General features: G+C 44.3%; 23 protein-coding genes and 1 pseudogene. 15 read left to right on the plus strand and 9 right to left on the minus strand.

Features of this window, described 5'->3' with window-relative positions:
* Positions 1-87: 87 nt before the first annotated feature.
* Together yqfB and AB4307_RS09230 are read left to right on the plus strand one after the other, a co-directional pair.
* Complete coding sequence (gene yqfB / locus AB4307_RS09225) at positions 88-405, plus strand: N(4)-acetylcytidine aminohydrolase (RefSeq protein WP_102480633.1); 318 nt, start codon at positions 88-90, stop codon at positions 403-405.
* 40 nt (positions 406-445) lie between these two features.
* Positions 446-883, plus strand: coding sequence for a hypothetical protein (locus tag AB4307_RS09230; RefSeq protein ID WP_048663542.1), 438 nt, complete (start codon positions 446-448; stop codon positions 881-883).
* 104 nt (positions 884-987) lie between these two features.
* Here AB4307_RS09230 and AB4307_RS09235 read toward each other — a convergent pair whose 3' ends face one another.
* The 4 genes from AB4307_RS09235 to AB4307_RS09250 all read right to left on the minus strand — a co-directional run bounded on the left by AB4307_RS09235 (position 988) and on the right by AB4307_RS09250 (position 6,443).
* Positions 988-2,226, minus strand: a complete 1,239-nt coding sequence (locus tag AB4307_RS09235; RefSeq protein ID WP_048669356.1) for a leucine-rich repeat-containing protein kinase family protein — start codon at positions 2,224-2,226, stop codon at positions 988-990.
* A gap of 114 nt (positions 2,227-2,340) precedes the next feature.
* Positions 2,341-3,915: an ABC-F family ATP-binding cassette domain-containing protein gene (locus AB4307_RS09240; protein WP_372131683.1), complete on the minus strand. Its 1,575-nt coding sequence runs from the start codon at positions 3,913-3,915 to the stop codon at positions 2,341-2,343.
* 516 nt (positions 3,916-4,431) lie between these two features.
* Positions 4,432-5,010: a TetR/AcrR family transcriptional regulator gene (locus AB4307_RS09245; RefSeq protein ID WP_017066051.1), complete on the minus strand. Its 579-nt coding sequence runs from the start codon at positions 5,008-5,010 to the stop codon at positions 4,432-4,434.
* Positions 5,007-6,443, minus strand: coding sequence for a coniferyl aldehyde dehydrogenase (locus AB4307_RS09250; RefSeq protein ID WP_017070227.1), 1,437 nt, complete (start codon positions 6,441-6,443; stop codon positions 5,007-5,009). The genes AB4307_RS09245 and AB4307_RS09250 overlap by 4 nt, the downstream gene beginning before the upstream one ends.
* A 561-nt stretch (positions 6,444-7,004) precedes the next feature.
* On the opposite strand from AB4307_RS09250, the gene speA reads away from it, so the two are divergent.
* The 3 genes from speA to AB4307_RS09265 all read left to right on the plus strand — a co-directional run bounded on the left by speA (position 7,005) and on the right by AB4307_RS09265 (position 26,012).
* Positions 7,005-8,912, plus strand: a complete 1,908-nt coding sequence (gene speA, locus AB4307_RS09255) for an arginine decarboxylase (RefSeq protein ID WP_065585203.1) — start codon at positions 7,005-7,007, stop codon at positions 8,910-8,912.
* Positions 8,912-9,838, plus strand: coding sequence for an agmatinase (gene speB / locus AB4307_RS09260; RefSeq protein WP_136973983.1), 927 nt, complete (start codon positions 8,912-8,914; stop codon positions 9,836-9,838). The genes speA and speB overlap by 1 nt, the downstream gene beginning before the upstream one ends.
* Before the next feature lie 661 nt (positions 9,839-10,499).
* On the plus strand, positions 10,500-26,012 hold the full coding sequence (locus AB4307_RS09265) for a retention module-containing protein (protein WP_372131685.1): 15,513 nt from the start codon (positions 10,500-10,502) through the stop codon (positions 26,010-26,012).
* Positions 26,013-26,087: 75 nt separating this feature from the next.
* On the opposite strand, the gene AB4307_RS09270 is transcribed toward AB4307_RS09265, so the two are convergent.
* From AB4307_RS09270 to AB4307_RS09290, 5 genes are all read right to left on the minus strand, one after another.
* A complete protein-coding gene (locus AB4307_RS09270; RefSeq protein ID WP_017061488.1) occupies positions 26,088-26,852 on the minus strand; it encodes a transporter substrate-binding domain-containing protein in 765 nt (254 codons plus the stop codon).
* 255 nt (positions 26,853-27,107) lie between these two features.
* Entirely contained in the window at positions 27,108-28,874 is a 1,767-nt protein-coding gene (locus tag AB4307_RS09275; protein ID WP_017061487.1) for a sodium:solute symporter family protein, read from the minus strand.
* A gap of 860 nt (positions 28,875-29,734) precedes the next feature.
* Entirely contained in the window at positions 29,735-30,361 is a 627-nt protein-coding gene (locus AB4307_RS09280) for a bifunctional 4-hydroxy-2-oxoglutarate aldolase/2-dehydro-3-deoxy-phosphogluconate aldolase (RefSeq protein ID WP_017061486.1), read from the minus strand.
* Positions 30,362-30,434: 73 nt separating this feature from the next.
* Entirely contained in the window at positions 30,435-31,367 is a 933-nt protein-coding gene (gene kdgK, locus AB4307_RS09285; protein ID WP_017061485.1) for a 2-dehydro-3-deoxygluconokinase, read from the minus strand.
* Between the two features lie 34 nt (positions 31,368-31,401).
* On the minus strand, positions 31,402-31,737 hold the full coding sequence (locus tag AB4307_RS09290) for a cupin domain-containing protein (protein ID WP_009846518.1): 336 nt from the start codon (positions 31,735-31,737) through the stop codon (positions 31,402-31,404).
* A 333-nt stretch (positions 31,738-32,070) separates the two neighbouring features.
* Here AB4307_RS09290 and AB4307_RS09295 point away from each other — a divergent pair, with 333 nt between their 5' ends.
* The 10 genes and pseudogenes from AB4307_RS09295 (at position 32,071) to AB4307_RS09340 (ending at position 52,037) form a co-directional block, all read left to right on the plus strand.
* Positions 32,071-34,260 carry a heparinase II/III domain-containing protein gene (locus AB4307_RS09295; protein ID WP_050621209.1) on the plus strand — a complete coding sequence of 730 codons (2,190 nt, stop codon included), beginning with the start codon at positions 32,071-32,073 and terminating at the stop codon, positions 34,258-34,260.
* A 2-nt stretch (positions 34,261-34,262) separates the two neighbouring features.
* Entirely contained in the window at positions 34,263-36,416 is a 2,154-nt protein-coding gene (locus AB4307_RS09300; protein WP_372131687.1) for a heparinase II/III domain-containing protein, read from the plus strand.
* A 486-nt stretch (positions 36,417-36,902) separates the two neighbouring features.
* A complete protein-coding gene (locus AB4307_RS09305; RefSeq protein ID WP_372125212.1) occupies positions 36,903-37,700 on the plus strand; it encodes a fumarylacetoacetate hydrolase family protein in 798 nt (265 codons plus the stop codon).
* A 391-nt stretch (positions 37,701-38,091) separates the two neighbouring features.
* A complete protein-coding gene (locus tag AB4307_RS09310) occupies positions 38,092-38,811 on the plus strand; it encodes a FadR/GntR family transcriptional regulator (protein ID WP_048613948.1) in 720 nt (239 codons plus the stop codon).
* A gap of 728 nt (positions 38,812-39,539) precedes the next feature.
* Entirely contained in the window at positions 39,540-41,318 is a 1,779-nt protein-coding gene (locus AB4307_RS09315) for a sodium:solute symporter family transporter (RefSeq protein WP_017061477.1), read from the plus strand.
* A gap of 218 nt (positions 41,319-41,536) precedes the next feature.
* Complete coding sequence (locus tag AB4307_RS09320) at positions 41,537-43,615, plus strand: DUF4962 domain-containing protein (RefSeq protein WP_372125174.1); 2,079 nt, start codon at positions 41,537-41,539, stop codon at positions 43,613-43,615.
* A gap of 645 nt (positions 43,616-44,260) precedes the next feature.
* Positions 44,261-45,142 (plus strand): NAD(P)-dependent oxidoreductase, encoded by an 882-nt coding sequence (locus tag AB4307_RS09325; protein ID WP_004733521.1) that lies wholly within the window; start codon positions 44,261-44,263, stop codon positions 45,140-45,142.
* A gap of 1,050 nt (positions 45,143-46,192) precedes the next feature.
* On the plus strand, positions 46,193-48,064 hold the full coding sequence (locus tag AB4307_RS09330; protein WP_372125214.1) for a methyl-accepting chemotaxis protein: 1,872 nt from the start codon (positions 46,193-46,195) through the stop codon (positions 48,062-48,064).
* Between the two features lie 238 nt (positions 48,065-48,302).
* Positions 48,303-50,054 (plus strand): annotated as a pseudogene (locus tag AB4307_RS09335) (polysaccharide lyase family 7 protein).
* A 414-nt stretch (positions 50,055-50,468) separates the two neighbouring features.
* Complete coding sequence (locus AB4307_RS09340) at positions 50,469-52,037, plus strand: polysaccharide lyase family 7 protein (protein WP_372125177.1); 1,569 nt, start codon at positions 50,469-50,471, stop codon at positions 52,035-52,037.
* The last annotated feature ends 241 nt before the right edge of the window (positions 52,038-52,278 follow it).

The following is a 52,278-nucleotide window of genomic DNA, read 5'->3' on the forward strand; positions in this document are numbered from 1 at the left end:
TTTACTTTAATTGGTATTATTCGCTTGAACAAGCATTCTGGTATATAAACATTTACCTAACCTTTAAATGTTAAGCGACCGAGATAAATGACCGCACCTACTACTATGACGTTCTTCGAACGTTTTGAAACCGATATCCTTTCAGGCAAAAAGACCATTACTATTCGCGATGAATCTGAGCGCGATTACCAGCCGGGCAGTGTTGTAGAAGTATCCACGCTAGAGCAGGGACGTGTATTCTGTAATCTTAAGATCATTAGCGTTGAACCAATCCTGTTTGATGACTTAGGTGAGTTCCATGCTCAGCAAGAGAACATGTCGCTGCAAGTTCTGAAAGATGTGATTCAAGACATCTACCCAGGTATTTCTCAGCTGTATGTTGTCTCTTATGAGTTGGTAGCTTAAGCCAGATTGGATTAGATTGACTAGCTAGGGATGGCGGTTTATGAGTAATAACCAGCAGACACTACTTCAGCTTTACTGTCGTGAACAGCAAGACCAAACGTTACTGTCTAAGAATGACCTTGATAGTGAACTGAGCGAGAGTGCCGATTATTTAAAGTGGTGCGAGAGCAAAAGAAACTTTGTTGAAGAAGATGTCTTAGGGCGTACTTGGGTAAAAAGTTGCCCAGCAGGGTATATTACTGAGGTTCACTTTCATTCGGATGGCAGTCTAACGGAATACCGCTTGTTTGATCGGTTTGAAACTCAAGGTCATTGGCTGTTGAAAAGCGGGTTGCTGCAAGTTGAAATCAGTAAAGGTGACAATCGTTACCAGTTTGATGCGGTTGCGTGTAAAGACTTGAATATCCACTCGGCGGTGGAATATAAAAACCAAGAGCTTCACTCCTACCTTAAGCTTGTTCAGGTGGAAGCTAGTTAACTCGGATTTGACTCATCAAGCTCCAAAAGCAAAAAAGCTAACGTCAAACGTTAGCTTTTTTCATTTCGATCGAACCTTGATTGGCTACTTAGGCTTGGCAGCCCTTATGCGTGATAGTTTTCAAGTTCCTTGTACAGTTCTGAATCTACGTCGTCAGTAGAGCAAACTGTCAATAGGTCTTCAATAAAACACTTGAGAGCGCGAGCTTCGATGCGTCGAATACCCTGTTGCTGCTCTTCAGTCAGGTAACCGTAGATAGTCGCCGCGCCAAAATCACCAAAGATCATTTGACCTTGTTCATTAACCAAGGTGTTGTGCGCATACAAGTCACCGTGGCAAACCTTGTTGTCATGCAGGTGATTAAATACATCAATCATTTGAGTAACGATGTTGTCGATTTGCGCGATTGGAAGTTCGAAACCTTCTGGGAAAGTATCACGCGTGCAAGTATCGAGTGTCGGTGGCAAGCCTAGGTTGTAATGGCAGCTTGGGATAAGCTCCATCACCAACGCAAGGTAATCTTGTTCGTCCACTTGCGCGATAGACTTCACTAAGTTGCTATGGTGACCAGCTTGAAGACACGCTTCTAGTTCATCATGTGGGTAACCGTCGCTTGTCACTTCGCCTTTGAATACTTTAACCGCCACTTCCTGAGGGAAATCAAAATCACTGTTTAACCAATTAGCATGAGATATCACGCCTGATGCACCTTGACCAAGCACTTGATTCAATGAGTAGCATTGCGAGCTTACTGCAGGCACGCTATCTAAGCTGCTCGGGTGTTTGCAAAATGGATTGCCCGCAAAGGCTAACCAAGCAAGTTTTGGTAGCTTAATAAGGAACTCAGGGAATTCAGTCAGTTGGTTTGCAGACAAGCGGACCAGTTCGAGGTTGGATAGGTCTTCCATACTCTCAGGTAAAGCGCGAAGCTGGTTGCCTGCGAGTGCTAGCTTTTGCAGTCTTGGTCTTTCACCCAGTGAGTTAGGCAGAACTTCGATGGCATTATCTGTCAGAATTAACCAGCGCAATTGAGCGGGTAGGGACTCTTCACTCACTGTTTTGATTTGGTTGGTCTTGAAACCGATCATTTCAAGCTTAGGAAGTGACCCAAGAACATCAGGAAGGTGCGTAAATAGGTTATTCGACGCAAAGATAATACGTAGATTAGTTAGCTGTGTTAACTCTTGTGGAAGCTCCGATAACTGATTCCCTGAAAGATCCAGAATCTCTAGCGAATCGGAGAGCTCTAAGATCTCTAATGGAAACTCGGTGAGACCTTCTGACAGTTTTAAGCGCTTAATACCTTTTAGTTGCCCTGATTTTAATTGTTCTAGAGTATGCAAACCTTAGCCTTATGAATAGATGTTCGAGGCGCGTAGTGTACTTGTCTCAAGTGAGAAAGGCGAGCACCGGAACGATGCTCGTTTAACTAAGCTTAGCGAATGAATTTACGAAGCTTAAAGTTGTATGTGATTTTGGCTTACGCCAACCTCCTCAACAAAATCGGTATCATGACTGACTAGGATGAACGCACCTTGATAGTCACGTAAAGCCGACGCCAATATTTGCTTTGAGTCGATGTCTAGGTGATTGTCTGGTTCATCGAGCAGCAGTAATGGCGAATCCTGTTTATGGCTGACGATCAACATCGCCAGTTTCATTTTCTCTCCACCACTGAGGTGATCGACTTTTCGATATACCGAGTCACGCCTGAATCCAATTCCCGCTAGCAGTGTTCGCGCGTCGCTCTCTGTTAATACAAAGCTATGCGTTATTAAACTATCGAACATCGTATCGTTGGTGTCTAACAGGCCAAAGTGTTGATCCAAATAGACGGTCGCCCCTAAGCGCTTAATCGAGCCTTTATAATTGGCGTGTTGACCGTGAATCGCTTTTAACAGTGTCGACTTTCCACACCCGTTAGCACCGGTTAGATAACACCGTTCCCCTTGTGATAAAGAGAAACTGATTGGCGCACCAGAGCCGTAAATAAGGCGGCAGTTTTCAACGGTTAACAAAGAGCTCTTTTTACTGTTATTACTCTGTTGTAGATACAAGGCCTGTGGTTTTAGTTGTTCCTTTTGTTCTTTAAGAGATTGAAGCTTATGTTGGTTTTGGTCCTTTAAGTTCTTTTGACTAGTGGCTGATGCTCCTTGCGTTCGTCCTGCTTTATCTTTCATCGCATCCAATAATATCTTGGGTTGGCTACCGGACTTTCTGAGTCGATTACCTTGAGACTCACGTTGCTGTGCTTTTTCCTTATTAGCTTGAGCTTGGCGCTCCAGTCGTTTCTTTTCGGATTGGTGATGTGCAATCTGTTTATCTAGTGCATCGGCCTGATTCGACATTTGTTTGAAGTAGTCATCGTAGTTTCCTTTATAGAAACGTAACCCCAAACTGTTGAGATGGTAGATACCTTCCATTTGTCTCAATAAGCTTCGATCATGGCTGACGACAAGTACCTTACCTTCAAACAACTGGCATTGTTCTAGTAGCCAATTGCGTCCGTCGTTATCCAAATGGTTCGAAGGCTCATCGAGGATCAGTATGTCGTTATTTGATACGAATAGCTGATGAAGCTGTAACAGGGCGAGTTGCCCACCACTCAAAGAGCAACAAAGTGTGTTCAAATCACGAGTGATCTTTAATGTACCTAGCAACTGCTGGGTACGCGCCTCCAAATCCCAATCATCGCCAACGATATTGAAGTGCTGCAGTTCACAGCTACCTTGTTCTATGGCGCTTAACGCTTCTAACTTTTCGGTGAGTCCTAAGAAGTCAGCGATGGTGATGTTGGTATCCAGTAGCGTTGATGGTAACTGAGAGTAAAAGCCGATTGAACCTTGGCGCGAAACACTGCCCGTTGTGGGCTGTTTTTGTCCAACGAGCAACGAAAGTAACAATGACTTTCCAGCCCCATTTCTTCCGACTAGGCCTGTGAGGCGAGTGCTCAAATTAAAGGTGATGTTTTTGAATAACCACTCACCAGTATCGAGTTGGAATGAGAGATTATTGGCTAATATAGTCGGCATAGAAATACCTCCCTTTACGTGTAAACGAGTAAAAGGGGTGAGGCGCTTTTCTGTGCAAGCTCCTGCTGGATGCTAACAACAGATCGCCAAAGGCGTTACTTAGATAGATTACCAATGAAAGAGAGAAAGCGGTATTGAGATGGTTCCTGTCTTTGAGGTACTGATCTTAAAGATGTTTGTTTGTCAAAAAACGGATCTTTAAGAGCTTGATTTGTCGCGAAAATAGATGATGAAGTAACGCCCACTAACCCCGAGTGTCCAAATGATTTTTATAAAAATAAATCGGATGTCAGGATGTTAGTACTTCATTATGGCGTTATTCTCTTTTGAAATGATGGTGGGATGGTACTGAAAGAAAGTACTCTGAGTCAATATGTTGAGGTGATTAAATTGTGTTCAAATAATTAAAGCGCCTTTGTGGCGCTTTAGTGATCATTATTGGAAATCAGTTGAGTCTAGAACTTATATCTTTGGGTTTAGAGCTTAGAGCTTAGAGCCTTGGGCTTAAAGCTAAAGCTACTTGGTTTGCCCACCAACGGCGCGCCAACACATATCAAAGCTATCGTTGATGTACTTCGATGTTTGCTCTGGTGGAGACTCGCTTTGTTCAATCAGCCAGTTTGCACAAATCAGAAAGTGGCTATGAATGAAGTGTCTAACAAGGTTAATGTCCAACACCATCAATTCACCATCTTGTTGCCCTTTCAAAATGATCTCGTCTAGCGATGCGAACATCTGTGAAACAATCACTTCTCGAGTTTGAGTCGTTGGGTCGAAATGAACATTGGTGAAGAACTTCATCGCAACCGGATTCTCTAATGCCCACTCAATTCCTGTGATCCACATGAACTTAAAGGTTTGGTAGCGATCTTCTACAGCCACATCAGTGTGCGGTTGAAGGGTCGAGAATAGCTCTAGCTTCAGCTCGCGAAACAGTTCATCAATCAATAGAGATTTATTCTCGAAGTGGTGGAACAACGTCGCTTTTGCCACGCCGGCTGTTTTCGCTATTTGTCCGGTAGATGTGCCCTCTAGCCCTTGTTGAGAGAAGAGCAGGAGTGCAGCATCTAGGATTTTTTGTCTTTTGGTGATCATCTATTGAGTACTTTGAACATCAGTTTCTTGATTGGGTTGTTGTAAGGAGGATGCATTAACTTGGTGAAGTTGATTTTTCCTCTACTTAGAACGGTTTTGGCATGGCTAAGGGTCTTGAAGCCCTCAATGCCGTGATAGTGTCCCATGCCTGAAGGGCCGATGCCACCGAATGGTGCGTCTTCTGCAGCCACATGCACCAAAGAATCATTAATACACACGCCGCCAGAGTGCGTGTCTGATAAAAGCTTGTCTTGGGTTTCTTTATTATGGCTCATTAGGTACAGAGCCAGTGGGCGTTCTCTCTCTGTGATGTAATTGATTGCTTCTTCGATGGAATCATAAGGCACGATAGGCAAAACAGGACCAAACAGCTCTTCTTGCATCGCGAGCATCTCATCGTTCACTTCGGTGAGAAGGTGCGGCGTCATTCTGTGGTTTACATCGTCTTGTGCTTGTTCGGTTACCGTGTGAATAACCGCGCCTTTGGCTTGTGCGTCTTCAATGACACCTTTCAAGCGATTGTATTGGCGCATGTTGATCACTGAGGTTAAGTCTTTGCTCTCAATACCGGCTTTATAAAGCTTCTTGAAATAACGCTTATAGGCTGTGATGAACTCGTCTGATTTTTCTCGCGGCAATAAGATGTAATCAGGCGCTACACATATCTGGCCAGCGTTTAGACTCTTGGCAAACAAGATACGTTCAACAGCGTCAGCTACATCAAAGTCAGGGGCAATGATGGTTGGAGATTTGCCGCCTAATTCCAAGGTAACTGGTGTTAAGTTGTTAGCCGCTGCTCTCATAACGTGTTTACCCACAGCGGTTGAGCCTGTGAAAAGGATATGGTCAAACGGCAGTTGGCTAAATTTAGCGGAAACGTCAGCTTCGCCTTCGATAATCGCAACCTGATCTTCACTAAAGCCTTCGGCCAACATCGCTTTTAAAACTCGGTTGGTCGCTGGAGTAAACTCCGACATCTTGAGCATCGCCGTGTTGCCCGCTGCTAACGCTGTGATCAGAGGGCCTAAAGAGAGCATGACTGGGAAGTTCCAAGGCACGATGATACCAACCACACCTACTGGCTGATAATGCACAGTAATCTTGGCTGGTGTTAGCATCAAGCCGGCTTTTCGACGTGAAGGCTTCAACCACTTCTTCAGGTTTTTATCACTGTAATTGATCTGGTGTAGGGAAGGGGTGATGTCAGCAATTAAGCTGTCGTGCTCTGCTCGATGGCCATAATCTTCTGATACCGCTTCAATTAACTGCTCTTGGTAGCGCATTAATAGTTTTTTCAAGACTGAGAGATCATTTCGTCTCTGATCAAGTGTTGGATTAACGTTGTTACGGTAGTGATCTTGTTGTCGGTTGAATATTTGATCCATGTCGTTGGTGCTCGACGTGTTTGGTTCAAGGTCTAGATTATGGCTCATAGTATCCCCTAAATTCGAAGGCTGACCGATTGGTTGGTCAGTTAAAATTACAAGAAGATTGAACCGAATACAAGATATGCGCGAGAAAAGTTCAAAAATTGAGCGGTTACAACATTGAAGTGAGCGAGTTCTAGTAGGAAGAATGAAGTGTTTATCGGCATCGAATCGCGGGACACAAGCTGTGTTGGTGATAGCGAGAGTTCAGATTGTGAAGTGCTTATATTTGTCACAACTCTGACTTAACCTCACTCAATTTACTAAAAATCTTTTGGTTTCTGCACATTTTTTCTCCCTAATTTAATGTGAGAAATTGCTTTATATTTAATGCGCTTCAGCCTGTTTTTTACCCTAAAACCTTGTAATTCCTTACCTGTCATTTTAAGTCGATCTGTCGATAAAAAAACGTAATCGTCACCACAAATATCAATGGTTGGACTCGCTCTTAATAATATCGGTTAATGCAGCCAACAAATCGTTTTTGAACGCTTTTTGTTGGGTTATACCTCGCTATTCCAAAGAGGTATCTTCTGTCGATGGCCCTATAGTGTGAGGTCTCTAGAATTGGAAAATTCGGTTAATTTGGAACGCATCCGTGCTGAGTATAATGTAAAGCACTGGAGCCAAGGTTTTTATGGAATTGATGATAACGGTGAGGTGTATGTTTCACCGAGCGAGACGGATCATCAAGTCCCACTAAGTAAGATCGTAAAACAGTTAGAGCAAAGAAATATTGGTTTACCTGCTCTTGTGCGTTTTCCTCAAATAGTGCATCAACGTGTGCACAATATCTGTAACGCATTTAACCAAGCGATCGACGAATATCAGTACGACAATCGTTACCTACTTGTTTATCCGATTAAAGTTAACCAACAAAAAGAAGTGGTTGATGAGATCTTAGCGAGCCAAGCTCAATTAGAGCAAAAGCAGCTAGGACTAGAGGCGGGCAGCAAACCTGAACTATTAGCGGTACTGGCGTTGGCTCAAAAAGCGAGCTCTGTGATCGTGTGTAACGGTTACAAAGACAGAGAATACATCCGCCTTGCACTGATTGGCGAAAAGCTAGGCCACAAAGTCTTTATCGTTCTAGAGAAGTTGTCTGAGCTTGATCTTGTTCTTTCTGAAGCGAAAGCACTTGGCGTAAAACCTCGTTTGGGTTTACGTATTCGTCTTGCTTCTCAAGGTGCAGGTAAATGGCAAGCAAGTGGTGGTGAGAAGTCGAAATTCGGTTTGTCTGCATCACAAGTGCTTACTGTTATCGAACGCTTGAAAGCCGAAGACCAGCTGGATGTACTTGAACTCGTGCACTTCCACCTAGGTTCACAAATGGCAAACATTCGTGACGTGCGAAATGGCGTGAGTGAAGCGGCTCGTTTCTACTGTGAACTGCGTGATATTGGCGCTCAACTGAAGTTCTTAGATGTTGGTGGTGGCTTGGCAGTCGATTACGACGGCACGCGTAGCCAATCTTCAAACTCAATGAATTACGGCTTGCTTGAGTACGCTCGTAACATCGTGATGACAGTAGGGGATATTTGTAAACTCTACAATCAGCCACAACCTGTGATTATTTCGGAGTCTGGTCGCTCACTGACTGCGCACCATGCTGTGTTGATCACCAACGTGATTGGTACTGAAAGCTACTCACCGGAAGATATGGCTGCGCCAGAAGCAGACGCACCACTGTTGCTAAACAACATGTGGAAGAACTTCTTAGAGTTAGATGCAGGTAATGATGACCGTGCGTTGATTGAGATCTATAACGACACTCAGAGCGATATTGCAGAAGCGCACAACCAATTTGCGACCGGTATGCTGAATCTTCAGCATCGTGCTTGGGCAGAGCAAATGTCTTTGCGTATTAACTACGAGCTTAGCACTCGCATGAGCACAAAGAACCGTTACCACCGTCCAATTTTGGATGAGTTGAGCGAGCGTTTAGCGGACAAGTTCTTCGTGAACTTTTCACTATTCCAGTCATTGCCAGATGCTTGGGGTATTGATCAGGTGTTCCCTGTATTGCCACTGAGCGGTTTAGATAATGCGGATGAGCGTCGTGCTGTGGTGTTGGACATCACTTGTGACTCTGACGGTACGATTGACCAGTATGTTGATGGTCAAGGCATTGAAACAACATTGCCAGTGCCAGCGTGGAACCCAGATGAACCATACCTAATGGGCTTCTTCCTAGTAGGCGCGTACCAAGAGATCTTGGGCGATATGCATAACCTATTTGGTGATACGCACAGTGTTGTGGTGAATGTTGATGAAAGCGGAGAAGCGAACATTGACTACATCAACGAAGGCGACACAGTAGAAGACATGATGCGTTACGTTCATATCGATATGGACCTAATTCGTCAGAAGTACAAAGAATTGGTCACCGCGAAAGTACCAGCGCAAGAGCAGCAAAGCGTACTTGAAGAGTTAGAGCAAGGCTTGATGGGTTACACCTATCTTGAGGATTTTTAATGAACGATCTATTTACGAAACCAGATTACTCGTTGTACTCCAATGCGATGACGTTTATGCGTCGTCCATTGGTGCAAAACCCAATCGACAACGATGCTGATGTGGTTGTGTTGGGCGCGCCGTTAGATATGGCGACGTCTGGTCGTCCGGGTGCTCGTATGGGACCTGATGCGATTCGTCGTGCGTCAGTAAACTTGGCGTGGGAAGGTAAAAAATTCCCTTGGGACTTCAATGTATTTGAACACACCTCGGTCATTGATGCTGGCGACCTTGTGTTTGATTGCGGTGATGCAGAAGACCTAACTCAACGTTTAGAAGCAGCGGCTGATGCGATTCTAAACAGTGGTAAAACTCTGTTAGGTTTAGGTGGCGATCACTTCATTACACTGCCTTTGTTAAGAGCATATGGCAAGAAGTACGGTGAGATGGCTCTGATTCACTTCGACGCGCACACTGACACTTACAGTCAGGGTAGTCGTTACGATCACGGTACTATGTTCTACCATGCGCCAAATGAAGGTTTAATTTCGCCTGAACATTCAGTGCAAATTGGTATTCGTACAGAGTACAAGCAGGAAGGGCACGGCTTTAACGTTATTAACGCGATGCAAGCGAACGACATGAGCGTGGACGATATCATTGCTCAAGTGAAAGGTATTGTTGGTAATAAGCCAGTGTACTTAACGTTTGATATCGATTGTCTGGATCCTGCTTTTGCTCCGGGTACCGGCACACCAGTATGTGGTGGTTTGAACTCAGATAAAGTGCTCAAAATCATCCGTGGCTTACAGGGTATCAACATGGTTGGTATGGACGTTGTAGAAGTGTCTCCTGCCTATGACCAAAGCGAAATTACGGCATTGGCTGGTGCGACGATTGCTCTCGAGCTGCTTTACGTCTGGACTGCAAATCGCCTTGCTAAATAGTTGTGTGTCATTGCTAACAGCATAACGCTATATACTGATTTTAAAGCCCACTAAGGTTCAACTTAGTGGGCTTTTTTTGGATACCTCGAAATATCCATTTGCAACTTCTACTCATTGTCCCTGCATACCCATTCAATACTCTAATTGTTGTATATGTAATTGACGCCATATACGGTGTTTGAACAGTTTCTCATCAGCTTTATGCTGCACCTTGTCTCAAATATGGGATTTAGTTCTTCTTTGGGGTTTAGGTATATATCGACCCTATCAATCGCCCATAAATCCTAATGATTTATCAACTTTATTACTGTATATATTTATAAAAATTTGAGGTGTAATTAAGATATGCTTTTTATTGCATATTAATCAACACCCTATAAACTTTTGCTTAGTCCATGAACAAACTAAAGTGAATGCCTAGATTTGTGAAAAGAAGTCACTTCGCACAGACATGACATTTCGGATAATGAAGACTAGGCTTAAGGTTAAGTAAACTATAAAAAAAACAGGCGAAACAGAACTGACTCATCACATACATCAGTCTATGTAATTGATTGTTAATGCAGAGAATAAGTTCTGAATATAATTTAAGCCTGAAACCGTTATTACTATCATTTTCACGATGTTGGGCAATACAGCATTTTGTGACCTCGGGGGATATATGAGTATTGAAGTTTCGCGCCAAGCTGCAGTTGTAGAGGTAGTGAGTGGAGAAGTCATTGCAGTTAAGTCTGACGGAAGCGCACGGAAAATTTCAGCTGGAGATATTATTCGTGAAAACGAGATTGTTATCACTGCCAACCAAGCAGAGCTTGTATTAGGTACCCCAAACGGTGTCACTGAGGTGGCAAGCAATTGCGTTGGCTGTGTTGATCAAGATTTAGCGTGGGCTGATGCTCCGATCGCTGGAGAAGTTAATTTTGATTTACAGCAAGCCGATGCGGGAGATTTTGATGATGAATTTGCTGCTATCCAAGAAGCCATTTTAGGTGGTGCCGATCCGACTCAAATCTTAGAGGCAACAGCGGCTGGTGGCGGACTAGGCTCTGCAAATGCCGGCTTTGTGACGATTGACTATAACTACACTGAAACTCATCCATCGACTTTCTTTGAGACCGCTGGTCTAGCAGAACAAACTGTTGATGAAGACAGAGAAGAATTCAGATCTATCACTCGTTCATCAGGTGGTCAATCAATCAGTGAAACACTGACTGAAGGCTCCATATCTGGCAATACTTATCCCCAATCTATAACAACCACAGAAACGATTATTGCTGGTAGTTTAGCTCTCGCTCCTGACTCTTTCGTACCAGAAACGCTATCCCTCGCTTCACTGCTTAGTGAATTAAACAGCGACATTACTTCAAGTGGCCAGCCCGTCACCTTCACGTATGACGCGGCGACTAATTCTATCATTGGTGTTCAAGGTACCGACGAAGTATTACGTATCGACATTGATGCCGTCAGTGTTGGCAATAACATTGAGCTTTCTCTAACCACAACGATTTCTCAACCGATTGATCATGTACCGTCTGTTGGCGGTGGTCAGGTTTCTTATACAGGCGATCAAATTAACATCACTTTTGATATTCAAGGTGAAGACTCCGCCGGAAACCCATTAGCAACACCAATCAATGCGCAAGTCGCCGTGGTTGATGGGATAGATCCGTCAGCTGAAAGTGTCAATATCACTAACGTTGAAACTAGCAGCGCGGCAATCGAAGGAACGTTCTCCAATATTGGTAGTGATAATCTTCAATCAGTCGTATTTGATGCAAGTGCACTCGACCAGTTTGATGGGTTGCTCAGTGACAATCAAAACACGCTTGCGAGACTGTCTGACGATGGAACAACGATTACTCTGTCCATCCAAGGTCGAGGTGAGGTTGTTCTCACTATCTCTCTAGATACCGATGGCACCTATAAATTCGAGCAGTCTAATCCGATAGAACAAGTGGGTACCGATTCACTGACGTTCGCTTTGCCAATCACGATTACCGATTTTGACCAAGATGTTGTAACCAATACGATCAACATTGCCATTACTGATGGCGATAGCCCTGTTATCACTAATGTTGACAGTATTGATGTTGATGAAGCGGGTATTGTTGGCGGCTCACAAGAGGGCACGGCGCCAGTGTCTGGCACTGGCAGTATCACCGCGGACATTTTTGAAAGTGACATCATTGACCATTATGAACTTGAACCTGCAGAATTTAATACTGGTGGCAGCTTGGTTTCAAATGGCGAGGCTGTGCTACTTGAGTTGATTGATGAAACCAACGGTGTAAGAACTTACGAAGGTTATGTTGAGGTCAATGGTTCGAGAATTACGGTCTTTGACGTTAAAATTGATAGCCCTTCATTGGGGAGCTACGAATTTAATCTGTATGAAGACCTTTCACATCAAGGCGCTGAAGATACGCTGCTAACTTTTGCATTGCCAATTTATGCTGTTGATGCCGATGGCGACCGTTCTGCACTGTCTGGAGGCTCTAGTACACCAGAAGCCGCTGAGATCCTCGTTAATGTTAAAGACGATGTACCAGTGATGACAGCACCTACAGGGGAAACAGTTGTCGATGAGGATGACCTCACTGGTATTGGTTCCGATCAATCTGAAGACACCATTATTAATGGATTATTCACGGTTGATGAAGGCGCCGATGGTGTTGCGAAGTATGAACTGGTTGATGAAGATTTGGTTCTGACTGGCTTAACCTCTGATGGAGAAAGTCTAGAGTGGCAAGCTGTTTCACAAAACGGCACAACATTTACTTATGTTGCTCAAACTGCAACGAGTAATGAAGCGGTGTTCGAGATTATTTTCGATACCTCAGATAACAGTTATCAATTCGAACTGTTTAAACCAATTAAGCACCCTGGTGGCGCGGCTGAAAACACCATTGACCTTAATTTCTCTGTTGTGGCTGAAGATTCCGACCAAGATAAATCGAATGCGGTCGATCTGCAGATCACGGTGACGGATGATGTGCCAACCATCACTGATACGACTGTTGCGAGTACGTTTGTCGTTGATGAAGATGATTTAGGCACTGTTGTCGCTCAGGCGACAGGCTCGTTTGTTACCACAGAAGGTGCTGACCAAGCTGAGGTTTACGAACTACGCAATATCTCAACGCTGGAAGCGACGCTATCGTCGGGCAATGAAGGTATTAAGATCACTGAGATCACAGGTGCCGCTAACACGACCACCTACCAAGGCGCAACTGACGCGAGCGGGACGCCAATCTTCACATTAGTACTGACTGATGATGGTGCTTACACGTTTACCTTGCTTGGTCCTCTCAATCACGCTACGACACCGAGCAACCTCGATACATTAACCATACCGTTTGATGTTGTTGTTGTTGATCGTGATGGGGATGATTCTAACCAATATGTATTGCCAATCGAGGTGCTTGATGGTGCGCCAGTAATGACGGCGCCGACTGGTGAAATGGTTGTCGATGAAGACGATCTTACTGGTATTGGTTCAGATCAATCTGAAGGTACCATTATTAATGGGTTATTCACGGTTGATGAAGGCGCCGATGGCGTCGTGAAGTATGAGTTGGTCGATGAAGATTTGGTTCTGACTGGCTTAACCTCTGATGGAGAAAGTTTAGAGTGGCAAGCTGTTTCACAAAGCGGCACAACATTTACTTACATTGCTCAAACAGCAACGAGTAATGAAGCGGTGTTCGAGATTATTTTCGATACCTCGGATAACAGCTATCAATTCGAACTGTTTAAACCAATTAAACACCCTGATGGCTCTGATGAAAACACGATTGACCTTAACTTCTCTGTTGTTGCAGAAGATTTCGACCAAGATAAATCGAATGCGATCGATCTGAAGATCACAGTGACGGATGATGTGCCAACCATCACTGATACGACGGTTGCGAGTACGTTTGTCGTTGATGAAGGCGATTTAGGCTCTGTTATCGCTCAGGCGGCAGGCTCGTTTGTTACCACGGAAGGTGCAGACCAAGTCGAGGTTTACGAACTACGCAATATCTCAACGCTGGAAGCGACGTTATCGTCGGGCAATGAAGGTATTAAGATCACTGAGATCACAGGTGCCGCTAACACGACCACCTACCAAGGGGCAACTGACCTAGGTGGAACGCCAATTTTTACACTAGTACTGACTGATGACGGTGCTTATACGTTTACCTTGCTTGGCCCTCTCAATCACGCTACGACACCAAATAACCTCGATACATTAACAATACCGTTTGATGTTGTTGCTGTTGATGGTGACGGCGATGATTCTAACCAATATGTATTGCCAATTGAGGTGCTCGATGATGCGCCAACTATCACTGATACGACTGTTGGGAGTACATTTGTCGTTGATGAAGATGATCTTGGGTCTGTTGTGTCTCAGGCGACAGGTGCATTTGTTACGACAGAAGGTGCTGACCTAGTAGAAGTTTACGAACTGCGTAATGTCTCAGCGCTTGAAGCGACATTAACCTCTGGAACTGAAGCTATTTCTATTACAGAAATCACAGGGGCGACTAACACAACGACCTATCAAGGTACGACGACAAGCGGGACTCCTGTCTTCACGCTCGCGCTAGCGAATGATGGCTCTTATACCTTTACGTTGTTAGGTCCTCTAAATCATCCTACAAGTCCGAATTCCAATACCTTAACGATTCCATTCGATGTCGTTGCGGTTGATGGCGATGGCGATGATTCTAACCAATATGTATTGCCAATCGAGGTGCTCGATGATACGCCAGTAATGACAGCGCCGACTGGTGACATGGTTGTCGATGAAGACGATCTTACTGGCATTGGTTCAGATCAATCTGAAGATACCATTATTAATGGGTTATTCACGGTTGATGAAGGTGCCGATGGTGTTGTGCAGTATGAACTGGTTGATGAAGATTTGGTTCTGACTGGCTTAACCTCTGATGGAGAAAGTTTAGAGTGGCAACCTGTTTCACAAAGCGGCACAACATTTACTTACGTTGCTCAAACAGCAGCGAGTAATGAAGCGGTGTTCGAAATTATTTTCGATACCTCAAACAACAGCTATCAGTTTGAACTGTTTAAACCTCTCAAGCACCCTGATGGTGCCGATGAAAACGTGATTAACCTTAATTTTTCTGTTGTTGCAGAAGATTTCGACCAAGATAAATCGAATGCGATCGATTTGAAGATCACGGTGACGGATGATGTGCCAACCATCACTGATACGACTATTGCTAGTACGTTTGTCGTTGATGAAGACGATTTAGGCTCTGTTGTCGCTCAGGCGACAGGATCGTTTGTTACCACGGAAGGTGCAGACCAAGTAGAGGCTTACGAACTACGTAATATCTCAACGCTAGAAGCGACGCTATCGTCGGGCAATGAAGGTATTAAGATCACTGAAATCACAGGTGCTGCTAACACGACCACCTACCAAGGTGCAACGGACTCAGGCGGAACGCCAATCTTCACATTAGTGCTGACTGATGACGGTGCTTATACGTTTACTTTACTTGGCCCTCTTAATCACGCTACGACACCAAATAACCTCGATACATTAACAATATCGTTTGATGTTGTAGCCGTTGATGGTGACGGCGATGATTCTAACCAATATGTATTGCCAATTGAGGTGCTCGATGATGCGCCAACTATCACTGATACGACTGTTGGGAGTACATTTGTCGTTGATGAAGATGATCTTGGGTCTGTGGTGTCTCAAGCAACAGGTGCATTTGTTACCACAGAAGGTGCTGACCTAGTAGAAGTTTACGAACTGCGTAATGTCTCAGCGCTTGAAGCGACATTAACCTCTGGAACTGAAGCGATTTCTATTACAGAAATCACCGGGGCGGCTAACACGACGACCTATCAAGGTACGACGACAAGCGGGACTCCTATCTTCACGCTCGCGCTAGCGAATGATGGCTCTTATACGTTTACGCTGTTAGGTCCTTTAAATCATCCAACAAGTCCGAATTCTAATACCTTAACGATTCCATTCGATGTCGTTGCGGTTGATGGCGATGGAGATGATTCTAATCAGTATGTATTGCCAATCGAGGTGCTCGATGATGTGCCTGTGATGACGGCGCCGACTGGTGACACCGTTGTCGATGAAGACGATCTTACTGGCATTGGTTCGGATCAATCTGAAGACACAATTATCAACGGGCTGTTCACGGTCGATGAAGGCGCCGATGGTGTTGTGAAGTATGAGTTGGTCGATGAAGATTTGGTTCTGACTGGCTTAACTTCTGATGGAGAAAGTTTAGAGTGGCAAGCTGTTTCACAAAGCGGCACAACATTTACTTACGTTGCTCAAACAGCAACGAGTAATGAAGCGGTGTTCGAAATTATTTTCGATACCTCAGATAACAGCTATCAATTCGAATTGTTTAAACCACTTAAGCACCTTGATGGCGCGGGTGAAAACGCGATTAACCTTAACTTCTCTGTTGTAGCTGAAGACTTCGACCAAGATAAATCGAATGCGATCGATTTGAAGATCACGGTGACGGATGATGTGCCAACCATCACTGATACGACTATTGCTAGTACGTTTGTCGTTGATGAAGACGATTTAGGCTCTGTTGTCGCTCAGGCGACAGGCTCGTTTGTTACCACGGAAGGTGCAGACCAAGTAGAGGTTTACGAACTGCGTAATATCTCAGCTCTTGAAGCGACATTGACCTCTGGAACTGAAGCGATTTCTATTACAGAAATCACAGGGGCGGCTAACACAACGACCTATCAAGGTACGACGACAAGTGGAACGCCAATCTTCACGTTGGGATTAGGTGATGATGGCTCTTATAGCTTTACGTTGTTAGGTCCTCTGAACCATCCAACAAGCCCGAACTCCAATACCTTAACGATTCCATTCGATGTCGTTGCCGTTGATGGTGATGGGGATGATTCTAACCAATATGTATTGCCAATCGAGGTGCTTGATGGTGCGCCAGTAATGACGGCGCCAACGGGTGAAGCGGTTGTCGATGAAGACGATCTTACTGGTATTGGTTCAGATCAATCTGAAGACACCATTATTAATGGACTATTCACGATTGATGAAGGTGCCGATGGCGTTGTGAAGTATGAGTTGGTTAATGAAAATTTAGTGATTGCGGGCTTAACCTCTGATGGAGAAAGCTTAGAGTGGCAAGCTGTGTCGCAAAGCGGCACAACATTTACTTACGTTGCTCAAACAGCAGCGAGTAATGAAGCGGTGTTCGAAATTATTTTCGATACCTCAGATAACAGCTATCAATTCGAATTGTTTAAACCACTTAAGCACCTTGATGGCGCGGGTGAAAACACGATTAACCTTAACTTCTCTGTTGTAGCTGAAGATTTCGACCAAGATAAATCGAATGCGATCGATCTGAAGATCACGGTGACGGATGATGTGCCAACCATCACTGATATTACTGTTGCGAGTACGTTTGTCGTTGATGAAGGCGATTTAGGCTCTATTGTCGCTCAGGCGGCAGGCTCGTTTGTTACCACGGAAGGTGCAGACCAAGTAGAGGTTTACGAACTACGCAATATCTCAACGCTGGAAGCGACGCTATCGTCGGGCAATGAAGGTATTAAGATCACTGAGATCACAGGTGCCGCTAACACGACTACCTACCAAGGGGCAACGGACCCAGGTGGAACGCCAATTTTTACACTAGTACTGACTGATGACGGTGCTTATACGTTTACCTTGCTTGGCCCTCTCAATCACGCTACGACACCAAATAACCTCGATACATTAACAATACCGTTTGATGTTGTTGCTGTTGATGGTGATGGCGATGATTCTAACCAATATGTATTGCCAATTGAGGTGCTCGATGATGCGCCAACGATCACTGATACGACGGTTGCGAGTACATTTGTCGTTGATGAAGACGATTTAGGTTCTGTTGTCGCTCAGGCGACAGGTGCATTTGTTACGACTGAAGGTGCAGACAAAGTTGAGGTTTACGAACTACGCAATATCTCAACTCTAGAAGCGACGCTATCGTCTGGCAATGAAGGTATTAAGATCACCGAGATCACAGGTGCTGCTAACACGACCACCTACCAAGGTGCAACTGACCCAGGCGGAACGCCAATTTTCACATTAGTGCTGACTGATGACGGTGCTTACACGTTTACCTTGCTTGGACCTCTCAATCACGCCACGACACCGAGCAACCTCGATACACTAACAATACCGTTTGATGTTGTTGCTGTTGATGGTGATGGTGATGATTCTAACCAATATGTATTGCCAATCGAGGTGCTAGACGATGCGCCAGTAATGAGTGCGCCAACCGGTGAAACGGTTGTCGATGAAGACGATCTTACTGGTATTGGTTCCGATCAATCTGAAGACACCATTATTAATGGACTGTTCTCGGTCGATGAAGGTGCCGATGGCGTTGTTAAGTATGAACTGGTTGATGAAGATTTGGTTCTGACTGGCTTAACCTCCGATGGAGAAAGCTTAGAATGGTTACCTGTTTCTGTATCTGGCAGTACGTTTACTTACGTTGCTCAGACAGGCACAGGTCAAGTGCCTGTTTTCGAGATTATTTTTGATACGTCAAACAACAGCTATCAGTTTGAACTGTTTAAACCTCTCAAGCACCCTGATGGTGCCGATGAAAACAACATCGAACTTGATTTTTCAATCATTGCTGAAGATTTTGACCAAGACCAATCAAACGCAATCGATCTGAAAATCACAGTAACCGATGATGTTCCGTTAGTGACAACTCAGTCTATCACTCGTATTGAAGGTCAGAATTACAATGGTTCTAAAGTCGATATGTTTGCCAATGCGACCGATGTGGGGGCTGATGGCGCGGTACTGAGTCGAATTGAAGGTATCTCAAGTAACGGGGCTGATATTGTTTTTCAACGAGGTAACAATACAGGCTTTAGCGATGGCTTGAATGTTCAAAGTGGACGTCGAACTATCCGTGTTTATGAGCAGACCGATGATGGCAATGGTGGTACTCAGGAAAGGCAGCTGGGTACTTTGCGTATCAACTCAAATGGCGAAATAGAATTTAGAGCTACCAATTATCTCGATCATGATGGTGACTCCATCGACTTCTCGATCAATGTGATTGCGACAGACAGTGATTTGGATACGTCATCTACGCCTTTGAACATCACGATTACGGATGAAGAGTCTTCAGCAATCTCGCTCAAGGTGACTACGTTTGAGGATGCGGGTAGAGACTCTACAATCCCTTACGCAACGGGCGATGCTCCAAACTTAGAGAATACCCAAGATAATCAAAGTGGGTTGCCTGATGCCCCTGCACAAGTTGCGTTACAGGTTAACCTGAAGGACCAAGATAACAACGAGTCCATCGGCCAACTGACGATCCAGAGTAGCAATCACAGAGGGACGTTCTATTACTTTGATGGCGTGGACTATCACAAACTAGTGGCAGAACCAAACGGTGATATCTTGTTTGGTCCTCCTGAAATGCAGCAGAGCTTTGCTCCAAGTACGAATCAACCATTAGACACCATCGCGACAATCGACAACTTGTTCTTTGTCCCAGACCAGAATTTTGGTTCTGGTGAAAATGGGGTTCGAATCAATTATGAGCTCGAAATTGATAATAATGGTTCACTAGACCATACCGTAAACTCAAACTTTAGAATTGAAATTGAAGCGGTTGCCGACATTGCGACTTGGGATGATGCGAATAGCACTTATCAATATCAAGTGAATGAAGATGAGGACAATGTGACGCTGCAGCTGAACGCAGAGTCTCAAGATAACAGCCGTACTGAAACCATTACTTATGAACTTGAGGCGATTCAGGGTGATGGGAAGTTTGAGCTGTTGGATCAAAATGGCAACCTGTTAACGCCCGTTAATGGTGTTTATGTCATCGCATCTGCAGATATCAATAGCACTGAAGTTAACCCAATCGACAACTTCTCTGGACAAATTGAGTTCAAAGCAACGGCAATTACGGAAGAAACACGCAACCCATATGATGATTCAGCCAACGGTGGGGTAGACAAAACGACCGCTCGCTCTGTAGAGCAAAACATCATTATCGATGTGACTGCTGACGCCGACCCTGGAAAACTCAGTGTGAGTCGCATTAGGATCAACGAAGACAACATTGATGATCCTGATTATCTAGGTCCTCTTGATAATAAGGACGCATTCACGTTAGACGAAGTTATCACCATGACGGGATCCGTTGATACTGATGGATCTGAAGAACTCTTCGTTCGTATTAACAATATTACTGAAGGCGCGGTGCTTAGTAGTACTGATAGCAATGTAACCATCAACACAGTGACTATCAATGGCATCGTTTACCAAGAGATTGCTTATGCTGACTTAGCGAAAATTGAAGTTACTCCGACTAAACACAGCAATGTTGATTTTACCTTTGACGTAACCGGTGTGGTTAAAGATACCGCGAACCTATCTACAGGGGCGCAAGTTGATGAAGAAATCCTAGGAACTAAAACGGTTAACGTTGAGGTTAAAGGTGTTGCAGATATTCCTTATGGCGGTACAAACGGTACGGCTTGGACAGCAATCACCGATGGCACAACATCTGGTGTTCAAACCACGATCCAAGAGAGCCAGAATGGAGACAACTATGCCGAGCTTGATTTCACGGTGTTGTCTGGTGAACGTAAACCTGATGATCTCGCGGATTCTCCTTTAACAGGAGATGGGTCTGAAGCAATCACTGTAATCCTTTCGGGTATCCCTGACGGGGTCATCCTCGAAGATGGCGATGGTACAGTGATTGACCTTAATTTTGTTGGTTATGAAACCGGTCCGGGTGGTAGCCCTGATCTGTCTAAACCTATCTACGAAGCTAACATCACTGACGCAGGTAAAACCTCAGGAATTCGCATCAGACCTGTCGATTCTTCAACTGAGAATATTCATATTCAGGGTAAAGTGATCGTGACTGAGAATGACGGTCATACGCTTACGTTTGACCAAGAAGTGCGCGTGCTTGTTATACCTAGAATCGACACATCAGCAACTTATGTCAATACGACTAACGGTGATGAAGATGCGGCTATCAACATTGATTGGCACCCCGAAGGTGCAGACTATATTGATTCTGATGAGCATTTCACTTCGATTACGATTTCCGGTATTCCATCGGGTGTCACACCTACCGTAAATGGTGATGTTACTGTTGTAAATGATGGTGCAGGTACGTTAACTATTACTCCTAAAGACGCTAGTCAAACACCGGAGCAATTTACTCAAATTGCATTAGCGAATAACTTCATTCAAATGACGCCCCCGGCTGATTCTAGTGCAGATTTTACGTTGACCACCGAACTTAAAATGGAAGAGCGAGATCATGAGTATACGCCTAGCGGCTTAGAGGATGAAGATGGTGGTTATGTCGAAGCCGATCCAGATATAACCGGAATCATTAACGTTCAAGTGCGACCTGTGGTTGAGCCTGAAGATGCGAGCAACAAGCTTATCGTCGATGATGTGCTGGGTACTGGAGCACTAGCAACCGTAGTTGCTGATGCAAACACTGGCGTGCTTAAGTTCACTACCAATAGCGATAATACATCGGTTACGGATGAGTTCGTCATTCGATATCAAGAAACAGATGCTTCGTCCGTTATCGAAGAAGTGGATCAGTTAGTTATTCAATTAACAAATGTGGACGACTCGGCTCTATCAGATGCTGTACTCAATCAACTGCTCGTTATTGGCGCTGCTTATGAAGGCAATGGGCGCTGGGTTGTAACGAATGAAGACATATTTAGCATAAGTGCACCGAACGGCCTTGTTCTTCCTTCAGGAAACAGCGGGGCTGGAGGGTTCAATGACATCAAGATGGACATCTTTAGTACGGTGATAGACCGAGGTGATGGTGCTGAGGTTGAGTCATCTACGGCCGCTCGTAGGGACGGAGAAGTCACTCTGTCATTCCCTCAAGTGGTGGCTGGGAGTACTAAGGTTGCAGCCGATATTGATATAACACCAGACAGTGTTGTTGATGCGATTGAGGACACCCAGTTAGATCTAGGTACGGCATTGAATGGTTTAATTACTTTCTCGGGCGAAGATGACTCAACTGATCAAGTGACCATCATTATTGATGACAGTGTGACCATTAATCCAGGAGCGGTGAACGAAGTCACCTTCCCAATTAGTTTATCGGGAAGCAGCGACCTAGACTTTGTTAATGGCAAATATGTATTCCAGACTACCGTCGATCAAGGGGTCTCGACCGACCTCTCTGGACTACTGCTTAACTTACCAGCCGACTACTCCGGCGACTTTAGGTTGCCGTTGACGATAGTAACTAAAGACGTATTGTCGGGGGATGAGAAAACTCTAGTGACAGAAGTAGTCATTAAAGTTGCTCCTGATGTTGAAGGTAACCCAGATATTGACGTTACTGTCGTTGGTTCGCTTGACGATTCGTTTAACCCTGTCGATACCGACGGTCAAGCAGGGCAAGATCCAGTCGGCTACGAAGATACCTATATCCAACTTGATTTCAGCTCGACCATTGATGACCAAGTAAGCGGAGTTGAAGGTGGTGACGAAAAATTCACCTCTATCACACTGACGTTAAATGACACGAGTGTTGGGGCTTTCTATACCAGCGCAGGGGTATCGCTTGGCACATCGGTGACCTTTAATGAAGCTGAGATTAATGCAGGCGCGTTGGATAATGTACTATTCCGACCGGCGTTAAATTACCCAACAGATAATGACGTAAATCAGGTGCAAGTGAATGTCAGCGGGACGATTACCGATACTGCTACATACAATGATGCAGCTTCGCCAACTGGCAGCGCGACTGATACCGATACTTTCTCTACCAATGTCAGTTTTGAAGTCGTTCCTGTGGTGGATGACGTGTCTGTCACTGGCCCGGGTAGCGATCCTGATGTTATCGAGATTACGGGTACTGAGGACCAGCTGATTTCTTTGTCGGGCACAGGGCCTGTATCGATTGCACTGACTGACCTTGATGGCTCAGAACAGTTTGTGTCGATTAAGTTTACAGATGTACCTGATGGCTTCCAGATGCGTGCAGATGCTGGTTCGGCATACACGGTGAAGAATAATGGTGGTGGTGAGTGGAGTGTTCAACTACCTCAAGCATCAGGGTTATCGTTCGACTTGAGTGAGATTTCGATTTTACCGCCTAAGGACTTCAGTGGTACGGCTGAATTTGGTGTTGCCGTATTTACTCAAGAATCTTTGTTGGGTGTGCCTACTGCAGCATCAAATCTGCCAAGCTTTAAGCTGCATGTGGTACCTGTGGGTGATGATGTTGATACTAATCCAACAGATTCTGTGACAGGTAACGAAGGTCAAAACATTGATATCGAAATCAATGCGACGATTTTGGATAAAGAGCTATCTGCAACGGGCAACGGCACTTATACCGAGAATGCACCAGAGACACTTCGAGTAGAAGTTGCGGGCGTTCCTCAAGATGCCTCTATCTATTATCCAGACGGCACAACCTTGGCTAGTTATGATCCAGTTACGCAGCTTTGGACACTTGATGTTCCTGCACAGTCGCTCGATAAGATCGTATTCAATTCAGGTGAACACAATAGCGATACGGGTAATGTATTAGGCATTAATGGCCCGCTGCAGATTACCGTTCGCTCTGTGGATACTGACGCTGATAACACCGAATATTTGGGGACGCCAACCAGCTTCGATGTTGATCTGGTGATTGATCCTATTAACGATCAACCGATCTTTGTGAACGTAACGAATATTGAAACATCGGAAGACATTAGTGTTGCTATCGACAACTTTAGTATCTACGACGTTGATGCTAACTTTGATAATCCAGACGCTCCGTATGTTCTTACGTTGCAAGTCGATCAAACACTTCCGGGAGCGCAAGGTGTGTTTGAGTTTACGAGCTCACCTGACGTGACGTTTGTATTGCAACCTGGTGGCTCATTGGTGATTACCGGTAAAGAAGCCGACATCAATACCGCATTGACTAATGGAGCCGTGACTTTCAAACCAGACCCAGACCAGAACTATCTCAACCAGAGTGGTTTAGTCACGATTAATGCAACACTCGATGACGGCGGTAATAATGGCTTGATTGATGCGGGTGATCCGAATACAGCACAGACCAACCAAACTACTTTCACCATTAAAGTAACGGAAGTGAATGACGCTCCTGTGGCAACTGATGTTGATTTAGGTTCGATTGCTGAAGATGGTCAAATAGTGATTGTGGAAGGAGACTTGATTTCAGTAAGTTCTGACATTGAAAACCATAACCTGACGGTTACGGGTGTAACCCTGACTCAAGGACAAGGCCAATTAACGCGCTTTGAAAACGCAGGTGGCGCCGATAACGCGGCGATTACCGGACCATTCTGGCTATTTGTAGCGGACAACGACTTTAACGGTGACGTTAAATTCAATTACTCAATTACTGATGACGGTACAACTAATGGCGCGGATGACTTCCTAACCGACAGTGCTGAAATTAGTCTTGAAGTAACGGAAGTGAATGACGCTCCTGTAGCAACGGACATCGACTTGGGCAACATCCTTGAAGAAGGTCAGTTGATCATCAAAGAGGGCGATTTAATTGCTGCGACGAGCGATCCGGAAAACGACACGATTACCGTGACTAATCTGGCGCTCGATGAAGGCCAAGGTCAACTACAACGCTTCGAGAACGTAGGTGGTGCTGATGATGCTACGATCACTGGCCCATACTGGGTATTTACGGCAGCTGATGAATACAACGGCAACGTTAAGTTTACCTATACCGTAGAGGATGATGGTACAACCAACGGCGCTAATGACTTCCTAACGGATACAGCGGAGATCACCGCGATTGTCGATGGAGTGAACGATACACCGGTCGTTAATGGTGACAGTGTCACTACGGTTATTGACGAGGATGCTGGTCAACTGTTGAGTGGTATCAATGTCAGTGACCCTGATTATGTAGATACATTTTCTGATGATCTGATGACCGTCACGCTGACGGTGGATTACGGTACATTGAATGTATCACTTCCAGCAGTGACGACGGTTGTTGTTAACGGCAACAACACGGGTTCAGTCATCTTAGTGGGGACATTGAGTGACCTGAATGCGTTGATTGATACGCCAACCAGTCCAAATGGTGTATTCCTTGATGCGAGCCTGTCTCCAACCAATAGCATTGGATTAGAAGTTGTTGCCAAAGACAGCGGCAACCCTTCAGGTATTGCGATAGAGACAGCACCTGTGGTTTACAACATCGCGGTGACGCCAGTGGCGAATGCACCAACCCTGTCTATCGATAGTGCGACTAACTACGTGAGAAACATTACTGCGAGTCAGTCTGTGAGTGCGAGTGGCATTCCTTTAGTTGGGATTATCGCAGCCTTAACGGACATTACAGAAGAGCTAACGCTGCATATCAGTGATGTACCTGCTGGCGCTCAAATCACCAGTGCTGCGGGTTCTGTGACGGATCTTGGCGGTGGTGTTTGGGTAGCAACGGCAGATGCAATTGAAAGCTTGCAAGCGGTTGGGCTTTCTCAAACTCCAGGTAACTACACACTGAAAGTCGAGGCGGTTTCTGAAGAGACTGACAACAACGATACAGCAACCTCTGCATCGATTGACCTTAACTTGAACATTGTGTCTAACGCAGTTGATATTAACTTGGCTTCGGAAACCGATGATGTTCAGTTACTGGCTGGTGCTAATGCGACTGACTTAACGGGTGGTTCAGGGAATGATCGACTTGAAGGTGGCGCAGGTGACGATACGCTTGTTGGCGGTGACGGTAACGACACCCTGATTGGCGGCGGAGGCTCAGACATTCTGACTGGTGGTGATGGTATGGACTCGTTCGTATGGCTTAACATCGAAGATGGTGTTGAAGATACGATTACCGACTTTGATTTGTCGGAAGGGGACAGCATTGACTTGAGAGAAGTGTTGCCGGAGCTTAAAAATACATCTCCAGACATGACCGCGTTGCTACAACAAATAGACGCGAAAGTGGACGGGGATGATATTGAGCTTACGATCAACCCGGATGGCTTAGGTACTACGGAACAGGTGATTGTGGTTGAAGACCTTGCGCCACAGCTAACCTTAAGTAGCACCATGCCTTCGGACATTCTGGATGCATTGGTACAGCAGAATGTGATAACTCACGGTTAAAGCGAACCATTGAACCATAACGAAAGAGGCCAGCATTGCTGGCCTCTTTTTTGTTACGGTATAAATTGAAAAGAGTTACTTAAGGGAGTTGTGGATCAGGAACTCTTCTTCAACACCTTTCAATTTCATCTCATCCATAATGAAGTTCACCGTGTTCAACAAACGTTGTTCACCTTTAGGAATCAGATAGCCGAACTGACTGTTGGTGAATGGAGTTTCGCAGCGTGCCGCTTCAAGACGTTCGTCAGTTACCTGATAGAATAGACCTTCAGGCGTTTCTGTTACCATCACATCAACTTTGCCTTCTGCTACTGCTTTCGGTACGTCGAGATTGTTCTCGTAGCGTGTGAAGCTTGCATTCTGCAAGTTCGCGTCGGCAAAGATCTCGTTAGTACCGCCAATGTTCACGCCCACACGAACAGAAGAGTGGTTCACTTTCTCAATGCTGTCGTACTGTTCTGCGGTGCCTTTCGCAACCAAGAAACACTTACCAAAGGTCATGTAGCCTTGAGTTTGTTCCGCGTTTAACTGACGCTGCATTTTACGCGTAATGCCGCCCATCGCGATGTCGTACTTATCGTCGTCTAGGTCGGTCAGTAGATCTTTCCATGTGGTACGAACAATCTTCAATTCAACGCCTAATTGTTCCGCGATGTGCTGTGCAACATCGATATCGTAGCCAGAGTAGCTTTTACCATCGAAGTAAGAGAAAGGCTTGTAGTCGCCAGTAGTGCCCACACGCAAAGTGCCTGATTTTTGAATGTCTTCTAGCTGGTCAGCTTGTGCGACACCAGAAAGTGCCAGAGCAATGGAGGCAAGTAATAGTGATGTTTTTTTCATTGTAATTGTCTGTTGTGTTTGTGTTGTCATTCAAAGTAACAGAAACAATCAGAGAAAGAGATCAAACCATTGGAAAGGTTGGAAAAGAAGATAAAACGAGGGCAGGAGATAGGTATTTCTACGCTTTATGCACATTAATCGAGATGCGTTTCATATTCTATTTTGATAAACCGAAGACAAACAAAAAGCCCATGTTATCGAATAACATGGGCTTCATTTTGGTTTAACTTGTTAGCTGCTTATTTAGCTGTTTAGCTATTTGGCAACTGACTCGTTGTTCATCTTAGCCGGAGCTTTAGATGCGTTAACCAGCAGGATACCAACGGTTAGTACCATCGAACCACATAGTAGGAACAATAAGCGTCCTGTTGGTTCGTTTGGAATCAGAGCCATTGCTAGGATACCGAAACCGGCTGTGCTGATAAGCTTACCAAGCATTGAACGCTGTTTAGTATCTAGGTTTTGTTGCTCTTCACCTTCCGCTACAAGCGGCGTGTTCCAGTTAGTGAATAGTTGGTCAACTTCTTTCTCACGCTCTGGCGATAGGCCTTTGTAGAAGCGAGAAGTCATGATGAAGTAACCACCTGTGAACACTACGTGAGCAGCTAAGCTAAGACCTACTTTCAAGTCGCTCCATTCACGGCCTGTAAGCGCTGTTTCTAGACCAAATAGGTTCTCGATGTCTTCTGCTTGCAGAGAGATACCGAAGATGTAAGAAACGAAACCACCAACCACTAGAGTAGACCAACCAGCCCAGTCAGGTGTCTTACGAATCCACATACCTAGTAGGACAGGGATAAGCATTGGGAAGCCAATCAACGCACCTACGTTCATTACGATATCGAACAAGCTTAAGTGACGCAGAGAGTTAATGAATAGACCAATCGCAATGATGAAAATACCCATCATGATAGTCGTTATCTTACTTACAATAACCAGCTCTTTCTGAGTCGCATTTTTACGAAGAATCGGGCTGTAGAAGTTCATTACAAAGATACCAGCGTTACGGTTCAAACCTGAATCCATAGAAGACATCGTTGCAGCGAACATTGCTGACATAAGAAGACCAACCATACCTGCTGGCATTACGTTTTGTACGAATGCTAGGTAAGCAGCATCACCGGCTTTGTCGCCCATTGATGTGTATTGCTCAGCGAACTCAGGCATGAATGCACTAACGTACCAAGGTGGTAGGAACCAAATTAGTGGACCAACAACCATAAGGATACATGCTAGGCCTGCCGCTTTACGTGCGTTTTCACTGTCTTTTGCACATAGGTAACGGTATGCGTTGATGCTGTTGTTCATTACACCGAACTGCTTCACGAAGATGAATACAACCCAAAGGATGAAGATGCTCATGTAGTTTAGGTTGTTACCTAACATGAAGTCGCCGTCGAAGTTAGCAACAATGTTAGTTAAGCCGCCACCGTGGAAGTAAGCTGCTACCGCACAAGTGATTGTCACGGCCATGATTACAAGCATTTGCATGAAGTCAGAAGCAACAACCGCCCAAGAGCCGCCCGTTACTGCCATCAATACTAGAACCATACCCGTTACCACAATGGTAGCTTCCATTGGGATATTGAATACCGCTGCTACAAAGATAGCTAGACCGTTTAACCAGATACCTGCAGAGATAAGGCTATCCGGCATACCTGCCCATGTGAAGAACTGTTCAGACGTTTTACCAAAGCGCTGACGAATAGCTTCGATCGCCGTTACCACACGAAGTTGGCGGAACTTTGGAGCGAAGTACATATAGTTCATGAAGTAGCCAAAAGCATTGGCTAAGAATAGGATTACAATAACGAAACCGTCATTGAACGCGCGTCCTGCGGCACCTGTAAACGTCCATGCTGAAAACTGTGTCATGAAGGCAGTTGCACCAACCATCCACCACAACATTTTGCCGCCCCCTCTGAAGTAATCACTTGTAGAGGTGGTGAACTTACGGAACATCCAACCAATCGCGATTAAAAAGAAGAAGTAGGCGAGAACAACAAAAGTATCAATAGTCATCTTTTCAGCCTTTTAAATATCATAATTAACTGGGCTTAGATTAACGCGTTCCAAGGTTTATTTGTACTACAATATGTCTTTAGTATGATCTAGGTCGCATTGATTTTTCGGCCTCTAACACGTGGTTGTATAAGTATTTGTTTTAATTGAATTTAAATGTGAGTGTATTTTGTTTGAGATCTAAAATAAATTGAGGGTTAAATGTTTATATGTATTACAATATAAACAAAAGCGCTTACTTTACCGTATCTATAAGATTTTAATTATAACCGTAACAAATGTGCTACAAATTGGTGTGTTGTGCGACGACATTCACGTTAATTTGGAACCCTATACTGAAAATTTTTGTATTGAGATTTCAAGTGTAGCTCATTGTTTTCACTTCGCTATTTTCTGTTTATCTGCGGCCATGAAGCCTTTCTATGCTATTTGTTTGTTTTTTGTGCCATAGAGGTGCGTATTTGGAATTTTTTGTCGCTGAGTGGGCGTTAAACTCGATGACGGGACACATTTTGCGGTGCACTTTGTCTATTGTGGTCTTCAGTGCATGCCATGAGAGATGCTTGATGACGTATCGAAAAGGAACATTGCTGGGTAAGGGGCTGGATAAGAAGCTGGATAGGCGATAGGGGGCACCAGTAACGCTTCGTTAGATGCGTGCTGGAGTCGATTGAAAGCTTACATTACTTGTTATTGCCTGTCTTAGTCGCGGAGCTGGACGAGCCCATAGAGAGAAAGGCGATAAGGTGTGGGGGAAACATAATGTTGATTGAGCGTGTTTTACGGTTAGTCAGCGCAATAAACGCCAGATAACAAAAAGCCCCACCGAGGTGAGGCTTCATCACTCAATCTAAAATAGATTAAGCGTTAACGTGATCAACTGCGTCACGAACCAGCTTGCCTAGTTCTTCCCACTTACCTTCGTCGATAAGGTTAGTTGGAACCATCCAAGTACCGCCACACGCAAGTACAGAAGGGATCGATAGGTATTCATCTACATTCTTCAAGCTTACACCACCAGTAGGCATAAATTTAACAGGGTAAACCGCTGTTAGTGCTTTAAGCATGCCAGTACCGCCAGAAGGCTCAGCAGGGAAGAACTTCAACGTGCGAAGGCCCATTTCCATTGCTTGTTCCACTAGGCTTGGGTTGTTAACACCCGGTACGATTGCAACGCCTTTATCGATACAGTATTGAACAGTGCGCGGGTTGAAACCTGGGCTTACGATGAAATCAACGCCAGCTTCAATAGATGCGTCAACTTGCTCGTTAGTCAGTACAGTACCTGAACCAATTAACATGTCTGGGAATTCTTTACGCATGATGCGAATCGCTTCGATTGCACATTCTGTACGTAGCGTGATTTCTGCACATGGCATGCCGTTTTCAACAAGTGCTTTACCTAGAGGGATAGCGTCTTCAGCACGGTTGATAGCGATTACAGGAATTACTTTTAGGTTTGCTAGTTGTTCATTTAATGTAGTCATGAATTCTTTCTCACGTTAAATGTGGGCTTGCTTTCAACTAAGCAAACCCTTGATTAATAGTTAAAGTGCGTAATTATAGAGACAGATCAGGCGTCGCTTCTAGAGGAATGATAGCACCTGGATGCTGAATCACAGTCCCTGCCACAATATGACCTGCTAACGCTGCATCACGTGCATTGCCACCGCTTAAGCGCTTAGCTAGGAAGCCCGCGCTGAACGAGTCGCCAGCCGCTGTAGTATCAACAATGTTGTCTACTGGGTTTGGAGCAACGTACTGAGCGCTTTGGCTTTCAACTACTAAGCAGTCTTTAGCACCACGTTTAATGATGATCTCTTTCACACCAGATTCAGACGTACGTGCAATACACTGTTCAATGCTTTCGTCGCCGTACAACTCTTGCTCGTCATCGAACGTCAGTAGAGCCGTGTCAGTGTACTTAAGCATCTTCAAGTACCAAGAAATCGCTTCTTGTTGACTTTCCCAAAGTTTTGGACGGAAGTTATTGTCGAAGAATACTTGCCCGCCTTGCGCTTTAAATTTGTCTAAGAAGTTGAATAGCTGCGTGCGTCCATTCTCTGTCAAGATAGCAAGCGTAATACCACTTAGGTAAACCGCATCAAAAGAGAATAACTTATCAAGTAGAGCAGGCGTGTCTTCCTGGTCAAACATGAACTTTGCTGCAGCATCATTACGCCAGTAGTGGAAACTGCGTTCACCAGTTTCATCGGTCTCGATGTAGTAAAGCCCTGGTTGTTTGTGATCAAGCTGAGCAATTAAGCTAGTGTCGATACCTTCCGCTTGCCACTTTTCTAACATGTCGGTACTGAATGGGTCAGTGCCTAGCGCTGTTACGTAGCTCGTGTTGATATCTTGCTCTTTTGTTAAGCGAGACAAGTAAAGTGCAGTATTTAGTGTATCGCCACCGAAACTTTGCTTAAGCCCGTCTTGTTTCTTTTGTAGCTCAACCATGCACTCGCCAATGACCGCGATGTTTAATGATTTCATATGCTTACCTTAGCAACTGAGGTTGCGCTGTTTATTATTTTAGGAAATCTTCACGCGCAGGGTTGAAGATATCAAGAAGGATGCTGTCTTGCTCTAGTGCAACTGCACCGTGCATCATGTGTTTACGAGCGAAGTAAGCATCGCCTTCTTTAAGGACTTTCTTTTCGCCTTCAATCTCAGCTTCGAAGCTACCACGAACTACGTAACCGATTTGGTCATGGATTTCGTGAGTATGAGGGTGGCCAATCGCGCCCTTATCAAAACATAGGTGTACTGCCATTAGATCGTCAGTGTAAGCAACGATTTTACGCTTAATGCCGCCACCAAGTTCTTCCCATGGGTTTTCATCTAGGATAAAGAAAGAGTTCATTGTGTATCTCCTAATCTGTTTAAATCTTTTAAGTGTTACTTAACTTGCATCCATCATAAGGGAATGAGCCTAATTGTAATACAATATATCTAAATTTGTGTGATATTGATCAAGCGATTCTTTATATAGCGTAAATAAATCAACAACTTAATAAATGGCTAATATTTACCATTAGCCAGCTACATCAATGACTTATGGCTAATTATGTGACTCTACTCATCATTTAGCGACGAATAGGTATAATTAAAGCTCATATTGTATTACTTTATATGGAGTTTGAAAATTTAATCAAAGTTTAAGCAGATAAACTCTTTATTGAGGGTGACAAAGAATATGACGACTAAACCAGTATTGTTGACTGAAGCAGAAATCGAGCAGCTTCATCTTGAAGTGGGCCGTTCTAGCTTAATGGGCAAAACCATTGCAGCGAACGCGAAAGATCTAGAAGCATTCATGCGTTTACCTATTGATGTCCCAGGTCATGGTGAAGCTGGGGGTTACGAACATAACCGCCATAAGCAAAATTACACGTACATGAATCTAGCTGGTCGCATGTTCTTGATCACTAAAGAGCAAAAGTACGCTGACTTTGTTACAGAATTACTAGAAGAGTACGCAGATAAATACCTAACGTTTGATTACCACGTACAGAAAAACACTAACCCTACAGGTCGTTTGTTCCACCAAATCCTGAACGAACACTGCTGGTTAATGTTCTCAAGCTTAGCTTACTCTTGTGTTGCTTCAACCCTGACACAAGAACAACGCGACAATATTGAGTCTCGCATTTTTGAACCAATGTTAGAAATGTTCACGGTTAAATACGCACACGACTTCGACCGAATTCACAATCACGGTATTTGGGCAGTAGCCGCTGTCGGTATTTGTGGTCTTGCTCTTGGCAAGCGTGAATACCTTGAAATGTCGGTGTACGGCATTGACCGTAACGACACTGGCGGCTTCCTAGCGCAAGTTTCTCAGCTGTTTGCACCTTCTGGCTACTACATGGAAGGTCCTTACTACCACCGTTATGCGATTCGTCCAACGTGTGTGTTCGCTGAAGTGATTCACCGTCATATGCCTGAAGTGGATATCTACAACTACAAAGGCGGCGTGATTGGTAACACAGTACAAGCGATGCTGGCGACGGCTTACCCGAACGGTGAGTTCCCGGCTCTGAATGATGCTTCTCGTACTATGGGTATTACAGACATGGGTGTTCAGGTTGCAGTAAGTGTTTACAGCAAGCATTACTCTTCTGAAAACGGCGTAGACCAAAACATTCTTGGTATGGCGAAGATTCAAGACGCAGTTTGGATGCATCCATGTGGTCTTGAGCTATCTAAAGCCTACGAAGCAGCGTCTGCTGAGAAAGAAATCGGCATGCCTTTCTGGCCAAGTGTTGAATTGAACGAAGGCCCTCAAGGTCACAACGGCGCGCAAGGCTTTATCCGTATGCAGGATAAGAAAGGCGACGTTTCTCAACTTGTTATGAACTACGGTCAACACGGCATGGGTCACGGCAACTTTGATACGCTGGGTATTTCTTTCTTCAACCGTGGTCAAGAAGTACTGCGTGAATACGGCTTCTGTCGTTGGGTGAACGTTGAGCCTAAATTCGGCGGCCGTTACCTAGACGAAAACAAATCTTACGCTCGTCAAACAATTGCACATAACGCAGTAACGATTGATGAAAAATGTCAGAACAACTTTGACGTTGAACGTGCAGATGCAGTACACGGCTTACCACACTTCTTCAAAGTAGAAGACGAGCAAATCAACGGCATGAGCGCATTTGCTAACGATCATTACGAAGGTTTTGACATGCAACGCAGCGTGTTCATGCTAAACCTTGAAGAATTAGAATCTCCGCTACTACTAGATCTTTACCGTTTAGATTCTGAGAAAGGCGGCGAAGGCGAGCATCAATACGACTACTCACACCAATATCAAGGTCAGATTGTTCGCACTAACTTTGAATACCAAGCAAACAAAGAGCTGAACACTCTAGGTGAAGACTTCGGTTACCAACACCTATGGAACGTGGCAAGCGGTGAAGTGAAGGGCACAGCACAGGTAAGCTGGCTACAGAACAACACTTACTACACGTGGCTAGGTGCAACGTCTAACGACAATGCTGAAGTTATCTTTACTCGCACTGGCGCTAACGACCCAAGCTTCAACCTACGTTCAGAGCCTGCGTTCATTCTACGAAGCAAAGGCGAAACAACATTGTTTGCTTCTGTTGTTGAAACGCACGGTTACTTCAACGAAGAATTCGAGCAATCAGTTAATGCACGTGGTGTTGTGAAAGACATCAAAGTAGTGGCTCACACCAATATCGGTTCGGTAGTTGAGATCACCACAGAGAAATCAAACGTGACAGTGATGATCAGCAACCAACTTGGCGCGACTGACAGCACTGAACACAAAGTAGAGCTGAACGGCAAAGTATACAGCTGGACAGGCTTCTACTCAGTAGAAACAACTTTAAACCCAGAATTAGCAGAGCAGGGGAAATAATAATGAGCTATCAACCACTTTTACTTAACTTTGATGAAGCAGCAGAGCTTCGTAAAGAACTTGGCAAGGATAGCCTTTTAGGTAACGCACTGACTCGTGACATTAAACAAACTGACGCTTACATGGTTGAAGTTGGCATTGAAGTTCCAGGTCACGGTGAAGGCGGCGGTTACGAACATAACCGTCACAAGCAAAACTACATCCACATGGATCTAGCCGGCCGTTTGTTCCTTATCACTGAGGAAACAAAATACCGTGACTACATCGTTGATATGTTAACTGCGTACGCGACGGTATACCCAACGCTTGAAAGCAACGTAAGCCGTGACTCTAACCCTCCGGGTAAGTTGTTCCACCAAACGTTGAACGAGAACATGTGGATGCTTTACGCTTCTTGTGCGTACAGCTGTATTTACCACACGATCTCTGAAGAGCAAAAGCGTCTGATCGAAGACGATCTTCTTAAGCAAATGATCGAAATGTTCGTTGTGACTTACGCACACGACTTCGATATCGTACACAACCACGGCTTATGGGCTGTGGCAGCGGTAGGTATCTGTGGTTACGCAATCAACGATCAAGAGTCTGTAGACAAAGCGCTTTACGGCCTGAAACTAGACAAAGTAAGCGGCGGTTTCTTAGCGCAACTTGACCAACTGTTTTCGCCAGACGGCTACTACATGGAAGGTCCTTACTACCACCGTTTCTCTCTACGTCCAATCTACCTGTTCGCAGAAGCGATTGAACGTCGTCAGCCTGAAGTTGGTATCTATGAATTCAACGATTCAGTGATCAAGACAACGTCTTACTCTGTATTCAAAACCGCATTCCCAGACGGTACATTGCCAGCGCTGAACGATTCATCGAAGACAATCTCTATCAACGATGAAGGCGTTATCATGGCAACGTCTGTGTGTTACCACCGTTACGAGCAGACTGAAACTCTGCTTGGTATGGCTAACCACCAACAAAACGTTTGGGTTCATGCTTCAGGTAAAACATTGTCTGATGCTGTTAAAGCAGCTGATGAAATCAAACCATTCAACTGGGGTAGCCTGTTCGTTACCGACGGCCCTGAAGGTGAGAAAGGCGGCGTTAGCATTCTTCGTCACCGTGATGAGCAAGACGACGATACCATGGCGTTGATCTGGTTTGGTCAACACGGCAGCGATCACCAGTACCACTCTGCGCTAGACCACGGTCACTATGATGGCTTGCACCTAAGCGTATTCAACCGTGGCCACGAAGTGTTGCACGATTACGGCTTCGGTCGATGGGTAAACGTTGAGCCTAAGTTTGGCGGTCGTTACATTCCAGAGAACAAGTCTTACTGTAAGCAGACGGTTGCTCACAACACAGTAACGGTTGATCAGAAAACGCAGAACAACTTCAACACAGCATTGGCTGAGTCTAAGTTTGGTCAGAAGCACTTCTTCGTAGCATACGACCAGTCTCTACAAGGCATGAGCGGCACTATTTCTGAGTACTACACTGGCGTAGACATGCAACGCAGCGTGATTCTTGCTGAACTTCCTGAGTTCGAAAAACCGCTAGTGATTGATGTGTACCGCATCGAAGCTGACGCTGAGCACCAGTACGACCTACCAGTTCACCACTCTGGCCAGATCATCCGTACTGACTTTGATTACAACATGGAAAAAACGCTTAAGCCGCTAGGTGAAGACAACGGTTACCAACATCTATGGAACGTGGCTTCAGGCAAAGTAAACGAAGAAGGTTCTTTAGTAAGCTGGCTACATGACAGCAGCTACTACAGCCTAGTAACTAGCGCGAATGCGGGCAGCGAAGTGATTTTTGCTCGCACTGGTGCTAACGATCCAGACTTCAACCTTAAGAGTGAGCCTGCGTTCATCTTACGTCAGTCTGGTCAAAACCACGTGTTTGCTTCTGTACTAGAAACGCATGGTTACTTTAACGAGTCTATCGAAGCCTCTGTAGGCGCTCGTGGTCTAGTTAAATCAGTATCTGTTGTGGGCCATAACAGTGTCGGGACTGTTGTTCGCATTCAGACTACTTCTGGTAACACTTACCACTACGGTATCTCAAACCAAGCTGAAGACACGCAGCAAGCAACTCACACTGTTGAGTTTGCGGGTGAGACATACTCGTGGGAAGGATCATTTGCTCAACTGTAAATGATTAATACTAATCACAGTAAGTAAGTGAGCAGAAATAGCGCAGGAAAAAAGCTTGAGAACAAGGCAGAATTTTTCGATAAGTAGTTATTCTACAATCAAAAATTCTAACGAAGTTATCGAGCTTTTTAACAAGCTAGGGTGATCAGTTATTTGCTACGATTGGTATCACATGCAAGTTATTTAACGATGGCTTGTGTTGATGTGGTGCTTTGCGGGAACGAAGCATCACATTGAATTCAGTCGTGATTGCAAAATCGTTCGTTGATACCAACAACGACTGAATACATCGGGAATAAGTCAAACCGAGTAACTCACTGCGAGTTGCTCGGTTTTTTTATGTATGCTGCTTTTATAAGGGGGAGGGAAGAGAGAGGGCTACAGAGCTTCCCTTTTCCTTCGAATCCTACAGAGTGGGCTAAAGTATAATTTAGGATTTAAAAATGAAGGGATTCAAGGATGAAGTGGTTATTGGCAATAGTTACGATGTCTGGCGTCGCATTGGCGGCAGAAAATAACAATGTTGAGGTGAGCAGTGAGCATTTCGTCCGTTATCAATACCAAGACAAAGTCAGTTATGGAAAGTTAGACAATGACGCTGTGTTACCGGTCATCGGCGATATCTTTGGAGAATATTCGGTAGCAAAAAATTCGATCTCGTTAGAGTCGGTTGAGGTGTTGCTGCCGACAAAACCAGAGAAAGTCTTCGCCGTCGGGATGAACTTCGCTAGCCACTTAGCCTCACCTGCCGATGCACCACCGCCGATGTTTCTTAAACTTCCTTCTTCTTTGATTCTTACAGGCGAAGTGATTCAAGTGCCACCAAAAGCAAGAAATGTTCATTTTGAGGGCGAGCTGGTGGTTGTGATTGGGAAAGAGCTCAGTCAAGCCAGTGAAGAAGAAGCCGAGCAAGCGATCTTTGGTGTCACGGTGGGTAACGATATTACAGAGAGGAGCTGGCAAGGCACGGATTTACAATGGTTACGAGCGAAAGCTTCAGATGGCTTTGGCCCCATTGGTAATACGATTGTTCGTGGTATCGATTATAACAACGTGCAATTAACCACGCGTGTAAATGGCAAGGTTGTTCAACAAGAGAATACTTCGTTTATGATTCACAAACCTACAAAAGTCATCAGCTACTTGAGCCACTATTTTACCCTCAAACCGGGCGATCTTGTTTTCATGGGAACGCCGGGAAGAACCTATGATTTGTCCGACAAGGACCAAGTGAGTGTCACGATTGAAGGGATAGGGACTGTGGTCAACGAAGTGCGGTTCTGATGGAATTGAATTAGCGTTGGGAGCTACAGAGCTTATGTCTGAATCTGCAGTACGTAGACGACTTGAACCTATTAATTTGAACTAGGTTAACTTGTGTAGTGAATATACTAACCGTTTTTCGGTTCCATTATTTTAGCCAAATTGAGTGATGTTTTTGGAAGCGAGCAGACAAAACGAGAATGACGAACCTACATGCTCGGCGAGGGTTTTGTTAGTGGTATAACACAGTGTTTCTAGCTAAGAGAAATTAGATGCTTTCTAAGTGTCTGATTAATTGAATAAATTAACAGCTACTATCCGCTTTGATTTTACTCAATTGGCGCTAGGTTGAAATCCTGTTATAGTAATCCTTAAATAATACATAAACATAACATATAAAATAAGTGAACTTATGGTTAGCACTTTTAATTCAATCTCGGGCTCGAAGCGCAGCCTGCACGTGCAAGTAGCGCGTGAAATCGCTCGTGGAATCTTGTCTGGTGAACTGCCACAAGGTTCTATTATTCCTGGTGAAATGGCGCTGTGTGAACAGTTTGGTATCAGCCGTACGGCACTTCGTGAAGCAGTTAAGTTATTGACCTCTAAAGGTTTATTAGAGTCCCGCCCGAAAATCGGTACTCGTGTAGTAGATCGCGCATACTGGAACTTTCTTGATCCTCAACTGATTGAATGGATGGATGGTCTAACCGACATAGACCAATTCTGTTCTCAGTTTTTAGGCCTTCGCCGTGCGATTGAACCTGAAGCGTGTGCATTAGCTGCAAAATTTGCGACTGCTGAGCAACGTATCGAGCTTTCAGAGATCTTCCAGAAGATGGTTGAAGTGGATGACGCAGAAGTGTTTGACCAAGAACGTTGGACAGACATCGATACTCGTTTCCATAGCTTGATCTTTAATGCGACAGGTAACGATTTCTACCTGCCATTCGGCAATATTCTGACGACCATGTTCGTTAACTTCATCGTGCACTCTTCTGAAGAGGGCAGCACATGTATCAATGAACACCGTAGAATCTATGAAGCGATTATGGCTGGCGACAGTGAAAAAGCTCGTACAATGTCAGCGGCTCACTTGCAAGATGCTAACCACCGTTTAGCCACTGCAAGCTAAACACGGTTTTCAACTTCATTTGAACCAGTCAAAAAGGTATGCCAAGTGCATGCCTTTTTTGTTTTTAGAAAGCGTGTTGCACCATGTGTGGCACTGTTTTGGTTCACCCTCGCTTAACTCCTTCTTAAGTCAGTTCCTTCTTGTATACGCCTAGCGGTCGTTCTCTTTACCATCAAAATAAAAATAATATTACGCTCGATATTCGTTTTAGACACTCGAGCTCCCCCCCAAATAATTATGCGTCATCCATGATTTTTCATTTTTGTATATTTTTAATCCGCCATCGTTTGAACAGGATATGCCGCTTCAATATGGATTAATTTAAGTTGAATTCTAATGAAATTGTCCACTCTCAATAGATAAAAACACTGGTTTATTGTGTGATAAATGAGGGGGGTTTAGCTCAGATTTGGCTTTTATTATTTTTGAGAATTTTATATTTATATGTGTTTGGTTGTATTTGTTAATAAGTGTGCAAAGTCTCGCCTTTTTATAAGTCTTTGATTTTAATGGGTGTGATGTTCTTTGGTCTTGGTTTTTTGAGTTTTCATCTCAAACACCAGTAATTTCCTTAATGGATTGGCCATATTCCATCCTATGTCATATATATAATTAACTTAATCAATCAAAATAAGATCGCCATCACTTATTTGGATTATTGTACTACAAATAAAGTTTGAGATTTCCTATAGTCCTCGTAACAAAATACAACGGACAAAGGATACACGATGGAACTCAACACGATTATTGTCGGCATTTATTTCCTATTCTTGATTGCGATAGGTTGGATGTTTAGAACATTTACAAGTACCACCAGTGACTACTTCCGCGGGGGCGGTAACATGTTGTGGTGGATGGTTGGTGCAACCGCCTTTATGACCCAGTTTAGTGCATGGACATTCACCGGTGCGGCAGGTAAAGCGTATAACGATGGTTTTGCAGTAGCGGTCATCTTCGTAGCCAACGCATTTGGTTACTTCATGAACTTCGCATATTTTGCTCCAAAGTTCCGTCAACTACGTGTAGTAACGGTAATCGAAGCAATTCGTATGCGTTTCGGTGCGACTAACGAACAAGTGTTCACTTGGTCTTCAATGCCAAACAGTGTTGTTTCTGCCGGTGTATGGTTAAACGCACTAGCAATCATCGCTTCTGGTATCTTCGGTTTCGACATGACAGCAACTATCTGGATTACCGGTTTGGTTGTATTGGCAATGTCTGTAACGGGTGGTTCATGGGCGGTAATTGCATCTGACTTTATGCAGATGGTTATCATCATGGCAGTAACCGTGACATGTGCTGTTGTTGCTGTTGTTCAAGGTGGCGGTGTTGGTGAAATCGTGAATAACTTCCCTGTAGCGGAAGGCGGTTCTTTCCTTTCTGGTAACAACATTAACTACTTAAGCATCTTCAGCATTTGGGCATTCTTCATCTTCGTGAAGCAGTTCTCTATTACTAACAACATGCTTAACTCTTACCGTTACCTAGCGGCTAAAGACTCAAAGAACGCGAAGAAAGCGGCGCTACTAGCGTGTGTGCTAATGCTTTGTGGTGTATTTATCTGGTTCATGCCTTCTTGGTACATTGCAGGTCAAGGTGTCGACCTAGCAGCAGCTTACCCAGAAGCAGGTAAGAAAGCGGGTGACTTTGCCTACCTATACTTCGTACAAGAGTACATGCCAGCAGGTATGGTTGGCCTTCTAGTTGCGGCGATGTTTGCAGCGACAATGTCTTCAATGGATTCTGGTCTAAACCGTAACTCGGGTATCTTTGTTAAGAACTTCTATGAACCAATCGTTCGTAAAGGTACGGCTAGCGAAAAAGAACTAGTAACGGTTTCTAAGATTACTTCTGCCGTGTTTGGTATTGCTATCATCCTTATTGCACAGTTCATCAACTCGCTTAAAGGTTTGAGCCTGTTCGATACCATGATGTATGTAGGCGCACTGATCGGCTTCCCAATGACAATTCCTGCATTCCTTGGCTTCTTTATTAAGAAGACTCCGGACTGGGCTGGTTGGGGTACGCTAGTGGTTGGTGGTTTTGTTTCTTACTACGTGGGTTTCGTTGTTAACGCTGAAATGGTGTCTTCAATCTTCGGTCTAGAAGAGCTAACAAGCCGTGAATGGTCTGATGTTAAGGTTGCTATCGGTCTGATTGCTCACATTACGCTGACAGGTGGTTTCTTCATCCTATCAACTCTGTTCTACAAGCCATTAACTGAGAAGCGTCAAGCAGACGTTGATAAGTTCTTCGGTAACCTGTCTACTCCATTAGTTGCGGAGTCAGCAGAACAGAAAGTACTGGATAACAAACAGCGTGAAATGCTTGGTAAACTGATTGCGGTAGCGGGTGTCGGTATCATGCTAATGGCTCTACTCACTAACCCAATGTGGGGACGTCTAGTCTTCATTCTTTGTGGTGTGATTGTTGGTGGTGTTGGTGTCTTACTGGTTAAAGCGGTCGATGACGGCGGCAAGCAAGCGAAAGCAGTAACCGAAAGCTAATACATAGAAAACGTTTATAATAGAATGCGACGACTCGAAAGGGCGTCGCATTTTTTGTTCTGCGACACGGAAAAACTGTCAGGTGGAAGATATCTGACCTAAATCACGAAAACTGTACAAAATGGTTCAATCGAATCGAAATATATTCAATTGTCCTACAATAAGACGTATATTATTGCTAATTCCTTTCAATCAACTTGAAAAATAAGTGAGTTAGAATGAGCGACCAAAAATCTCTTGATGCAATCAGGAAGATGAAGCTGGAGAATGATACTTCAGCAGGTAATCTTGTAGACCTACTCCCTATCGAAGTACAGAAACGTGACTTCGACCTATCATTCCTAGACAACTTGAGCGAAGCACGTCCACGTCTTCTTGTTCAAGCAGATCAGTTAGAAGAATTCAAAGCGAAAGTGAAAGCTGATGAAGCTCACTGCATGTTTGATGATTTCTACAATAACTCGACAGTTAAGTTCCTTGAGACTGCTCCTTTCGAAGAGCCTCAAGCGTACCCAGCTGACACGGTAGGCAAAGCTTCTCTATGGCGTCCTTACTGGCGTCAAATGTACGTTGATTGCCAAATGGCACTAAACGCGACACGTAACCTAGCAATTGCTGGTGTTGTGAAAGAAGACGAAGCGCTAATTGCTAAAGCAAAAGCTTGGACTCTAAAACTGTCTACGTACGATCCAGAAGGCGTGACTTCTCGTGGCTATAACGATGAAGCGGCTTTCCGTGTTATCGCGGCTATGGCTTGGGGTTACGACTGGCTACACGGCTACTTCACAGATGAAGAACGTCAGCAAGTTCAAGATGCTTTGATTGAGCGTCTAGACGAAATCATGCACCACCTGAAAGTGACGGTTGATCTATTGAACAACCCACTGAACAGCCACGGTGTTCGTTCTATCTCTTCTGCTATCATCCCAACGTGTATCGCGCTTTACCACGATCACCCGAAAGCAGGCGAGTACATTGCATACGCACTAGAATACTACGCAGTACACTACCCACCATGGGGCGGTGTAGACGGCGGTTGGGCTGAAGGTCCTGACTACTGGAACACGCAAACTGCATTCCTAGGCGAAGCATTCGATCTATTGAAAGCATACTGTGGCGTAGACATGTTTAACAAAACATTCTACGAAAACACAGGTGATTTCCCGCTTTACTGCATGCCTGTTCACTCTAAGCGCGCGAGCTTCTGTGACCAGTCTTCAATCGGTGATTTCCCAGGTCTAAAACTGGCTTACAACATTAAGCACTACGCAGGTGTTAACCAGAAGCCTGAGTACGTTTGGTACTACAACCAACTGAAAGGCCGTGATACTGAAGCGCACACCAAATTCTACAACTTCGGTTGGTGGGACTTCGGTTACGACGATCTTCGCTTTAACTTCCTTTGGGATGCACCTGAAGAGAAAGCACCATCGAATGATCCACTGTTGAAAGTATTCCCAATCACGGGTTGGGCTGCATTCCACAACAAGATGACTGAGCGTGATAACCATATTCACATGGTATTCAAATGTTCTCCGTTTGGCTCAATCAGCCACTCTCACGGTGACCAAAACGCATTCACCTTGCATGCATTCGGTGAAACGCTAGCGTCAATCACTGGCTACTACGGTGGTTTCGGTGTTGATATGCACACGAAATGGCGTCGTCAAACGTTCTCTAAGAACCTTCCACTATTTGGCGGTAAAGGTCAGTACGGCGAGAACAAGAACACGGGCTACGAAAACCACCAAGATCGCTTCTGTATCGAAGCGGGCGGCACTATCTCTGACTTCGACACTGAATCTGATGTGAAGATGGTTGAAGGTGATGCAACGGCATCTTACAAGTACTTCGTTCCTGAAATTGAATCTTACAAGCGTAAGGTTTGGTTCGTTCAAGGTAAAGTCTTCGTAATGCAAGACAAGGCAACGCTTTCTGAAGAGAAAGACATGACTTGGCTAATGCACACAACTTTCGCAAACGAAGTGGCAGAAAAGTCTTTCACTATCCGTGGCGAAGTTGCGCACCTAGACGTAAACTTCATCAACGAGTCTGCTGATAACATCACGTCAGTTAAGAATGTTGAAGGTTTTGGCGAAGTTGACCCATACGAGTTCAAAGATCTTGAAATCCACCGTCACGTTGAAGTGGAATTCAAGCCATCGAAAGAGCACAACATCCTGACGCTTCTTGTTCCTAATAAGAACGAAGGCGAGCAAGTTGAAGTGTCTCACAAGCTTGAAGGCAACACGCTAATGCTAAATGTTGACGGTGAAACGGTTTCAATCGAACTGTAATTCGCTGAAGCAACAGAAGCTAGATACTAAAAACTCCGAGTGAAAGCTCGGAGTTTTTTTGTTTGGCTAGTTAGTAAGTTGGATAAGTCAGTTAAGTTGGCAAAGTTGGGAACCCCATCAGGTTGAAACGAAACTAATTGGCCGAGAAATCAATCGCTTCTCGATGCCAAGCCAATAGTTCGATGGCTGAACCTGGAAGCTGATACATACAAAGATCGGGCATGTACTTAGCCACGATGTTCAATGAAAGGTGCATGAGTCGTATACGAGACTCGCATGTATCGCTCTGTTAAAAGAATAGGGCGCCAACCCCTTTTTCGTAAAAACTGATATGACTTACTTCTGCGTGAACAGTCTAATCACTGGCTGAGTAGGGGAGTCGTGAACTATACATAGGTAAAGGCGTAGCTTGTGCTTACTAATCGTATGACATTTAACGTATGTTATTTCATCAATAGACGGTTTTTAAACTGGCAAATAGTTCCTGTAAGTACAAAGCGTGCCCCATATTTTCTCGTAAAGTGAATCCCCGTCACAACTTGCGTCTAAGCATTGAAGGATTACCCTAAAACTATTGCGTAACGGAAAAGACGTCGTTATTATAATGACCATATAATCATACAATACTATATTTGGAGTTTGAACATGACTAAACCTGTAATCGGTTTCATTGGCCTAGGTCTTATGGGCGGCAACATGGTTGAAAACCTACAAAAGCGCGGCTACCACGTAAACGTAATGGATCTAAGCGCTGAAGCTGTTGCTCGCGTTACAGATCGCGGCAACGCAACTGCATTCACTTCTGCTAAAGAACTAGCGGCTGCAAGTGATATCGTTCAGTTTTGTCTTACAACTTCTGCTGTTGTTGAAAAAATCGTTTACGGCGAAGACGGCGTTCTAGCTGGCATCAAAGAAGGCGCAGTATTAGTAGACTTCGGTACTTCTATCCCTGCTTCTACTAAGAAAATCGGCGCAGCTCTAGCTGAAAAAGGCGCGGGCATGATCGACGCACCTCTAGGCCGTACTCCTGCACACGCTAAAGATGGTCTTCTGAACATCATGGCTGCTGGCGACATGGAAACTTTCAACAAAGTTAAACCTGTTCTTGAAGAGCAAGGCGAAAACGTATTCCACCTAGGTGCTCTAGGTTCTGGTCACGTTACTAAGCTTGTAAACAACTTCATGGGTATGACGACTGTTGCGACTATGTCTCAAGCTTTCGCTGTTGCTCAACGCGCTGGTGTTGATGGCCAACAACTGTTTGACATCATGTCTGCAGGTCCATCTAACTCACCATTCATGCAATTCTGTAAGTTCTACGCAGTAGACGGCGAAGAGAAGCTAGGTTTCTCTGTTGCTAACGCTAACAAAGATCTTGGTTACTTCCTTGCTCTTTGTGAAGAGCTAGGTACTGAGTCTCTAATTGCTCAAGGTACTGCAACTAGCCTACAAGCTGCTGTTGACGCAGGAATGGGTAACAACGACGTACCAGTAATCTTCGACTACTTCGCTAAACTAGAGAAGTAATCGACGTACGACCTCGCTAGGGTATTGCCTGTCTTTTTAGGCGGCGATACCTCAGCGAGGTTCGTTTTTATCTGCCATACCCAACCCTTTGTTCCCTCGTTAAACTCTTCTACTTCTACTTCCTCAGCTACACCTACTCAAAACTCTGTTCAACTTTGTTACTGCCTCAATTCCTATTTTTGTTTCTATATCTATATCTATATCTATATCTATTTGTAAATTCAAAGCCTTCTAGCACCAACTCACTCACTTTTCCTCGCAAGCTTAAACCAGTGCACTTAACTGATTGTTGGCGATGGCTTAACACCGCTCGTATATCGGGTCTGAAAAGAAAGTAAAAAAAACCCACACAGCTGGTGACTGTATGGGCATGTTCGGACGAGCCGTCTGGAAAAACAAATGATCAATAGAAAGTGAAAAAACGAATAACGAGATCCCCCGACAGTTTCTACGTTAAACGAGTTCAATGACCTTAAAGCGGCTGCTTCAATTATCACTTTGAACTGAACAAAAGCATCCAGAAAGAACTTAAGTTATGATTCAAATACACCATAACTTAAGGCTTATTGTATTACAAATAAATTTTAAGATTGAATGCCTTGAGTGAATGGTTGGTTAGTGAAAATGTGACCTAAGGCTCACTTTCCTAGTCAGGTGACCGAAAGTGATATGAATAATTTGAGTGGAGGCATTATCGGCGAAGTTGTGAGGTAATCATCTGAAAGTTGATCATTTTTAATTGGTTAATTATTCCTTTCTAATCATGTTAAAAGTTCAAACTCATAAATGATACCTATGTCACAGGGTGATTTTAACCAGTTTTGATATGTCAAGATTGCTCACAGAAAGTGCAGTAAATTAAACATACAATATTAATTAAATTGATGGTTGTGACGATGGAACGGCATGAACAAGTTTTGCTTCCCGTATCTTCGAATATCTAAAAAATGACCATTTCATTCGGATAAAAATAATAGACATAGGTTGATATGGATTATGAGTTTTATGAATTCAAAATTGTCTCTAGGGTTTAAAGGAAAATTGATTTTAATGGTGGCGATCGTCAGTTCCAGTGCCTTGGCATTTACGAACTGGTTCACGCTTAACTTGGCGACTGATCAAGTAAACCAAACGATTTATAACGAGATTGATCACTCGTTAACGATAGAAATTAATCAGATTGAAAGCACCGTCCAGCGCACCATCGATACGGTCAATTCCGTTGCACAAGAGTTCATGAAATCCCCATACCAAGTACCAAACGAAGCGCTGATGCATTTTGCCGCTAAGCTCGGTGGTATTGACAAGATTGTAGTGGGTTTTGATGATGGTCGTTCTTACACTTCTCGTCCTTCAGAGTCTTTCCCAAACGGTGTTGGAATCAAAGAAAAATACAACCCAACGACTCGTCCTTGGTATCAACAAGCGAAATTGAAATCAGGTTTATCTTTTAGTGATCTGTTTTTCACCAAGAGTACTCAAGTACCTATGATTGGTGTGACTTACACCTATCAAGATCGCGTCATCATGGCAGACATTCGATTTGATGATTTGGAAACTCAGCTCAAACAGCTAGATAGCATCTACGAAGCCAAAGGTATCATCGTGGATGAGAGAGGGATGGTAATTGTATCCACAATAGAAAACGTGCTTCCACAGAGCAATATATCTTCTGCTGACGCCTTAATGAAACTCAATGAAGCTATTGAACTACCTGACCAATTCATTGAAGGTATGATTGATGGTAATCAGCGAATCTTGATGGCTAAGAAGGTCGATATTGGCAGCCAGAAAGAGTGGTACATGATTTCTAGTATTGATCCTGAACTTGCGCTCGATCAGCTGAATGGTGTGATGTCGGATGCTCGAATGCTGATTATTGCCTGTGTGTTGGGGTCGGTCATATTGATGACTTTAATCCTGAATCGTTTCTACCGCCCAATCGTGTCATTGCGTAAGATTGTTCACGACCTTTCTCAAGGTAATGGCGACCTGACCCAAAGGCTCGCAGAGAAAAGTAATGACGACCTAGGACACATCGCCAAAGACATCAACTTGTTCATCATTGGCTTGCAAGAGATGGTTAAAGACGTGAAATTCAAGAACTCAGATCTTGATACCAAGGTATTAAGTATTCGAGAAGGCTGCAAGGAAACCAGCGATGTACTGAAAGTTCATACCGATGAAACGGTTCAGGTGGTCTCTGCGATTAATGGATTGTCCGAGGCTTCAAGTGAAGTCGAGAAGAACTCACAGTTTGCGGCAGAAGCAGCGCAAGATGCGGCCGTGTCCAGTGACGAGACTAAGCAAATTAACACTGTGACCGAAACGTACATCAGTGATCTTGAGAAGCAAGTTTGTACGACGTCGGATGATATTCGTTCTATGGCCAATGAAACACAGAGCATCCAGTCGATAGTGTCTGTGATTGGTGGTATTGCTGAGCAAACCAACTTGCTTGCGCTGAATGCATCCATTGAGGCGGCGAGAGCAGGCGAGCATGGTCGAGGTTTTGCTGTCGTGGCTGACGAAGTCCGTGCGCTAGCAAACCGAACTCAAATCAGCACCTCTGAAATCGAAGAGGCGTTATCTGGGTTGCAATCTAAATCGGATGGCTTGGTTAAATCGATCGAGTTAACGAAGAGCAATTGTGAGATGACTCGTGCTCAAGTTGTGCAAGCGGTAAACATGCTAGCGAAGCTGACGGAACAGATGAAAACCGTGAGTCGTTTCAACAACGATATCTCTGCTTCTTCTGTCGAGCAAAATGCCTTGATTCATAGTATCGCTAAGAACATGCATAAGATTGAAAGCTTCGTTGAGGAACTCAATAAGCTAAGCCAAGATCAACTGACAGAGTCGGCTGAAATCAAAACACTGAATGGCAGCGTTAGCGAGCTAATGAGTAGCTTTAAAGTCTAACGTTTCTATTAATAAACACTAAAAATCAATGTTTTAATTGTGGCTTTTAGCCTGAGAGCCACTCCAAACCTGTCGAGTTTAGAGTGGCCTTTCTGCGTTGTTTTTGTCTCTAAATCCTCGGTAGCGCCACCTCATATCACCTCATTTGTCGCATCTCACATTATGATAAATAGATAATTGACATAAAATAGTACAAATATATCTTATCACTCTACTCTTATGGATAAGTGAGATAAATGTGAATAAGCCAACCCTCATCGTCGCTCTCGCTTCACTCACCTATGGCTGCGGTTGAAGCAGTTCAAATAGCTCAAGTGATAGCGATGACCCTTCTGATAACACCAGTCCAGGAACGTCTTATGGCGTTGTTGCGCCTTATGATATTGCTAAGTATCAAAACATCCTCTCCAGTTCTGACCTTCAGGTATCGGATCCTAACGGCACAGAGGGCAACAAAACCTCTGAAGTGAAAGATGGCGATTTCGATGGTTACATCAGTAATTACTTTTACGCAGATGAAGAGACGGAAAACCTAATTTTTAAAATGGCGAACTATAAGATGCGTTCTGAGGTTCGTGAGGGAGAAAACTTCGATATCAATGAAACGGGTGTAAGACGAAGCTTGTATGCGGAAATAAGCTTACCTGATATCGAGCATGCAATGGCGAGTTCACCTGCCGACCATGATGAAGTGACGTTGCTGCAGATACACAATAAGGGGACTGATGAGAGTGGTACGGGTTATATCCCTCATCCGCTATTGCGTGTGGTTTGGGAGCAAGAACGAGATGGCCTCACAGGTCACTACTGGGCAGTCATGAAAAACAATGCCATTGATTGTAGCAGCGTTGCTGACTCTTCGGATTGTTATGCCACGTCATACAATCGCTACGATTTAGGTGAGGCGGAATTGGACAGTTTTACCAAATTTGATCTTTCTGTTTATGAGAACACACTGTCGCTCAAAGTGAATGATGAAGTAAAAGTGAATCAAGACATCGCTTACTGGCAGCATTTATTGAGCTACTTCAAAGCGGGTATCTATAACCAATTTGAGAATGGTGAAGCGATTGCTTACTATCAGGCGTTGAGATACACCACGACTCAAATCGATGGATCAAACGATTGGGACATTAATGATTGGAAGCTGACTATTCCACCGAGTAAGAATGATTGGTATGGAAGCGGTGGTGACAGTGCTGCTGAGTTAGAACCAGAACGTTGTGAATCGAGTAAAGATCTTCTTTCAAATGACAGCGATGTGTACGACAGTGATATTGATCTTTCTTACTTCAATACTGATGAAGGAAGAATGCACTTTAGAGCGGATATGGGATACGGCACCTCTACCCAAAACTCTAGCTATATTCGCTCTGAGCTCAGGGAGTTGTATCAAAGCAGTGTTCAACCGGATTGTAGCACCAGCGATGAAGATACAAGTTGGTATTTGGACGACACTAGAACGAACGCTACCAGTCACGAGTTAACCGCAAGCTTGCGAATTGAAGATTACCCGAACATCAACAATCAAGATCCAAAAGTGGTACTTGGACAAATCCATGGTTGGAAGATCAATCAAGCATTGGTGAAACTGTTATGGGAAGGCGAGAGTAAGCCAGTAAGAGTGATACTGAACTCTGATTTTGAGCGCAACAACCAAGACTGTAATCATTGTGACCCGTTCAGTGTCGAGTTAGGGACTTATTCGGCAAGTGAAGAGTGGCGATATACGATTCGTGCCAATCAAGACGGTATCTACTTGGCGACTCATGATTTAGATGGAACCAACACCGTTTTTCATTTAATCCCTTGGGGACAAGATTACACAGATAAAGATGGGGACACGGCCTCGTTGACGTCAGATTGGACATCGACAGACATCGCTTTCTATTTCAAAGCGGGCATTTACCCTCAATTTAAACCTGATAGCGGCTATGCTGGTGAGGTGTTCGATGTCAGCTTTAGTTCTCTTAGAGCGGCACACTATTGATTGAGTCGAGATTTAAGCCGTTCCTACATTAAATTAAAAGATCACATTAATGTGGTCTTTTCGGTTTTTAGGGAGAGATAAATCGGCGTTTTCTGATTGCTGGGAACTCGTCTTATTGAGTTTATAGCTCGCACATTCAGTGGAGGAGAGCCGTAGATGACGAGCTTATTTTGTATTCTAAATTTCTATATATTGTCTTTTATCAATAGGAAGTGTGATCCAGTTAAAGCATAGAAAAATCGGAAAGTGTTCCCAGTCTCATTTATTCAATGAAATATTTTATTTGTATTATAAGATTACGTAATATTTTCATGTTATCGCAAATACTGAGAGGGGAACCGCCTTATAGCTCGTGTTTGCTGATTTAGCTTTCACTTACGAACGCTGTCTTTGTATTATAATAATGGATTAAATATGAAACAAATTACTCTAAAAACCTTACTCGCTTCTTCTATTCTACTTGCGGTTGGTTGTGCGAGCACGAGCACGACGACTGCTGATTTTCCAAATAACAAAGAAACGGGTGAAGCGCTTCTAACGCCAGTTTCAGTTGCCGCTAGTAGCCATGATGGTAACGGCCCAGATCGTCTTATTGACCAAGATCTAACCACACGTTGGTCTTCAGCGGGTGACGGTGAGTGGGCAACACTAGACTATGGTTCAGTACAAGAGTTTGACGCGGTTCAGGCATCTTTCAGTAAAGGTAATCAGCGCCAATCTAAATTTGATATTCAAGTGAGTGTCGATGGCGAAACCTGGACGACGGTACTTGAGAACCAACTGAGTTCTGGTAAAGCTATCGGCCTAGAGCGTTTCCAATTTGAGCCAGCAGTGCAAGCACGCTACGTAAGATACGTTGGTCACGGTAACACCAAAAACGGTTGGAACAGTGTGACTGGATTAGCGGCGGTTAACTGTAGCATTAACGCATGTCCTGCTAGCCATATCATCACTTCAGACGTGGTAGCAGCAGAAGCCGTGATTATCGCTGAAATGAAAGCGGCAGAAAAAGCACGTAAAGATGCGCGCAAAGATCTACGCTCTGGTAACTTCGGTGTAGCAGCGGTTTACCCTTGTGAGACGACCGTTGAATGTGACACTCGCAGTGCACTTCAAGTTCCGACAGGCCTACCAGCGATACCAGTTGCTGGTAACGCACCGAGCGAAAACTTTGACATGACGCATTGGTACCTATCTCAACCATTTGACCATGACAAAAATGGCAAACCTGATGATGTGTCTGAGTGGAACCTTGCAAACGGTTACCAACACCCTGAAATCTTCTACACCGCTGACGATGGGGGTCTAGTATTCAAGGCTTATGTGAAGGGTGTACGTACCTCTAAAAACACTAAGTACGCGCGTACAGAGCTTCGTGAAATGATGCGTCGTGGTGATCAGTCTATTAGTACTAAAGGTGTTAACAAGAACAACTGGGTATTCTCAAGCGCGCCTGAATCTGACTTAGAGTCGGCGGCTGGTATCGACGGCGTTCTAGAAGCGACGTTGAAAATCGACCACGCAACAACGACAGGTAATGCGAATGAAGTAGGTCGCTTTATCATTGGTCAGATTCACGATCAAAACGATGAGCCGATTCGTTTGTACTACCGTAAATTGCCAAACCAAGCTACGGGCGCAGTTTACTTTGCACACGAAAGCCAAGACGCAACAAAAGAGGACTTCTACCCTCTCGTGGGCGATATGACGGCAGAAGTAGGTGAAGATGGTATCGCACTTGGCGAAGTGTTCAGCTACCGCATTGACGTTAAAGGCAACACGATGACAGTTACTTTAATGCGTGAAGGCAAAGACGATGTTGTACAAGTGGTTGATATGAGCAACAGCGGCTACGACGCAGGCGGCAAGTACATGTACTTCAAAGCCGGTGTTTACAACCAAAACATCAGCGGCGACCTAGACGATTACTCACAAGCGACTTTCTACCAGCTAGACGTATCGCACGATCAGTATCAGGAATAATGAATAAGTTGAATTTACAACTAAAATGGCAGCTATTATTAGCTGCCATTTTTTCATTACCGATAGGACTACTTTTATTTAATCCTAAGGCTTCGCTCTACAAGTTTTGGGTTTTAGGATACTTCGTCAATAAAAAAGGTTCAACGCGGATTAGCGGGAACTAAAAAAAAACGGCAGTAAGTGATATGGTTTAGTCGCCAAACAAAAACCATACACAAACGACCGTTTTCATGCCGAATCA

This window comes from Vibrio sp. 10N.261.52.C2, assembly GCF_041471425.1.
GTDB classification, from domain to species: domain Bacteria; phylum Pseudomonadota; class Gammaproteobacteria; order Enterobacterales; family Vibrionaceae; genus Vibrio; species Vibrio crassostreae_C.

Excerpts from the sequence above, each read along its gene's own strand:
- yqfB (WP_102480633.1), top strand. The coding sequence starts at position 88 with ATGACCGCACCTACTACTATGACGTTCTTCGAACGTTTTGAAACCGAT.
- AB4307_RS09230 (WP_048663542.1), top strand. The coding sequence starts at position 446 with ATGAGTAATAACCAGCAGACACTACTTCAGCTTTACTGTCGTGAACAG.
- AB4307_RS09240 (WP_372131683.1), bottom strand. The coding sequence starts at position 3,915 with ATGCCGACTATATTAGCCAATAATCTCTCATTCCAACTCGATACTGGT.
- AB4307_RS09245 (WP_017066051.1), bottom strand. The coding sequence starts at position 5,010 with ATGATCACCAAAAGACAAAAAATCCTAGATGCTGCACTCCTGCTCTTC.
- AB4307_RS09250 (WP_017070227.1), bottom strand. The coding sequence starts at position 6,443 with ATGAGCCATAATCTAGACCTTGAACCAAACACGTCGAGCACCAACGAC.
- speB (WP_136973983.1), top strand. The coding sequence starts at position 8,912 with ATGAACGATCTATTTACGAAACCAGATTACTCGTTGTACTCCAATGCG.
- AB4307_RS09265 (WP_372131685.1), top strand. The coding sequence starts at position 10,500 with ATGAGTATTGAAGTTTCGCGCCAAGCTGCAGTTGTAGAGGTAGTGAGT.
- AB4307_RS09270 (WP_017061488.1), bottom strand. The coding sequence starts at position 26,852 with ATGAAAAAAACATCACTATTACTTGCCTCCATTGCTCTGGCACTTTCT.
- AB4307_RS09275 (WP_017061487.1), bottom strand. The coding sequence starts at position 28,874 with ATGACTATTGATACTTTTGTTGTTCTCGCCTACTTCTTCTTTTTAATC.
- AB4307_RS09280 (WP_017061486.1), bottom strand. The coding sequence starts at position 30,361 with ATGACTACATTAAATGAACAACTAGCAAACCTAAAAGTAATTCCTGTA.
- kdgK (WP_017061485.1), bottom strand. The coding sequence starts at position 31,367 with ATGAAATCATTAAACATCGCGGTCATTGGCGAGTGCATGGTTGAGCTA.
- AB4307_RS09290 (WP_009846518.1), bottom strand. The coding sequence starts at position 31,737 with ATGAACTCTTTCTTTATCCTAGATGAAAACCCATGGGAAGAACTTGGT.
- AB4307_RS09295 (WP_050621209.1), top strand. The coding sequence starts at position 32,071 with ATGACGACTAAACCAGTATTGTTGACTGAAGCAGAAATCGAGCAGCTT.
- AB4307_RS09300 (WP_372131687.1), top strand. The coding sequence starts at position 34,263 with ATGAGCTATCAACCACTTTTACTTAACTTTGATGAAGCAGCAGAGCTT.
- AB4307_RS09305 (WP_372125212.1), top strand. The coding sequence starts at position 36,903 with ATGTCTGGCGTCGCATTGGCGGCAGAAAATAACAATGTTGAGGTGAGC.
- AB4307_RS09310 (WP_048613948.1), top strand. The coding sequence starts at position 38,092 with ATGGTTAGCACTTTTAATTCAATCTCGGGCTCGAAGCGCAGCCTGCAC.
- AB4307_RS09315 (WP_017061477.1), top strand. The coding sequence starts at position 39,540 with ATGGAACTCAACACGATTATTGTCGGCATTTATTTCCTATTCTTGATT.
- AB4307_RS09320 (WP_372125174.1), top strand. The coding sequence starts at position 41,537 with ATGAGCGACCAAAAATCTCTTGATGCAATCAGGAAGATGAAGCTGGAG.
- AB4307_RS09325 (WP_004733521.1), top strand. The coding sequence starts at position 44,261 with ATGACTAAACCTGTAATCGGTTTCATTGGCCTAGGTCTTATGGGCGGC.
- AB4307_RS09330 (WP_372125214.1), top strand. The coding sequence starts at position 46,193 with ATGGTGGCGATCGTCAGTTCCAGTGCCTTGGCATTTACGAACTGGTTC.
- AB4307_RS09340 (WP_372125177.1), top strand. The coding sequence starts at position 50,469 with ATGAAACAAATTACTCTAAAAACCTTACTCGCTTCTTCTATTCTACTT.